General features: G+C 70.5%; 41 protein-coding genes, 1 tRNA gene and 1 other RNA gene (2 of these 43 cut by a window edge). 22 read left to right on the forward strand and 21 right to left on the reverse strand.

Annotated elements, in window-relative coordinates:
• Nucleotides 1-801: the 3' portion of a tRNA glutamyl-Q(34) synthetase GluQRS gene (gene gluQRS / locus MUN33_RS09090; RefSeq protein WP_244804600.1), read on the forward strand. Its footprint begins 120 nt before the window's first position; 801 of the gene's 921 nt are visible here — the last part of the coding sequence; its start codon lies beyond the left edge, outside the window; the stop codon is at nucleotides 799-801.
• A gap of 45 nt (nucleotides 802-846) precedes the next feature.
• Here the strand turns inward: gluQRS and MUN33_RS09095 are convergent, their stop codons facing one another.
• Nucleotides 847-1656, reverse strand: coding sequence for a crotonase/enoyl-CoA hydratase family protein (locus MUN33_RS09095; RefSeq protein ID WP_244804601.1), 810 nt, complete (start codon nucleotides 1654-1656; stop codon nucleotides 847-849).
• Nucleotides 1657-1729: 73 nt separating this feature from the next.
• Entirely contained in the window at nucleotides 1730-2662 is a 933-nt protein-coding gene (locus MUN33_RS09100; protein WP_244804602.1) for a carbohydrate kinase family protein, read from the reverse strand.
• A gap of 175 nt (nucleotides 2663-2837) precedes the next feature.
• Here MUN33_RS09100 and MUN33_RS09105 point away from each other — a divergent pair, with 175 nt between their 5' ends.
• Nucleotides 2838-4910: an NAD(+) synthase gene (locus tag MUN33_RS09105; protein WP_244804603.1), complete on the forward strand. Its 2073-nt coding sequence runs from the start codon at nucleotides 2838-2840 to the stop codon at nucleotides 4908-4910.
• On the opposite strand, the gene dsdA is transcribed toward MUN33_RS09105, so the two are convergent.
• Complete coding sequence (gene dsdA / locus MUN33_RS09110; RefSeq protein WP_244804604.1) at nucleotides 4895-6259, reverse strand: D-serine ammonia-lyase; 1365 nt, start codon at nucleotides 6257-6259, stop codon at nucleotides 4895-4897. The genes MUN33_RS09105 and dsdA overlap by 16 nt on opposite strands.
• A gap of 192 nt (nucleotides 6260-6451) precedes the next feature.
• Nucleotides 6452-6540 (reverse strand) — tRNA-Ser (locus MUN33_RS09115).
• 147 nt (nucleotides 6541-6687) lie between these two features.
• Between MUN33_RS09115 and ffs the strand changes: the two genes are divergently transcribed.
• The 12 genes from ffs (at nucleotide 6688) to acpS (ending at nucleotide 28333) form a co-directional block, all read left to right on the forward strand.
• Nucleotides 6688-6784: signal recognition particle sRNA small type (ffs, locus tag MUN33_RS09120), an RNA gene on the forward strand.
• A gap of 190 nt (nucleotides 6785-6974) precedes the next feature.
• Entirely contained in the window at nucleotides 6975-8636 is a 1662-nt protein-coding gene (locus MUN33_RS09125; RefSeq protein ID WP_244804605.1) for an ABC-F family ATP-binding cassette domain-containing protein, read from the forward strand.
• Nucleotides 8637-8738: 102 nt separating this feature from the next.
• Nucleotides 8739-10025, forward strand: coding sequence for an aspartate aminotransferase type Ic (locus MUN33_RS09130; RefSeq protein WP_244804606.1), 1287 nt, complete (start codon nucleotides 8739-8741; stop codon nucleotides 10023-10025).
• Nucleotides 10026-10028: 3 nt separating this feature from the next.
• Complete coding sequence (locus tag MUN33_RS09135; protein WP_244804607.1) at nucleotides 10029-10655, forward strand: hypothetical protein; 627 nt, start codon at nucleotides 10029-10031, stop codon at nucleotides 10653-10655.
• Nucleotides 10656-10704: 49 nt separating this feature from the next.
• Nucleotides 10705-13194 (forward strand): DNA polymerase III subunit gamma and tau, encoded by a 2490-nt coding sequence (locus tag MUN33_RS09140; RefSeq protein ID WP_244804608.1) that lies wholly within the window; start codon nucleotides 10705-10707, stop codon nucleotides 13192-13194.
• Nucleotides 13195-13312: 118 nt separating this feature from the next.
• Nucleotides 13313-13627 carry a YbaB/EbfC family nucleoid-associated protein gene (locus tag MUN33_RS09145; protein WP_244804609.1) on the forward strand — a complete coding sequence of 105 codons (315 nt, stop codon included), beginning with the start codon at nucleotides 13313-13315 and terminating at the stop codon, nucleotides 13625-13627.
• 12 nt (nucleotides 13628-13639) lie between these two features.
• Complete coding sequence (recR, locus tag MUN33_RS09150) at nucleotides 13640-14284, forward strand: recombination mediator RecR (protein ID WP_244804610.1); 645 nt, start codon at nucleotides 13640-13642, stop codon at nucleotides 14282-14284.
• A gap of 32 nt (nucleotides 14285-14316) precedes the next feature.
• Nucleotides 14317-14715 carry a DoxX family protein gene (locus MUN33_RS09155; RefSeq protein WP_244804611.1) on the forward strand — a complete coding sequence of 133 codons (399 nt, stop codon included), beginning with the start codon at nucleotides 14317-14319 and terminating at the stop codon, nucleotides 14713-14715.
• Nucleotides 14716-15109: 394 nt separating this feature from the next.
• Entirely contained in the window at nucleotides 15110-17035 is a 1926-nt protein-coding gene (locus MUN33_RS09160; RefSeq protein ID WP_244804612.1) for an acetyl/propionyl/methylcrotonyl-CoA carboxylase subunit alpha, read from the forward strand.
• Nucleotides 17032-18600: an acyl-CoA carboxylase subunit beta gene (locus MUN33_RS09165; protein WP_244804613.1), complete on the forward strand. Its 1569-nt coding sequence runs from the start codon at nucleotides 17032-17034 to the stop codon at nucleotides 18598-18600. The genes MUN33_RS09160 and MUN33_RS09165 overlap by 4 nt, the downstream gene beginning before the upstream one ends.
• Nucleotides 18601-18611: 11 nt before the next feature.
• Nucleotides 18612-27872: a type I polyketide synthase gene (locus MUN33_RS09170; RefSeq protein WP_244804614.1), complete on the forward strand. Its 9261-nt coding sequence runs from the start codon at nucleotides 18612-18614 to the stop codon at nucleotides 27870-27872.
• Nucleotides 27869-28333: a holo-ACP synthase AcpS gene (acpS, locus tag MUN33_RS09175; RefSeq protein WP_244804615.1), complete on the forward strand. Its 465-nt coding sequence runs from the start codon at nucleotides 27869-27871 to the stop codon at nucleotides 28331-28333. Before MUN33_RS09170 ends, acpS begins: the two co-directional genes overlap by 4 nt.
• Nucleotides 28334-28421: 88 nt before the next feature.
• Here acpS and MUN33_RS09180 read toward each other — a convergent pair whose 3' ends face one another.
• Nucleotides 28422-28988, reverse strand: a complete 567-nt coding sequence (locus MUN33_RS09180; RefSeq protein WP_244804616.1) for a GlcG/HbpS family heme-binding protein — start codon at nucleotides 28986-28988, stop codon at nucleotides 28422-28424.
• A gap of 91 nt (nucleotides 28989-29079) precedes the next feature.
• Between MUN33_RS09180 and MUN33_RS14235 the strand changes: the two genes are divergently transcribed.
• From MUN33_RS14235 to MUN33_RS09195, 3 genes are all read left to right on the forward strand, one after another.
• Nucleotides 29080-30363 (forward strand): sensor histidine kinase, encoded by a 1284-nt coding sequence (locus MUN33_RS14235; RefSeq protein ID WP_244804617.1) that lies wholly within the window; start codon nucleotides 29080-29082, stop codon nucleotides 30361-30363.
• Nucleotides 30360-30986: a response regulator gene (locus MUN33_RS09190; protein ID WP_244804618.1), complete on the forward strand. Its 627-nt coding sequence runs from the start codon at nucleotides 30360-30362 to the stop codon at nucleotides 30984-30986. The genes MUN33_RS14235 and MUN33_RS09190 overlap by 4 nt, the downstream gene beginning before the upstream one ends.
• A 128-nt stretch (nucleotides 30987-31114) precedes the next feature.
• Nucleotides 31115-32425, forward strand: a complete 1311-nt coding sequence (locus MUN33_RS09195) for an ankyrin repeat domain-containing protein (RefSeq protein WP_244804619.1) — start codon at nucleotides 31115-31117, stop codon at nucleotides 32423-32425.
• A 243-nt stretch (nucleotides 32426-32668) separates the two neighbouring features.
• On the opposite strand, the gene MUN33_RS09200 is transcribed toward MUN33_RS09195, so the two are convergent.
• The 4 genes from MUN33_RS09200 to leuA all read right to left on the reverse strand — a co-directional run bounded on the left by MUN33_RS09200 (nucleotide 32669) and on the right by leuA (nucleotide 38609).
• Nucleotides 32669-33499 carry a type 1 glutamine amidotransferase gene (locus MUN33_RS09200; RefSeq protein ID WP_244804620.1) on the reverse strand — a complete coding sequence of 277 codons (831 nt, stop codon included), beginning with the start codon at nucleotides 33497-33499 and terminating at the stop codon, nucleotides 32669-32671.
• Nucleotides 33496-34758, reverse strand: coding sequence for a MurT ligase domain-containing protein (locus MUN33_RS09205; protein WP_244804621.1), 1263 nt, complete (start codon nucleotides 34756-34758; stop codon nucleotides 33496-33498). Before MUN33_RS09205 ends, MUN33_RS09200 begins: the two co-directional genes overlap by 4 nt.
• An 8-nt stretch (nucleotides 34759-34766) precedes the next feature.
• A complete protein-coding gene (locus tag MUN33_RS09210) occupies nucleotides 34767-36608 on the reverse strand; it encodes a DNA polymerase III subunit epsilon (protein ID WP_244804622.1) in 1842 nt (613 codons plus the stop codon).
• Between the two features lie 147 nt (nucleotides 36609-36755).
• Nucleotides 36756-38609: a 2-isopropylmalate synthase gene (gene leuA / locus MUN33_RS09215; protein WP_244804623.1), complete on the reverse strand. Its 1854-nt coding sequence runs from the start codon at nucleotides 38607-38609 to the stop codon at nucleotides 36756-36758.
• 235 nt (nucleotides 38610-38844) lie between these two features.
• On the opposite strand from leuA, the gene MUN33_RS14170 reads away from it, so the two are divergent.
• Nucleotides 38845-40134 carry a putative hexosyltransferase gene (locus MUN33_RS14170; protein ID WP_369414949.1) on the forward strand — a complete coding sequence of 430 codons (1290 nt, stop codon included), beginning with the start codon at nucleotides 38845-38847 and terminating at the stop codon, nucleotides 40132-40134.
• A 101-nt stretch (nucleotides 40135-40235) separates the two neighbouring features.
• On the opposite strand, the gene MUN33_RS09225 is transcribed toward MUN33_RS14170, so the two are convergent.
• The 5 genes from MUN33_RS09225 to fepB form a co-directional block, all read right to left on the reverse strand.
• Nucleotides 40236-41531, reverse strand: coding sequence for an MFS transporter (locus MUN33_RS09225; protein ID WP_244804624.1), 1296 nt, complete (start codon nucleotides 41529-41531; stop codon nucleotides 40236-40238).
• A complete protein-coding gene (locus MUN33_RS09230) occupies nucleotides 41521-42186 on the reverse strand; it encodes an ArsR/SmtB family transcription factor (protein WP_244804625.1) in 666 nt (221 codons plus the stop codon). The genes MUN33_RS09225 and MUN33_RS09230 overlap by 11 nt, the downstream gene beginning before the upstream one ends.
• A 49-nt stretch (nucleotides 42187-42235) precedes the next feature.
• Nucleotides 42236-43063: a trimeric intracellular cation channel family protein gene (locus MUN33_RS09235; protein WP_244804626.1), complete on the reverse strand. Its 828-nt coding sequence runs from the start codon at nucleotides 43061-43063 to the stop codon at nucleotides 42236-42238.
• A 67-nt stretch (nucleotides 43064-43130) separates the two neighbouring features.
• Nucleotides 43131-43985: a DMT family transporter gene (locus tag MUN33_RS09240; protein WP_244804683.1), complete on the reverse strand. Its 855-nt coding sequence runs from the start codon at nucleotides 43983-43985 to the stop codon at nucleotides 43131-43133.
• Between the two features lie 94 nt (nucleotides 43986-44079).
• Nucleotides 44080-45150, reverse strand: a complete 1071-nt coding sequence (gene fepB, locus MUN33_RS09245; RefSeq protein WP_244804627.1) for a Fe2+-enterobactin ABC transporter substrate-binding protein — start codon at nucleotides 45148-45150, stop codon at nucleotides 44080-44082.
• 154 nt (nucleotides 45151-45304) lie between these two features.
• Here fepB and MUN33_RS09250 point away from each other — a divergent pair, with 154 nt between their 5' ends.
• The 3 genes from MUN33_RS09250 to MUN33_RS09260 all read left to right on the forward strand — a co-directional run bounded on the left by MUN33_RS09250 (nucleotide 45305) and on the right by MUN33_RS09260 (nucleotide 49821).
• A complete protein-coding gene (locus MUN33_RS09250; protein ID WP_244804628.1) occupies nucleotides 45305-47326 on the forward strand; it encodes an SIP domain-containing protein in 2022 nt (673 codons plus the stop codon).
• Between the two features lie 145 nt (nucleotides 47327-47471).
• The gene (locus tag MUN33_RS09255; protein ID WP_244804629.1) at nucleotides 47472-48746 is read left to right on the forward strand and encodes an aspartate kinase; all 1275 of its coding nucleotides are present in this window, start codon (nucleotides 47472-47474) and stop codon (nucleotides 48744-48746) included.
• A gap of 34 nt (nucleotides 48747-48780) precedes the next feature.
• On the forward strand, nucleotides 48781-49821 hold the full coding sequence (locus MUN33_RS09260; RefSeq protein WP_244804630.1) for an aspartate-semialdehyde dehydrogenase: 1041 nt from the start codon (nucleotides 48781-48783) through the stop codon (nucleotides 49819-49821).
• 156 nt (nucleotides 49822-49977) lie between these two features.
• On the opposite strand, the gene MUN33_RS09265 is transcribed toward MUN33_RS09260, so the two are convergent.
• The 4 genes from MUN33_RS09265 to MUN33_RS09280 form a co-directional block, all read right to left on the reverse strand.
• Nucleotides 49978-50916, reverse strand: coding sequence for a DUF2268 domain-containing putative Zn-dependent protease (locus MUN33_RS09265; RefSeq protein WP_244804631.1), 939 nt, complete (start codon nucleotides 50914-50916; stop codon nucleotides 49978-49980).
• A 62-nt stretch (nucleotides 50917-50978) separates the two neighbouring features.
• On the reverse strand, nucleotides 50979-52007 hold the full coding sequence (locus tag MUN33_RS09270) for a ferrochelatase (RefSeq protein WP_244804632.1): 1029 nt from the start codon (nucleotides 52005-52007) through the stop codon (nucleotides 50979-50981).
• A gap of 10 nt (nucleotides 52008-52017) precedes the next feature.
• Entirely contained in the window at nucleotides 52018-53385 is a 1368-nt protein-coding gene (locus tag MUN33_RS09275; RefSeq protein ID WP_244804633.1) for a TIGR01777 family oxidoreductase, read from the reverse strand.
• Nucleotides 53382-54041: an RNA polymerase sigma factor gene (locus MUN33_RS09280; protein ID WP_255806726.1), complete on the reverse strand. Its 660-nt coding sequence runs from the start codon at nucleotides 54039-54041 to the stop codon at nucleotides 53382-53384. The genes MUN33_RS09275 and MUN33_RS09280 overlap by 4 nt, the downstream gene beginning before the upstream one ends.
• A 312-nt stretch (nucleotides 54042-54353) precedes the next feature.
• Here MUN33_RS09280 and MUN33_RS09285 point away from each other — a divergent pair, with 312 nt between their 5' ends.
• Nucleotides 54354-55988 (forward strand): catalase, encoded by a 1635-nt coding sequence (locus MUN33_RS09285; RefSeq protein WP_244804634.1) that lies wholly within the window; start codon nucleotides 54354-54356, stop codon nucleotides 55986-55988.
• A gap of 85 nt (nucleotides 55989-56073) precedes the next feature.
• Here MUN33_RS09285 and MUN33_RS09290 read toward each other — a convergent pair whose 3' ends face one another.
• The 3 genes in view from MUN33_RS09290 to MUN33_RS09300 are tightly spaced (at most 8 nt apart) and all read right to left on the reverse strand, a layout consistent with a single transcriptional unit that may run on beyond the window.
• On the reverse strand, nucleotides 56074-56496 hold the full coding sequence (locus MUN33_RS09290; protein WP_244804635.1) for a Na+/H+ antiporter subunit G: 423 nt from the start codon (nucleotides 56494-56496) through the stop codon (nucleotides 56074-56076).
• Nucleotides 56497-56504: 8 nt separating this feature from the next.
• The gene (locus tag MUN33_RS09295; protein WP_244804636.1) at nucleotides 56505-56783 is read right to left on the reverse strand and encodes a monovalent cation/H+ antiporter complex subunit F; all 279 of its coding nucleotides are present in this window, start codon (nucleotides 56781-56783) and stop codon (nucleotides 56505-56507) included.
• Nucleotides 56780-57671, reverse strand: partial view of a Na+/H+ antiporter subunit E gene (locus MUN33_RS09300; RefSeq protein WP_244804637.1) — the 3' portion only. Its footprint extends 263 nt past the window's final position; 892 of the gene's 1155 nt are visible here — the last part of the coding sequence; its start codon lies beyond the right edge, outside the window — the gene reads right to left on this strand; the stop codon is at nucleotides 56780-56782. Before MUN33_RS09300 ends, MUN33_RS09295 begins: the two co-directional genes overlap by 4 nt.

Genomic DNA, 57671 nt, shown 5'->3' on the forward strand with positions numbered 1-57671 from the left:
GTCCTGCGTGTCGACGACATCGACGCCTCCCGGTCCTCGGAGATCTCCGCCGAGCGGCAGCTGGAGGACCTCGAGGCCGTCGGCGTCACCTGGGGTGGGGCGGTCGCCCGCCAGTCGGAGACCGTCGACCGGTACGAGGTCGCCCTGGAACGCCTCCGGGAGGACGGCCTGGTCTACGAGTGCTACTGCTCCCGCAAGGACATCCGCGAGGCCGCCCGCGCACCGCACGCCGTCCCCGGCCACTACCCCGGCACTTGCCGTGACCTGGACGACGCCGAACGGGAACGACGACGCGACGCCCTCGCCGCCGAGGGACGCGTCCCCTCCCTGCGGCTGCGTGCGCAGGTCGGCGAGTGGACGGTGCGCGAGACCTTCGCCGTGCCGGGCGGACGCCACACCGGCGAGGTCGACGACATGGTGCTGCGACGTGGCGGGCAGGGAGGCGCGGACACCGGCGTGGCCTACAACCTCGCCGTCGTCGTCGACGACACCCTGGCCGGTGTCGACCAGGTCGTCCGTGGTGACGACCTGCTCAGCTCCGCACCGCGGCAGGCCTACCTGGCGCACCTGCTCGACCTGCCGGAGGTGGAGTACGTGCACGTCCCCCTGGTGCTCGGCCCCACCGGTGAACGGCTGGCGAAGCGCGACGGGGCGGTCACCCTGCGCGACATGCCCGGCGACACCCTGGAGGAGAAGGGACGGGTCGCGCGTGACTGGATCGACCGGTCCATCGGGGAGGCTGCGCTGGAGGACCCGCGGTCGCTGAGCCACGAACCGGTGACCTGGACGGGGCAGGGGTGAGCGGTCGGCGCTGAGTCAGCGGGCCGGGTGTCAGCGCAACGGGTGTCACCGCACCGAGCGCCGCCCGAACACCGGGGCGACCTTCGCCGCCGCGGCCTTCTGCGCGGTCCGCGTGTTCTTCTCGGCGAGCAGCCGGACCTGGCGCATCCGCTCGCGGAAGAACGTGGCCCGCGGGCCGGACGTCCAGGTCTCGTCCACCAGCCTCTTGGCGTAGGCCACGGCGTCGGGGGAGCGCGTGGCGAGGACCGCGGCGAAGGCCTCGGCGGCCTCCACCGGGTCCTCGGCGACCTCGCTGGCCAGCCCGTACTCCACCGCGGCGTGGCCGTCGACGACCTCGCCGGTCATCGTCAGTTTCTTCAGCACGTCCGCCCGCAGCTGCTGGGGCAGGGTCCGCATCCCGGACATGTCCGGGACCAGCCCCCATTTCGATTCCAGGATGCTCCACTGGGCGTCGGCGGTGGTGAACCGCCAGTCCGCGGCCAGCGCCAGCTGCAGTCCACCGCCGAAGCAGTGACCGTGCACCGCGGCGATCACCGGCACCGGCAGCCGCCGGAACCCCCAGCACGCCTCCTGGAACTGGTTCGTCCCACGCCACGGACGGGGCAGGAACGACGCCACCATCGACGACGGCTTCCGCATCGCCGAAGCGAAGTCCAACCCGGCGCTGAAGGAACGTCCCTCCCCGGAGAGGACCACGGCACGCACCGTCCGGTCCGCCCGGATGCGGCGCGTGACGGCCACCAGCTCGTCGAGGATCTCCAGGGTCAGCGAGTTCAGCTTGTCCGGACGGTTGAGCCGGACGTGGGCGATCCGGACGGGCCCGTCGGTGATGGTCAGGGTGGGAAGGTCACTCATACCGGTCAACGCTAGAGGACCGGGTGGGGTGGCCGTGGGGGAACGACCGACGACCCCCGTGCCGGGGGCGCGGCTAGCCGTCGGCGGGCAGGTCAGTGCGCAGGTCGGCAGGCAGGTCGGAGGGTGACGGCGGCTGGGCACCCTCCCGGGACACGGCGACCGCGGCGCTGGCCAGGGCGGTCTCCAGGGCCCGGCGCACCTGGCCGTCGCCCACCGGGGCCCCGGTGACGAGCGACCGGTCCACACCGTCACGGACCAGGGCGAACAACAGCCCGGACATGAAGGCGTCCCCAGCGCCGATGGTGTCGACCACCTCCGCCGGACGGGCAGCCAGGTCGTAGGTCCGCCCGTCCACCACCGCGGTGCACCCCTGCCCGCCACGCGTCACCACGGTGACCCGCGGGCCGGAGGCGGCGACGGACGTCAGCACGTCCTCCACCGTCCCGTCCGTCCCGTCGCCGGCGAGCCACCGGGCGTCCTCGTCACTGAACTTCACCACGTGGCAGGCGGCAGCGAGGTCCCGGACCTTCGCGCGTGTGGCGGCGGGGTCCCCCATGACGTCCGGACGGATATTCGGGTCATAGCTGCGGAGCACGCCGGACCCCGCCGCGGCCACGGCCCGCCGGGTGACCGCCCCGCCGGGTTCGAGGACGGCGCCGATCGACCCGGTGTGGACCAGGGAGACCCCGGTGAGGTCGGGCGAGGGGAGGGACCAGCCGAGGGTGAAGTCGTACTGCGCCACCCCGGCGTCGTCGAGGGTGACCGCGGCGACTGAGGTGCGGCCGTCGTCCACGGCACCGTCCGGGAGGGTGACGCCCTCACTGTCCAGCAGCGAGGTGATCTGCCGGCCGTACCCGTCGTCGCCGACGCGGGTATGCAGCGTGACCGGCAGACCGAGGCGGGCGAGCCCCACCGCGACGTTGAGCGGTGACCCTCCGACGAAGGCCGTGCCGTCGGCGACCACGTCGACAAGTGCTTCGCCGATGACGGCGATCTGTGCAGGCATCCGGACACACTCCTGGTAGGCGGTTGGTAGACGGTGGGGACGCGGGGCCACTGACCGACCGCGCACGCTCACCGGTCGAGTGTAGTGACCGACGGGGGCGGCCCCCGGACGGCCCCGGACTGCAGGGGACCGAGCCCGTCGGCACCGTGTCCGGGTCGGCTGGCAGACTGTACCCATGTCCGAACAGCAGCACACACCGCACGGCGGCGCCTACACCCACGGCTTCGCCCGGGTCGCCGCGGCCACCGTCCCGGTCGCCGTCGCCGACCCGGCGACGAACGCCCGCGCCGTCCTCGACACCGCCCGCGGCCTGCACGACGACCACGTCGCCGTCGCCGTGTTCCCCGAGCTCTGCCTCACCGGCTACGCCATCGACGACCTCGTGCTGCAGGACGTCCTGCTCGACGCGGTCACCGACGCGCTGGCCACGCTCGTCGCCGCCTCGGAGACGCTCTTCCCCGTGCTCGTCGTCGGCGCCCCGCTGGCACACGGCAACCGGCTGTACAACTGTGCCGTGGTCATCCACCGGGGCCGGATCCTCGGCGTCACCCCGAAGTCCCACCTGCCGACGTACCGAGAGTTCCACGAACGCCGCTGGTACGCGCCGGGCGACGAGGTCCGTGGCGCCGACTCGACGGTCCGCGTCGGGGACACGGAGGTGCCCTTCGGCACCGACCTGCTCTTCGAGGCGCAGGACGTCCCGGACCTCACCGTCCACGCGGAGATCTGCGAGGACATGTGGGTCCCGGTGCCCCCGTCCTCCCTCGCCGCCCTGCAGGGGGCGACGGTCCTGGCGAACCTGTCCGGCAGCCCGATCACCGTCCAGCGTGCCGACGACCGCCACCTGCTGGCCAGGTCGGCGTCCTACCGGAATACCGCGGCCTACGTCTACGCCGCCGCCGGCCAGGGCGAGTCCACCAACGACGTCTCCTGGGACGGGCAGACGATGGTGTACGAGCACGGTGTGCTGCTCCGGGAGAGCGAACGCTTCCCGGACGGCCCGCGCGTCAGCATCGCCGACGTGGACGTCCGCGGACTCCGCGCGGCGCGCCGGCGGCAGGGCACGTTCGACGACAACCGCCGGAGCGTGCAGGCAGGTCCGGACGCGCGGTTCCGGCGCATCGGGTTCACGCTGGCCCCGCCGCAGGGGGACGTGGGCCTGCGCCGCGACGTCGCACGGTTCCCGTTCGTCCCCGGCGACCCCGCCCGCCTGGCGCAGGACTGCTACGAGACCTTCAACATCCAGGTCTCGGGCCTGGTCCAGCGGCTGCAGGCCATCGGGAACCCGCGCCCGGTGATCGGGGTGTCCGGCGGCCTGGACTCCACCCACGCACTGCTGGTGGTGGCGCGGGCGATGGACCGCACCGGTCGGCCACGCTCCGACATCCTGGCCTACACGATGCCCGGCTTCGCCACCTCCGACCACACGAAGTCGAACGCCGTGGCGCTGGCGGAGGCACTGGGCGCGACGATCGAGACCCTCGACATCCGTCCCGCCGCCACCGAGATGCTCGCCCGGATGGGGCACCCGGCCGGCGACGGCGAGCCGGTGTACGACGTGACCTTCGAGAACGTGCAGGCGGGCCTGCGCACCGACTACCTCTTCCGCCTGGCCAACCACCTCGGCGGCATCGTGGTGGGCACCGGGGACCTCTCCGAGTTCGCCCTCGGTTGGTGCACCTACGGGGTCGGCGACCAGATGAGCCACTACGCGGTGAACTCCGGTGTGCCCAAGACCCTGATCCAGCACCTCATCCGGTGGGTCATCGCCGACGGCACCGTGGTCGGGGAGGACGCCGCGGAGGTCCTGCGCTCGGTGCTGGACACCGAGATCAGCCCGGAGCTGGTCCCCGCCGGCCCCGACGGGCAGGTGCAGTCCACCGAGGACACCATCGGACCGTACGCGCTGCACGACTTCACGTTGTGGCACGTGCTGCGCGGCACCCGGCCCACCACGGTCGCCTTCCTCGCCTGGCACGCCTGGAAAGACGCAGAGGCCGGTCAGTGGCCCGCCGGGTTCCCGGACGAGGACCGCTACTGCTACGACCTCGACACGATCGTGCGGTGGGAACGCACCTTCCTGCGTCGCTTCTTCGGCTTCGCCCAGTTCAAACGCACGGCCGTGCCCAACGGGCCGAAGGTGTCCCCGGCGGGCTCACTGTCGCCGCGGGGTGACTGGCGGGCCCCGTCGGACGGCAACGCCCGCGCGTGGCTCGCCGAGCTCGACCGCGCCTACCCGCCGGCCTGAACAGGCTGACCCGGCCGACCTGGCTGACGGAGGAGCCGCCGGCCGGCGTCGAGCAGGTCGGCGAACTCCTTGTCCGGCATGAGTGAACCACCGGTCAGCCAGGCGACATGGGTCCCCGGGGCGTCGGCGTCCCCGAGGCGCCCGGTGGCGACCAGGCCGGCACAGGCCGACGGTTCCAGGGCCAGTCCCCCGGTGTCGTGCGCCACGGCGAGCGCCCGCAGGAGGTCGTCGTCGGTGACGGTGGCGTAGCTGGCGACCAGCTCGCCGACGGTCCTCCCGACGAACCCGGACGGGCGTCCCACCGCGAGCCCGTCGGCGACGGTGGGTTCCCCGCGCCCGATATCCGCCACCCCGACCTCGTCATCCAGACCGGTGAGCCGGCCCAGCAGGAACGCCGGCATCGCCACCGGTTCGACGAAGACGCATCGGACGTCGTCGCCGAAGATTCTGGACAGCCCGTACGTGATGCCGCCCGGCGCCCCGCCGATCCCGCAGGGCAGGTACACCGTCAACGGGTGCCCCGCGTCGACCCGGACCGACGCCGCGGCCAACTGGCCGGCGAGTCTGCGGCCGGCGACGGCGTAACCGGCGAAGAGGCTGCGGGAGTTCTCGTCGTCGATGAAGTGGGCGTGCGGGTCCTGCCCGGCGGCGAGGCGTCCGGCGTGGACCGCGGCGGTGAAGTCCGTGTCGTGCTCGACGACCTCCACCCCGGAGGCCCGCAGCCGGTCTTTCTTCCACTGCTTGGCGTCGTGGGACATGTGTACCACCACGGAGAACCCCAGCACAGCGCCCATCAGGCCGATCGACATCCCCAGGTTGCCGGTCGAACCGACGACGATGCGGCGCGTCGCCATCCGTTCCCGCACGGATTCCTCGAGGAACACCGTGGGGCCGGCCGACAGGTCGATGCCCAACTCCGCGGTGACGGTGAGCGCCGTCTCGAAGACCTCGTGGATCCCGCCCCGGGACTTCACCGAGCCGCTGACCGCGAGGGCGTCGTCCCGCTTCACCCACAGGTTACGGGGGAGTGGGCGGTTGAACTCGCGGGAGAGTGCGTCGCCGAGCGCCCCGACCTTCGTCAACGGGGACTCGATGATCCCGCCGAGGTCCCGGGTGTCGGGGAAGAGTTCCTCGACCAGTGGGGCGAACCAGCGGAAGCGGGCGTCCGCGGCGTCGACGAGGGCGTCGAGGGTGCTGTGGGTGCTGTGGGTGTTGTGGGGGTCGGACCCTGGGACGGGGTCTGTGGCTGTGGTGCGGTTCGGGGCCCACACCGTGGGACGGCCGGCCGTGAGGTCGTCGAACACCGCCCGGTCGTGGTCGGAGGGGAGTGAATCCCGGAGAGTCTGCATGGCGTCCCAGTGTAGAGCGGGGGTTGTGGCAGAGCGTCCTGCAGCGTGGCAGAGGCAACGGGCGATTCAGGGGTCGAAATCGACCTGTGGGTCTGCCAGTCTGCCGGGGGCTCTGCCACCTCGTCCGGGGAGGGCCGGGGAATCCGGGAGAAAACGACAGAACCCCCGGTCCGAAGACCGAGGGTTCTGCTGTGGCGGAGGATAGGGGATTTGAACCCCTGTGGGATGTAACTCCCTCACGCGTTCCAGGCGTGTGACATAGGCCGCTAGTCGAATCCTCCGCCGAGAAATATACACATGTCGGTGTCGGATACGCAAAATCGCGGTGAAAGCGCTGGTGAGACCATGTATTCGGGCAGATTCGCGTGTGTGGCGGTGCGCGTGTCGGCTCCGTGTTGGCTCCCGGGCCCTGCCGTTGCTACTATGAGGGCCGGACGCCGCGCGGCGTGTATCTTGTGAACTCCCCCAGGGCAGGAATGCAGCAAGGGTCAACGAGCTCTAGCGGGTGCGCGGTGTCCTTCAATTTTTTTCTGCCGCGGCCCCTGGTGAGGGGCGGGGTCGCGGAGTAGGTTCGGGGGTGGACCTGTTCTCCGCTGAAAGGCGCATCATGCTCATCGACGACCGTCATCCCGCACACTGCCGTGCGTTGACGTCGTCGTAGCCGGTTCGTCGGCTCCGTTGTCAGCGCAACCACTGACAACCCCCGGAGCCCACGATGTCTACCACCCAGTCCCCGTCCGTCGTCCTGTCAGACGTGTCCTTCTCCTGGCCGGACGGCACCACCGTCCTGGACCACGTCACCGCCGCCTTCGGCCCGGGGCGGACCGGCCTCCTCGGCGCCAACGGCACGGGGAAGTCCACGCTGCTGACGCTCATCGCCGGTGAACGCCACCCGATGTCAGGCACGGTGGTCACCCGCGGTGACATCGGCTACCTGCCCCAGAACCTGACACTGTCCACCGGCTCGACGGTGGCGGACCTCCTCGGCGTCACGGACACACTCGAGGCGTTGCGCGCCATCGAGGCCGGCTCCGTCGAGGAGCGCCACGTCGACACCCTCGGCGGACGGTGGGGCGTCGAGGAGGAGGCCCGGCGTGCCCTCGACGGCGTCGGCCTCACCGGCGTCGGGGTCGACCGGACCGTGGGCACGCTCTCCGGTGGCGAGACGGTGCTCGCCGCCGTCGCCGGCCTCGAGCTGCACAACGGCTGGGACGAGGACGGCGGGGGCGTCGTCCTGCTGGATGAACCCACCAACAACCTCGACCGGCGTGCACGCCACAGCCTCTACGGGGCCGTCGAGGCCTGGCGCGGTGCGCTGATCGTGGTCAGCCACGACGTCACCCTGCTCGACCTCATGGACGACACCGCGGAGTTGCGGGACGGGACCCTGACCCTCTTCGGCGGTGGCTACAGCGACTACCGGCGCCAGGTGGGGCAGGAGCAGGCCGCCGCCGCGCAGGCGTTGCGCACCGCCGAGCAGAAACTCAGGACGGAGAAGCGGCAACGCGCCCAGGCGCAGACGACACTGGCGCGTCGGCAGCGCTACGCCCGCACCGACTTCGTCAACCGGCGGAAACCCAAGATGATCATGAACCAGCGGAAGTCCGAGGCGCAGGTCTCCGCGGGGAAGCTGCGCGGTGACCTGGACGAGAAGGTCGTGCTCGCGCAGCGGGAGAAGGAGCGGCGGGAGGAACGGGTCCGTCGCGACCCGGCCATCCGGATCTCCTTGCCGGCCCCCGGCGTCCCGGCAGGTCGGCGGTTGCTCGAGTTCTCCGCGTGCCCCGACCCCGACGGGGGCCCGGTGGTGGTGCAGGGGCCCGAACGTGTTGCGTTGACCGGCCCCAACGGTATCGGCAAGACGCGGCTGCTGGAGATGCTCGTCCGGCAGCAGCACCGGGGCGGACCGTCCGGTGAGGTGCGTGGTGAGGCGCGTGGCTGTGTGCGTGTAGAGGCGTTCACCGACCGGATCGGCTACCTGCCGCAACGCCTGGACCACCTGGACGACGACGCCGACGTGATCGACACGGTGCGGGCGTCGGCGCCGGGCACCACGGTGGAGCAGGTGCGCGCGAATCTCGCCCGGTTCCTCTTCGACGGGGACGCCGTCCACCGCAGGGTGGGGGACCTCTCCGGCGGGGAGCGGTTCCGGGTCGCCCTGGCACGGATCCTGCTGGCACAACCGGCGCACCAGGTGCTGGTGCTCGACGAGCCGACCAACAACCTGGACCTCGACAGCGTCGACGCCCTGGTCTCCGCGTTGGAGGACTACCGCGGCGCGGTGGTCGTGGTCAGTCACGACGACGTCTTCCTCGACCGGCTCGGCGTCGACACCTGGATCGCTCTCGACCGCGACGGTCTGCGGCGCGGGCGTCCGTGACGTCGTCGGCGGCTGCCCGTGGTGCACCCTGTCGGTTCCGGGCACCGCCCACTACACTCGGACGGGACATACCCGTTGAAGTCGAGGAGGTCCCGCGGGACTATGAAGCTCACCCACGCTAACACTGACGTGCTGAACACCCTGACGTCCCTGAGGGGCGAGGCGGACAAGGCCTACCAGGAACTCAAGGACCGGAACCTGTCGCTCGACCTCACGCGTGGCAAGCCTTCCGTCGAGCAGCTGGACCTCGCCAGTGACCTGCTCAGTCTCCCCGGGGTGAACTACACGACCTCCGACGGGGTGGACACCCGCAACTACGGTGGCGGCGACGGGATCATGGACATCCGGGCCCTGTGGGCGGAGGCGCTCGGGGTCGACCCGGCGTTGCTGATCGCCGGCGACGCCTCCAGCCTGAACATCATGTTCGACCTGGTGTCCTGGTCGCACACCTTCGGCAACAACGACTCGGAACGTCCCTGGTCGGCCGAGGAGAAGGTCCGGTGGATCTGCCCCGTCCCGGGCTACGACCGCCACCACACCATCACCGAGACCTTCGGCTACGAGATGGTGACCGTGCCGATGACCGAGCAGGGGCCGGACCTGGATGCGGTGCGTGAGCTGGTCAAGGACCCCTCCGTGAAGGGCATGTGGACGGTCCCGGTGTTCTCGAACCCGACCGGCTGGACGGTCTCCCGCGAGGTGGCCGAGGGGCTGGCCGCGATGGAGACCGCCGCGCCGGACTTCCGTGTGGTGTGGGACAACGCCTACGCCGTGCACACGCTCACCGACGAGTTCCCGGAGAACATCGACATCGTCGCGGTGGCCGCCGAGCAGGGCAACCCGAACCGTTTCTGGGCGATGTCCTCCACCTCGAAGATCACCTTCGCCGGTGCCGGTGTGGCCTTCCTCAACTCCTCGGAGGAGAACCTCGACTGGTACCGGGGCATCGCCTCGGCCCGCGGGATCGGCCCGAACAAGGTCAACCAGCTCGCCCACGCCCGCTACTTCGGCAGCGCCGAGGGTGTCCGGGCGGTCATGCGCAAGCACGCCGGCATCCTGGCCCCGAAGTTCACCGCGGTCACGGGGATCCTCGAGCGTCGGCTCGGTGGGCTGGGGATCGCCGACTGGACGACCCCGTCCGGCGGCTACTTCATCTCGGTCGACGTCGTGGACGGCACGGCGGCGCGCGTCGTCGAGTTGGCGAAGAGCGCCGGGATCGCGCTGACCGGGGCGGGCGCGCCGTTCCCGTACAAGGACGACCCGGACAACCGCGTCCTGCGGCTCGCCCCCTCCATGCCGCCGATCGAGGAGGTCGAGGTCGCGATGGACGGTGTCGCCACGTGCATCCTGCTCGCCACCATCGAGGCGGCGGAGGCTGCCGGAGAGTAGCCGGTGAATCTCGAGGAGACGACGTACTGGCTGGCGGACCTGCTCCCCGGCGAGTTCACCACCACCCGACGGCGGGTCAGCCAGAGCTTCCCGGAGTTCACCGTCGCCGAGCTCCAGCTCGGGGACGGTGGGGACGAGGCGGACGCGGAGACCGTGGCGGCCACCCTGGACGCCGCACGTATCGAACCGCAGCTGGCCACGGAGGACGGCTCGGACCTGAGGGTGGAGTACATCACCGTGACCACCGGGCACGGGCGTACCGCGCCCGACCTGGTCATGGCGGCGGCGACGATGATCGCCACCGACCCCGTCCAGCGCTCCCCCCAGCCCGGGCTGCTCCTGCCTGACCTGGGCTGGCATGTCGACGAGTCGATCACGGCCCGCCACGGGCTGCTGGTGCCCCCGTTCCTCTGGGAGGACGGGGTGCCGAACGTGCACGAGGTGAACTTCGGTGGCCGGCACGGTGGCGGAACCCACCACGAGTACACGCACCCGGGCCGGATGACCGTCTACGCCCAGCTGGTGATGCTCACCGACGACGAGTACCGGGTGGCCGTCGACGGTGGCGCGACCGCGGCGCAGCAGATGCTGGCCACCACCCAGGCGAATCTGAACGATGTCTGGCGCTAGCTCCGCCGGCGGGGCGGTGGCTGTCCGGCCGGCCTTGTAGGCTGGGTCCGTGGCTCTTTACAGGAAGTACCGGCCGGCGACGTTCGCCGAGGTCGTGGGGCAGGAACATGTGACCGAGCCGTTGTCGACGGCACTGGACAGCGGGCGGATCAACCACGCCTACCTGTTCTCGGGTCCACGCGGCTGCGGCAAGACCTCGTCGGCGCGCATCCTCGCCCGCTCCCTGAACTGCGAGCAGGGGCCGACGTCGTCCCCCTGCGGGGAGTGCGCCTCCTGTCTCGCCCTGGCCCCCGGTGGGCCGGGGACGCTGGACGTCACGGAGCTGGATGCCGCGACCCACAACGGTGTGGAGGACATGCGGGAGCTGCGCGACCGTGCCTTCTACGCGCCAGCGGATTCCCGCTACCGGGTCTTCATCATCGACGAGGCGCACATGATCTCCTCGGCGGGGTTCAACGCCCTGCTGAAGATCGTGGAGGAGCCGCCGGAGCACCTCATCTTCATCTTCGCCACCACCGAGCCGGAGAAGCTGCTGCAGACGATCCGGTCGAGGACACACAACTACCCCTTCCGCCTGCTGACGCCACCGGCGATGCGGGGCCTGCTGGGCCGGGTGTGCGAGGACGAGGGCGCCGTCGTCGAGGACGCGGTGTATCCGCTGGTCATCCGTGCCGGTGGCGGGTCGCCGCGTGACTCGTTGAGCATCATGGACCAGCTTCTCGCCGGCGCCGGTGAGGAGGGTGTCACTTACAGCCGGGCGGTGGCTCTGCTGGGGTTCACCGACACCTCGCTGATCGACCGCGCCGTCGACGCCCTGGCGAACCAGGACCAGGCGGGCCTGTTCGGCTGTGTCAGCGACGTCATCGACGCCGGCCACGATCCCCGACGGTTCGCGATGGACCTGCTCGACCGTTTCCGTGACCTCCTGGTGGTCCAGGCGGTGCCGGACGCGTTCGACACCGGGCTGGTCGACGCACCGGTGGACCAACGCGACGTCCTCACCGCGCAGGCACACGCGGTGGGTCAGGCGACGTTGACCAGGTGCGCGTCCCTGGTGAACGAGGGCCTGGCACAGATGCGTGGGGCGACCGCGCCGCGGCTGCTGCTGGAGATCCTGTGCGCCCGGATGTCGCTGCCCGCGGCGGGGATGACGGTCGAGGCACTGGCACAGCGTGTCGAGGCGCTCGAGGCCGGCGGGGGAGCCGCGGCGGCGCCGTCCGGGGGCGGACGTCCCTATGTGCGTAAGTCGAAGCGGGAGGCGGAGGCCGCCCGTGCCGCGGCCGAGGCTCCGGCCACCCCGGGGCAGGAGAGCCCTGCGGTGCCGGAGGCCCCGGCGACCCCGGCGGCTCCTGCGGCGTCCGCCCAACCGGCGCGTCCGGCCCAGCCGGCCCAGCAGGCGGAGAGCCCGGAGGACACCCGTCGTGCGGAGGCGGAACGTGCCCGGGAGATCATGCGTCGGCGGCGGAAGCCCGTCGTCGAGGAGACCACGGGTCCGCCGGCGGACACGCCCGCGGATGCCCCCGCCGACCCGCGCCCGGCAGATGTGCCCACCCCGGAGCCGGAGCCGGCACGGGAGCCAGTGTCGGACCCCGCCCCGGCGCCGGAGGTGGAGCAGCCGGAACCTGCCGCCGCACCGGCGGAGCATCCGGTCGGACGGTGGCCCGAGATCCTCGAGGCGGTGAAGGAGGCGAACCTCGCCGCCTGGATCGCCGCGCGTGACGCCACCGCCCAGGAAGGCCCGGTCGGCGAGGACGGTGTGGCCACGATCTCCCTGACCCACCACACCGGGGCGCTGGCGAACTACATCAACGCGCCGGACCACGCCGCGGTGTACGCCGACGCGGTGGAGAAGGTCGTCGGTACCCGGGCGCGGGTCAGCGCCGGTGTGGGTGGCAGGTACCCCACGGAGCCGCCGGGAAAAGCTGAGGCTGCGGCGGAACCGCAGTCGGAGCCCGCTCCACAGGAGACGTCCGCCGCCGCTGAGCCGGTGACACCGGACCCGGTGGAGCCCTCGACGCCGGACCCGGTGGAACTGGCGTTGCAGCGGGCACGGCAGGTCGAGTCCTCGGCGCCTGAGCCGGCACCTGCGCCGGAGCCACGCCAGCAGCCGGTGCAGCAGACCCCGGCACCACAGGCCCAGCAGCCGGTGCAGCAGCCGACCCAGCAGCCGGCACCCCAGCCGACCCAACAGACCCAGCCGCCGGCCCAGAAACGGGAGCAGGAGGAACAGCTGTCCGGCTGGCGGGCGCGCCGGGCCAGGATCGACGCCAGGCGCGGGTCCGGCCAGGCCGAGACGTCCCCGCACTCCGGAGGGTTCAACGGTGTCCCGCTGCCGGAGGAGCCCGCCGAGCCCTGGGACGACGGTCCCGGAGGCTTCCCGCCGGACCCTGAGGGGCCGCAGGGCGTCGACCGTGCGGAGGCGGAGGAGGCCATGGCGCAGCTCGCCGACCCGTCGTCGGCGAACATCGACCGGCGCAGTGCCCTCGAGATCGCCGGTGAGCTCCTGGAGAAGAACCTCGGCGCTGAGCGCACCCGGTAGATGCGCGAGGCGGCGCCCCGGTAAACTTCCCGGGGTACCGACATTGCGGCGACGGCACAGACCACTGCAATGGCCATTGCACGACCACTGACCTGTACCGACAGCGGAGGGAAACACCGTGAACCAGCCCGACATGAACCAGATCATGGCCCAGGCACAGCAGATGCAGCAGCAGCTCCAGGCGGCCCAGGCCGAGATCATGGCCTCCACCGTGGAAGGCACCGCCGGCAACGGACTGGTCAAGGTCGCCCTGCGCGGCTCCGGCGAGGTCGAGAGCCTGTCCATCGACCCGTCCGTCGTCGACCCGGAGGACGTCGAGACCCTCCAGGACCTCATCATCGGCGCCTACCAGGATGCCGGCGAGAACCTCAAGAGCCTCTCGAACGAGAAGATGGGCCCCCTGTCGCAGGGCCTCGACGGCCTCGGTTTCTAGGTCGCGACCACCGTGTTCGAAGGTCCCCTCCAGGACGCCATCGACGAGTTCTCCCGCCTCCCGGGCGTGGGGCCCAAGAGCGCTCAACGCATCGCCTTCCACCTCCTCCAGGCAGAGCCGGAGGACCTGGAACGGCTGACCGGCGCCTTGTCGCGCCTGCAGAAGGGCGTGCGCTACTGCCGGATCTGCCACAACGTGTCCTCGGAGGAGGTCTGCCGTATCTGTGCGGACTCCACGCGGGACCCCTCGCTGGTCTGTGTGGTCGAGGAGTCGAAGGACATCCAGGTCATCGAGCGCACCGGTGAATACGACGGCCGGTACCACGTCCTCGGCGGCGCCCTCGACCCGCTGAACGGGATCGGGCCGAAGGAACTCAACGTCACTGCGCTGGTACAGCGTATCGGCGGACGGGTCGACGACGTGGTCGCCGCCGACGGCACCGTCGCCGAGCCGCCGGAGATCACCGAGGTCATCATCGCCACCGACCCCAACACTGAAGGGGAGGCGACCGCCGCCTACCTGGGGCGCCTGCTCAAGGAGTTCCCGGGCCTGACCGTGTCCCGACTGGCCTCCGGGATCCCGATGGGCGGGGACCTCGAGTTCGTCGACGAGCTGACCCTGTCCCGCGCCTTCGAGGGACGTACCGCGATCCGCTGACACGGAGGTGTCACCGGCGTAGCGTACAAGCCGTGACCACTACTGAGCATCGCAGGGCAACCACACAGGCGACTACCCGGGCCGCCGTCTGGGCCACCGTCTTCGGCGGCGCCGGCGTCCTCCACTTCGCGCAGCGACGCGCCTTCGACTCCCTCGTCCCGGAGGGGCTGCCCGGTGAGCGGCGGTACTGGACGTGGGGGAGCGGTGTCGTCGAGCTGGGCCTGGCCGCCGCGATCGCCAACCCGTCCACCCGGGCGTCCGCGGCGACGCCGGCGACACTGTTCCTGCTTGCCGTGTGGCCCGGCAACATCAAGATGGCGCTCGACTGGCAGCGGTCGGGGTCGAAGAACACCCTGATGACGATCGGCGGGTGGGCACGGGTGGCGGGGCAGGTGCCGATGATGCTCTCGACGCGGAAACTCGGTCACTGACATCACCGGCGTCACCGGCATCACCGCTGGTGACAATGTTTCGTTTGGGGTATGACACTCCTGTAATCACTATGTCCGTAATAGTGTCCGCATAGAGTGACGCAGAGCACATGCGGTGCCCGCGGGAGGGCGGGGGAGCGGCAACGGGGGTGGATCTCAGGGGTTGGAGAGTCGACGGGGAGAAATGGTTGTTGACCTAAGGAAATGATGCCCGCGAGGGGTCTGCCCGAACCCGAGCCGGGGGTGGGGCAGATATATGTGCAGAACTGATTGAGTCGGAGCTGTACGGGGCGCTTCCTAGAGTTCATCCCTATTCACGCGATCGGTGGCCGCACTGTGGCATGCGTGGCATGCCCGGCATGCCCACGTCCGGTCACGTTCGCGAGGAGCCTCCATGACCCGACTCTCCGAAAGGAGCCCGATGCCGTCCACCATCCTCGTGGCCAATCGTGGCGAGATCGCCGCACGTGTCATCCGTACCGCCCGTGACCTGGGCCTGCGGTCCGTCGCCGTGTACTCCGACCAGGACATCGACTCGCCGGCCGTCGAGCTGGCCGATGACGCGTACTCCCTGGAGGGCACCACGCTCCAGGAGACCTACCTCGACATCGCCAAGATCATCGACGTCGCACACCGGTCCGGGGCCGACGCCGTCCACCCCGGTTACGGCTTCCTCTCCGAGGTCCCCGACGCGGCACAGGCCGTCGTCGACGCCGGTCTGACCTGGCTAGGACCCGCCGCCGACACCATCCGGCAGCTCGGCGACAAGATCAGCGCGCGACGCACCGCCATCGCCGCCGGCGTCTCACCGGTGCCCGGCACCACCGACCCGGTGCAGTCCATGCAGGAGGTCGACGACTTCGTCGCCGCCCACGGCTACCCGATCGTGCTCAAGCGGTCCGACGGAGGCGGTGGCCGCGGGATCGAGGTCATCCGTACCGCCGAGGACCTGAAGACCTTCGCCGCCGGCCACGCCATGGCCGGAGGCGACCTGGACAAGTTCTTCATGGAGCGCTTCATCCTCTCCGGGCGCCACATCGAGACCCAGTGCATGCGTGACTCCCACGGCAACTTCGCCGTGGTCACCACCCGCGACTGCTCCGTGCAGCGCCGTCACCAGAAGGTCATCGAGGAAGCTCCGGCCCCGTTCCTGTCCGACGAGGCCGTCGAGACGCTGACCACCTGGTCGAACGCGCTGTTCGACCACACCGACTACGTGGGTCTGGGCACCTGTGAGTTCATGCTCACCGAGGAGGGCGAACTGTTCTTCCTCGAGGTCAACCCCCGCCTCCAGGTGGAGCACACCGTCTCCGAGGAGGTCACCGGACTGGATCTGGTGGAGACACAGTTCACCATCGCCGACGGCGGCACCATCCCCGAGGTCCCCGAGGTCCGCGGCCACTCCATCGAGCTGCGCATCACCTCCGAGGACCCGGCCAAGGACCTCGCCCCGACCGCCGGCAAGATCAAGGAACTCGAGTGGCCGGCCGGCCACGGGGTGCGCATCGAGACCGGTGTCCGCCTCGGCGACAAGGTCTCCCCGGAGTTCGACTCGATGATCGCCAAGCTCATCGTCACCGGTCCGGACCGTCCCCGCGCCATCGCCCGGGCCCGCCGGGCACTGGGTGAGCTGTCCATCAAGGGCATCGCCACCTCGACCCCGGTCCTGGACCTGATCATGGCGCACCCGGACTTCGACGGCACCAACGGCCACCGCGACCTGCGGGTCCGCACCCGCTGGCTGGAGACCAGCTTCCTGCCCGACGTGGACCTGGAGAAGCTCGGCCAGGACTCCGCCGCCGAGGAGGAGGGTGGCATCGCCGCAGCACTGCGTACCTTCACCGCCCAGATCGACGGACGCCGCCACAAGATCACCCTCCCGGAGAGCCTCGCGAGCCTCGGGTCGATGATGCAGAGCGGCTTCGGCAGCCTCGGGGAGAAGGGCCAGGAACTCGGTTCACGGTCCCGCCGGAGTCAGCCCCGCCGTGGTTCCCGCCGCCGCAACGGTGACGGTGCCCCCGCCGCCGGTGCCGCCGCCACCGGGGAGTCGCTCACCGCCGACGGTGCGCTGCAGTCCCCGATGCAGGCCATCGTGGTGCGTATGGGTGCCGAGCCGGGCGCGACCGTCAACGAGGGCGACGTCGTCATCGTCCTGGAGGCGATGAAGATGGAGAAGTACATCCACGCCCCGGCCAGCGGCACCATCGCCTCGATCGACGTGGCCGTCGGCCAGAACGTCAACGCCGGCGACACGCTGCTGCACATCGACACCGCCGACACCGCCGACACCGCCGAGAACACCGAGGAGGCTCCGGAATGACCGCTCCCGAGAAGACGACCAAGGTCGAGAAGATCGCCGCGAAGGCGTCCGTCGACTACGACGCCCTCGCCGCCACCGCCGACGAGAAGGCCCGGAAGTTCCAGCACGCCAAGGGCAAGCTGACTGCCCGTGAGCGTATCGAGATGCTCTGCGACGAGGGTTCCTTCGTGGAGTTCGGTCGCTTCTTCGGCGGCGACCCCTCCGAGGGCTTCCTCGGTTCCGCGGTCGCCACCGGTTTCGGCACCATCGACGGCCGGACCGTGGCCGTCTACGCCCAGGACTTCTCCATCCGCGGAGGCACCCTGGGCAAGGTCGAGGGCCAGAAGATCACCGACCTGATCGACCGCGCCATCGCCGAGCGGGTCCCCTGCTTCGGGCTGCTGGACTCCGGTGGAGCCCGGATCCAGGAGGGCGTCGCCGCCCTGTCGTGGTACGGCCGTATCTTCCGCAAGTCCTGCGAGGCCTCCGGCTTCATCCCGCAGATCTCGCTGATCCTCGGCCCGTGCGCCGGCGGCGCGGTGTACTCCCCGGCGCTGACCGACTTCGTGATCATGCCGCGGGAGAACTCGCACATGTTCGTCACCGGCCCGGACGTGGTCAAGGCCGTCACCGGCGAGCAGATCAGCCTGGACGACCTGGGTGGCGCCGAGATGCACAACAGCGTCTCCGGTGTCGCCCACTACCTCGCCGAGGACGAGGAGGACGCGATCGACTACGCCCGCGCCCTGCTCAACTACCTCCCGCAGAACTGCAACGAGGACACCCCGTCCTACGAGTACGTGCCCACCGAGGAGGACCAGCAGGCCGCACGCGCCGTCGGCGACATCGTCCCGGCGGACAACCGCATGCCCTACGACGTCGTCGAGGTCATCGAGTCCCTGGTCGACCACGGTGAGTTCGTCGAGGTCCAGGAGCACTGGGCCCGGTCGATCGTCATCGGGTTCGCCTGCATCGAGGGCCGTCCCGTCGGCGTGGTCGCCGACCAGCCCATGCACAACGCCGGCACCCTCGACGTCGAGGCGTCGGAGAAGACCGCCCGGTTCGTGCGCTGCTGCGACGCCTTCGGCCTGCCCGTCGTCACCCTGGTCGACGTGCCCGGCTACCTGCCCGGCGCCGAGCAGGAGCGCGCCGGCATCATCCGCCGTGGCGCGAAGGTCATCTACGCCTACGGCAACTGCACCGTCCCGGTGGTCACCATGATCACCCGCAAGTCCTACGGCGGTGCGTACATCGTGATGGGCTCCAAGGGCATCGGCGCGGACTTCGCCTTCGCCTGGCCGGACGCCGAGATCGCCGTGATGGGCGCCGAGGGCGCGGTGCAGATCCTGCGCCGCCGTGACATCGCCGCCGTCCCCGACGAGGAGAAGGCCGAGTACACCAAACAACTCGCCGACGAGTACCAGGCGGAGAACATCAACCCGAACTTCTCCGTGGAGACCGGTGAGATCGACCGCATCGTGGCACCCGCCGACACCCGCGACACCCTCGCCTCCGCGCTGCGCTCCCTGCGGACCAAGGACCGCGACCGCCGCCACTTCAAGTTCCATTCCAACGGGCCCCTGTGATTAAGGACACCATGACTGACATCTCCTCCAGCTTCCTCGCACGTCTGAACGGCGGCAGCGAGAAGACCGCCCTGCTCTTCGGCGGCCAGGCCACCCCGTGGCGTCCCGCCTGCGCGCAGATCTCCGAGGACCCCACGCTCGCCGGCGAGATCCGTGACCTGATCTCCGCCTCGTCCGACCTGCTGGCACCCGTCGCCGCCGAGCTGACCGCCGGTACCGCCGGTGCACTCTCCCTCGAGCGCCTCGCCGGCACCGGGCCCTTCGCCGCGGACGCCGGGGCCCCGGTCTCCGCGGCCCTGTCGGTGCCCGGGATCACCGCCGTGCAGTACGCACAGCTCTCCGCCCTGAAGAACGCCGGCTACGACGCCGCGGCCGCCGTCGCCGACGGCCGTGCGACCGCGCTGGGCCACTCCCAGGGTGTACTCGGTGCGGCCCTCGTCGCCGACAACGGGCTCACCGACGCCCAGATCTTCGCGATCGCCCGCCTCATCGGCGCGGCCGCGGCCCGCACCACCCGGTCCGCCGGTTTCGCCGTCGGTGAGCGCACCCCGATGCTCTCCGTCCGTGGCCTGGAGCGTTCCCACCTCGACGCCGTCATCGCCGACGCCGGCGTGGACGTCGAGGTCGCCATCCACAACGGCCGTCGCCGTTTCATCCTCTCCGGCACCCCGGAGGACCTCGGCGTCGTCGAGCAGACCGTCCTGCTGCTCGGCGAGAAGGACGCCGCGGAGCTCGCCGCCAAGACCCGTGGTGGCGCACCGCTGTCGCCGCAGACCGAGTACCTCGAGGTCACCGTCCCGTTCCACCACAGCTCCATGGAGCCCGCCGTCCAGCAGGTCATCGCCTGGGCCGGACGCTGCGGCCTGCCGGACGCGGAGGCCTTCGCCCGCGCCGTGCTCACCGACCACATCGACTGGGTCTCCCAGGTCGCCACCGCCCGTGACGAGGGGACCGCCTGGTTCCTCGACCTCGGCCCCGGTGTCGTCGCCTCGCGGATCTCCGCCGACATCATCGAGGGCTCCGGCGCCGGCATCGTCGCCGCCGGCAGCCTCGACGACGTCGACGCCCTCGCCGCCCCGGGCCCCGACCCGCAGCGCACCGTCGACTGGTCCGCCTTCGCCCCGCGCCTGCTCGACCTGCCCACCGGCCAGGTCGTGGAGACCGCGTTCTCCCGTCTGACCGGACGGTCCCCGGTGCTGCTCGCCGGCATGACGCCGACCACCGTCGACCCCGAGATCGTCGCCGCCGCCGCGAACGCCGGCTACTGGGCGGAACTCGCCGGTGGTGGACAGGTCACCGCCGAGGTCTTCGACGCCAACCTCACCAAGCTCAAGAGCCTGCTCGAGCCCGGCCGGGCCGTGCAGTTCAACGCCATGTTCATGGACCGCTACCTGTGGAACCTCCACTTCGGCGGCCAGCGCGTGGTCTCCAAGGCCCGTGAATCCGGTGCCCCGCTGGACGGCGTGGTCATCTCCGCCGGCATCCCGGAGCCCGACGAGGCCCCCGAGGTCATCGGCGCCCTGCGTGGTTCCGGTTTCTCGCACATCGCCCTGAAGCCGGGCACCGTCAACCAGATTCGCGCCGGCCTGGGCATCGCCCGTCAGATCGAGGACACCGGCACCAGCATCATCCTCCAGGTGGAGGACGGCCACGCCGGTGGCCACCACTCCTGGGAGAACCTGGACGACCTGCTCACCGCGACCTACGCGGAGATCCGTCGCCAGAAGAACGTGGTGCTCTGTGTCGGCGGTGGCATCGGCACCCCCGAGCGTTCCGCCGACTACCTCTCCGGTGACTGGTCGGTCGCCCTGGGCCTGCCCGCCATGCCCGTCGACGGTGTCCTGGTCGGTACCGCCGCCATGACCACCAAGGAAGCCAAGACCACCGACGAGATCAAGCAGCTGCTGGTCGACACCCCCGGTGTCGCCGACGAGACCGGCGCCGCCTTCACCGCCCCCAACGGCGGCTGGATCGCCCCCGGCCACTCCGCCGGCGGTGCCACCTCGGGCCTGTCGCACCTGCGTGCCGACATCCACGAGATCGACAACTCCGCGGCGAAGTGCATGCGCCTGATCCAGGAGGTCGGTGGGTCGCTCGAGGCGGTCAACGCCCGACGCGACGAGATCATCGAGGCGATGAACAAGACGGCGAAGCCGTACTTCGGTGAGCTGGAGCAGATGACCTACGCCCAGGTCGTCCGCCGCTTCGCCGAGCTGAGCTTCCCGTGGGTCGACCCGTCCTGGCTGCAGCGCTTCCAGGAACTCCTGCAGCGAGTCGAGGCACGTCTGACCACCGCCGAGCATGGCCCGGTCGAGACTCTCTTCCCGACGCTCGAGTCCGCCGAGGACCCCGAGTCCGCGGTGGCGACCCTCGTCGCCGCCTACCCGTCGGCCGAGGTCGACACCCTGACCCCGCTCGACACCGCATGGTTCATCGCGCTGTGCCGGAAGTACCCGAAGCCCATGGGCTTCGTGCCGGCCATCGACGAGGACCTGCTGGCCTGGTGGGGCAAGGACTGCCTCTGGCAGGCCCAGGACGACCGCTACTCCGCTGACCAGGTGCGCATCATCCCCGGGCCGGTGTCGGTCTCCGGCATCACCACCGTCGACGAGCCCGTCGCCGACCTGCTCGGACGCTTCGAGGACGCCTGCCGCGCACGCATTGCCGACAGTGAGGCCACCACCGCGTGGTCCCGCACCGGCGACGCGGAGGACATCGAGGCCTACCTCAAGACCGTGCCCTACATCTCCTGGACCGGGCACCTCATGGACAACCCGGCCCACGTCATCGACGAGGACCGCTACGACCTCGTCATGGTCAACGACGGTTCCGACGGCAACCCCGTCAAGGTCACCGTCGACCTGCACCTGGACACCTTCTGGGACGACACCGCCGCCGGCAGCGGCGACTCGCAGGTCCACGCCGTGCGCAGCCTGCCCGTCCCGCTGATCCTCGACACCACCAGCATCACCGGTGGTCTGCCCGTGGTCGACGAAGAGCGGCTGCCCGACACCATGTACGGCCTGCTGGCCGGCACCGCCGGTGTCGGCAACACCGCCGTCACCGGGGACGAGATCACCGCCATGCCGGTGAAGAACGAGGGCTCCACCTCGGAGGAGACCCCGTTCGGCACGTTCAACTACACCTTCACCCTCACCGACTCCCTCGGCTCCGAGCACGCCGGTGTCACCGGCGACGGCCTGGGCGACCTGTCCGCGGTCGGCGGCGGCGCCACCCGAGCCTCCATCGTCCCCGACGCCCTGCTGGGAACCTGCTGGCCGGCGATCTACTCCGCCCTGGGCTCGGCCATGGTCAACGACTACCCGGTCATCGAGGGCCTGCTCAACGCCGTGCACCTCGACCACTCCGTGGCACTCGAGGTCCCGGCCGAGGAGCTCGCCGAGCGCGCGCCCTTCACGATCACCGTGACCAGCTGGGCCGCCGGCATCGAGGAGTCCTCCTCCGGCCGCGTCGTCACCGTGCACCACCACATGCACGACGAGGACGGGACCCTGCTGGGCCGTCAGACCGAACGCTTCGCCATCCGTGGCCGTGCCTTCGGCACCACCCCGCCGGCGGACCCGGCCCTGGCTGGCGGCCTCGTCGACGAGGGCCGCGGGATCACCGACACCCCGCGTTCCACGCTGCTGCGCACCCGGGTCAACGCACCGGACGAGATGACCCCGTTCGCCTGGGTCTCCGGTGACTTCAACCCGATCCACACCAGCCACGTCGCCGCCCGCGTCGCCGGTCTGCAGGCACCGCTGGTGCACGGCATGTGGCTGTCGGCCACCGCCCAGCATGCCGCCTCCGCGGCCGGCTCCGGGCACCGGATCCTCGGCTGGACCTACCGCATGTTCGGCCTGGTGCAGCTCAACGACCCGGTGGACATCCAGGTCGAGCGCACCGGCCGCGTCGCCGGTGGTGGACTGCTGCTGGAGGTGACCTGCCGGATCAACGACGAACTCGTGTCCCAGGGCACCGCCGTCACCGCGGCCCCGTCCACCGCGTACGTCTACCCGGGCCAGGGCATCCAGTCCAAGGGCATGGGCCTGGACGAGCGCGCCGCCTCGAAGGCGACCGCCGCCGTGTGGGAGCGGGCCGACGCCCACACCCGCGCCGCGCTGGACTTCTCCATCCTCACCGTCGTCCGCGACAACCCGACGACGCTGACCGCCAACGGCGTGACCTACCAGCACCCGGACGGCGTCCTGTACCTCACCCAGTTCACCCAGGTCGCCCTGGCCACCCTGGCCCTGGCACAGACCGCCCGTCTGCGGGAGGCCGACGCGCTCGTCGCCGACGCCTACTACGCGGGCCACTCGCTCGGTGAGTACACCGCACTCTCGGCCTACGCCGGGACCATCGGCCTGGAGACCGTCCTCGAGGTCGTGTTCCACCGTGGTTCCACGATGCACCACCTCATCCCGCGCGACGAGAACGGCCGCTCGAACTACCGGATGGGTGCCCTGCGCCCCAACCAGTTCGGTGTCGACGACGAGCACGTCGTCGAGTACGTCAACTCCGTGGCGGAGCAGTCCGGCGAGTTCCTGGAGATCGTGAACTTCAACCTCGCCGGCGAGCAGTACTCCGTCGCCGGCACCGTCGCCGGTCTCGCCGCCCTGGAGAAGGACGCCGCGGAGCGGACCGCCGCCGCCGGTGGCAAGGGCTCGTTCATGATGGTCCCGGGCATCGACGTGCCCTTCCACTCTCGTGTCCTGCACCCCGGTGTGCCGGACTTCCGGGAGAAGCTCGACGGCCTGCTGCCGGCGACCATCAACCACGAGGTCCTCGAGGGACGCTACATCCCGAACCTCGTCGCCCGGCCGTTCGAGCTGAGCCGTGACTTCGTGCAGGCGATCCTGGACGTCGTCCCCGCCGCCCCGGCCCAGGACGTCCTGGACAACTGGGACGCCCGTACCAAGGACGAGGCCGGACGGGCAGAGGTCGCCCGCACCCTGTTCATCGAGCTGCTCTGCTGGCAGTTCGCCTCCCCGGTCCGGTGGATCGAGACCCAGGACCTGCTGCTCGCCAGCGACCGCCTGGACATCGACGAGTTCGTCGAGATCGGTCTCGGTGCCGCGCCGACCCTGGCGAACCTGGCCACCAAGACGCTGAAGCTGCCCCGGTTCACCGGTGCCGACGTCGCCGTGCGCAACGTCCAGCGCGACGAGAAGCTCGTCTACAACGAGGACGTCCAGACCATCGGCGCCCCGGTCGACGAGCCGGACGTGGAGCGCGAGAGCGCACCCGCCGACGTCGTCGCCGAGGCACGTCCGGACGCCTCCGTCCCCTCCCCGGCAGTGGACGAGGGCTACGCCACCCCCGAGGCCCCGGCCCCGGCCGGCTCGGTCGAGCGCCCCGCCGACCTGCCCTACAAGGCCTCCGACGCGATCAAGACCCTGCTGGCCTACGCCAACAAGTTGCGCCCGGAGCAGATCGGTGGTGCCGACACCACAGGTACCCTGACCAACGGCGTGTCCTCGCGACTGAACCAGCTGCTCATGGACATCTCCGCGGAGCTGGGCCTGTCCAGCGTCGAAGGTGCCGCCGAAGCGGACGTCACCACCCTGTCCGCCACGGTGGACGCCGCCGCGCACAACTACGCCGCCTTCGGCCCGGTGCTCGGCGAAGCGGTGAAGGACCGGCTGCGGAAGCTCTTCGGCTCCGCCGGCGCCAAGGCCACCGCCATCGCCGACCGCGTCACCGGGACCTGGGAACTCGGCCCGGGCTGGGTCGACCACACCACCGCGCAGATCCTGCTCGGTTCCCGTGACGGCGCCTCCGCCCGCGGCGGCGACCTGTCCACCCTGGCCACGTCCGCCACCTCGATGAACGACGTCAACGCCATCATCGACGAGGCCGTCGCTCAGGTCGGCGCCGCACACGGCATCCCCGTGGCGAAGCCCAGCGCCGGTGGCTCCGGCGGCGGCACCGTCGACTCCGCGGCACTCGACGCCCTCGCCGAGGAGGTCACCGGTGACGAGGGTGTGCTGGCCAACCTGGCACGCCACATCCTGCACGACCTGAACCTCGACATCCCGGAGTCCTCGTCCTTCGAGGACCCCGAGGCCGACGAGACCGCCGCCGTCCTGCAGGCCGTCAGCGACGAGCTCGGGGCCACCTGGCCCAAGCAGGTCGCCCCGGTCTTCGACGAGCGCCGCGCCGTCCTCATCGATGACCGGTGGGCCACCGCCCGCGAGGACATCGCACGTCTCGCCGCCGGCGGGGAGATCGCCGGGACCGCGACGTTCCGCGGCACCGGCGAGACCGTGGCGAAGCACGCCGACTGGTGGGCCGCACACACCACCGACGCCGAGCTGGCGACCCGTTTCGCCGGGATCGCCGCCGACGCCCGTGACACGGAGACCGCCGGCGACTTCGCCGGACAGGTCGCCGTGGTCACCGGTGTCACCCCCGCCTCCATCGCCGGTGGCGTGGTCGGTGACCTGCTGGCCGAAGGTGCGACCGTGGTGATCACCGCCTCGCGCATCAGCTCCGCCCGCCTGGAGTTCATCAAGAAGCTCTACCGCGAGCACGCCTCGGCCGAGGCGAAGATCTGGCTGGTGCCGGCGAACCTGTCGAGCTACCGCGACATCGACGCCCTGGTCGACTGGATCGGCAACGAGCAGACCGAGACCGTCGGATCCGAGAAGAAGCTGGTCAAGCCGGCACTCGTCCCCGACCTCTTCCTGCCCTTCGCCGCCCCGACGGTCTCCGGCACGGTCGAGGACGCCGGCGGAAACGCCGAAACCCAGGCCCGCCTGCTGCTGTGGAGCGTGGAGCGTTCCTTCACCGCGCTGTCCCGCATCGGCCACGAGGCGAACCTGGCACACCGTCTGCACGTGGTGCTGCCGGGCTCGCCGAACCGTGGGACCTTCGGTGGCGACGGCGCCTACGGCGAGACCAAGGCCGCCTTCGACGCCATCTGCAACAAGTGGTCCAACGAGCCGTGGGGCGGGCGTGTCACCATCGCGCACCCGCGTATCGGCTGGGTCGCCGGAACCGGCCTGATGGGCGGCAACGACCCGCTCGTCGACGCCGCCGTCGACGCCGGTGTGCGTGTGTGGACCCCGTCCGACATCGCCGGCGAGCTGGTCCGTCTGTGCTCCTCCGAGATCCGCGCCGCCGCGTCCATCGGACCGGTCGATGCCGACCTGACCGGTGGGCTGGACAAGATCAACCTCACCGAACTGCGCGACCAGGCCCTGGCCGACGGCGCGTTCGAGGCGGCCGCCGACAGCGGCACCGCGGCTGGCGTCGATGCCCCGGTCACGGTCAACGCCCTGCCGTCCCCGGTGCGGGCATCGCAGCCCGTCGCCCCGGACGAGACCTGGGGTGAGGTCACCGCGGATCTCGAGGACATGGTCGTCGTCGTCGGACTCGGAGAAATCAGCGCCTGGGGCTCCGGCCGTACCCGCTTCGAGGCGGAGTACGGTGTCCAGGCCGACGGATCGGTGGACCTCACCGCCGCCGGCGTGCTGGAACTCGCCTGGATGACCGGACTGCTGACCTGGAAGGACACCCCGGTCGCCGGCTGGTACGACGCCAAGGGCGAGATCGTCCCCGAGGAGGAGATCTTCACCCGCTACCGCGACGAGGTCGCCGCCCGCGCCGGTGTGCGCACCTTCGTCGACGACGTCGCGGTCGAGGACGTCCACACCCCGCAGGTCGCGGAGATCTTCCTCGACCGCGAGGTCACCTTCGCCGTCGACTCGGCCGAGGACGCCCAGTCCTTCGTCGACGCCGACCCGACCTTCACCCGGGCGACCGTCGACGAGGAGACCGGCGAATGGTCCGTCACCCGCCTGCCGGGTGCCCGGACCCACGTGCCGCGCCGTGCCACCCTGGCACGGAAGGTCGGCGGCCAGTTCCCGACGGACTTCGACCCGGCACGCTGGGGTATCCCGGCGTCGATGATCGAGGCCGTTGACCGGATCGCGATCTGGAACCTCGTCACCGCGGTCGACGCCTACCTCTCCGCCGGCTTCACCCCGGCAGAGATCCTGCAGGCGGTCCACCCGTCCGACGTGGCGATGACCCAGGGCACCGGTTTCGGCGGTATGACGTCCATGCGCAAGCTCTTCGTCGACCGTTTCCTGGAGGAGGACATCCCGTCCGACATCCTGCAGGAGACCCTGCCCAACGTCGTGGCCGCACACACCATGCAGTCCTACGTCGGCGGCTACGGTGCGATGATCCACCCGGTCGGCGCCTGCGCCACCGCGGCGGTCTCCGTCGAGGAGGGCGTGGACAAGATCAAGCTCGGCAAGGCCGACTTCGTGGTCGCCGGAGCCACCGACGACATCAACGTCGAGTCCATCACCGGCTTCGCGAACATGAACGCCACCGCGGATTCCGACGCCATGGCGGCCAAGGGCCTCAACGAGCGGTTCTACTCCCGGGCCAACGACCGCCGTCGTGGCGGTTTCGTCGAGGCACAGGGTGGCGGCACCATCCTGCTGACCCGCGGCTCCGTCGCGGCGAAGCTGGGCCTGCCCGTCCAGTCCGTGGTCGGCTACGCGGCGTCCTTCGCCGACGGTGCGCACACCTCCATCCCCGCTCCGGGCATGGGTGCGCTGGCGGCCGGCCGCGGTGGCCAGGGCTCCAAGCTGTCGAAGGAGCTCGCCAAGCTCGGCGTCGGCGCCGACGACATCTCCGTGGTGTCCAAGCACGACACCTCGACCAACGCCAACGACCCGAACGAGTCGCGCCTGCACACCCGCCTGGCGAAGGCCATGGGCCGGACCGAGGGCAACCCGATGTACGTCGTATCCCAGAAGACGCTCACCGGGCACGCCAAGGGTGGCGCCGCGGTCTTCCAGACCGCGGGGCTGGGCGACATGTTCCGGACCTCGCGCATCCCGGCGAACCGTTCGCTGGACTGTGTCGACCCGGAGATGGCCTCCGCACCGAACCTCGTGTGGCTGCGCGAGCCGCTGCAGCTCAACCGCACGGTCAAGGCGGGTCTGCTGACCTCCCTGGGCTTCGGTCACGTCTCCGCGCTGATGGCGCTGGTCCACCCGGAGGCCTTCCGGGTGGCCGTGGCCAACCAGCTCGGCGAGGATGCCGCACAGCAGTGGGTCGAGACCGCCTCGGCACGTCTGCGCGCCGGTGTGCGCCGCCGCGAGGCCGGCATGCTGGGCCACCGGGCACTGTTCGAGGAGATCGGGCACCGTCGCTTCGCCAACGACGTCGAGATCGACGAGGCCGAGCCCGCCATGCTGCTCGACCCGGCGGCACGTGCCGGTGAGGACGGTCTGCTGCGGTGACCGGGTCCAGCTTCGTGTTCGGCGTCGGCATCGACGTCGTCGACATCCCGTCGTTCGCCGAGCAGCTCGGCATGCCGGGGTCACGGTTCGCCGAGTCCTTCACCGGCGCGGAGCGTCGCACCTCTGCCCGCCAGGCGCAGACCAGCGGAAACGAGGCCCAGCACCTGGCTGCCCGCTGGGCGGCGAAGGAGGCGTTCTACAAGGCGTGGACCGCCGCCGAGGCCGGCGACGAGATCCCCGGGGCCTCGATGGACTGGTCACGGATCGAGGTGGTCAAGGACCGCTGGGGTCGGCCGTTCATCCGGCTGCACGAACCACTGGCATCCGTGGTCACCGGGGCGTTGACCCGGCACTTCGGTGGCGGGGCCGCCGATAACGGGCACGCTGTCTGGCACCTGAGCCTGTCCCACGACGGGCCGGTCGCCCAGGCCTTCGTGGTCGGGGAGTGGCGCCGGATGTAGCGGCGTCCCCGCGGCGAAAAAAGTCTGGGCCCGTGCACCTGATCACCCTGATCCGGTGCACGGGCCCAGACTTTTGTCCGTCCGAAGGTCACAGTGCGTCCGCGATGGCCTCCAGTCCGGCGGCGGCGCAGGACTGGTCGTCCATACCCGACGGTGCACCGCCGACGCCGATGCCCGCGATCGACGAGTCGTCCACTTTCACGCTCACCCCGCCCGGCATGAACAGGGTGCCGGGGAGACGGTGCAGGTCGTTGTCGTCGGCGCGCTCCACCAGGTCGCCGGTGTCGGCACCGAATGCGGCAGCGGTGTACGCCTTCAGCCGTGACGCCTCGACGGTGTGCTCGGCGGCACCGTCACCGCGGGTGAACGCCTGCAGCTGGCCGTCGCGGTCGACGACGGAGACCGAGACAGAGCCGAGGTCGTCGGCCGCGCAGGACGCCAGCGCAGCCTCGGCGGCGGTGGCTGCGGCCTGAGCACTGAGACGGTCCTGCCGGACGGTGTTCTCCGAGGCGACGGCGACGGTCCTGATATCCCCGGTGTCCCGGTCGTCCCGGTCGTCGGCGGTGGTGTTGCTCGTCGAGCAGCCGACAGCCATGGCAGCGGTCGAGGCCACCGCCAGGGCGGTGAGGGTGATACGGCGGGTAGGGGTGTGCATGTCTTCTCCAGGGTCTCGGGGACGGGCTGATGATGTCCCCCCATCATCATCGGTGCAGCACACCGTCCACATCGGCGTTCCGGCCAGGGGAGTGTCCATCATTCGGTGTATCGTCCCGGCGGTCGCCGTGGTGGATACTGGTGGGGTGGTGGATGAAACCAGTTCAAGGACCGCGGTCCCGCCCGCGACCGGCATCACCGACCTCACCGTGAACGTGGGCCTCGGGTTGCTGCTGGTCGTGTGCACGTTTCGGTACTTCGAGAAGCACCCGGTGGACACCCTCGGGGTGGCCGTCGTGTTACTGGCGGCGGCGGTGGCGGTGACCTACCTGGCCGCCGTCGTCGGGGCGTCCCGCGGCCGGGGCCGGTGGGAATACGGCGGGATCGTGGCCGCGACGGCCCTGTGGATCCCGTTGGCGGTCATCGCGCCGTCCTACGGGTGGTGCGCGTTCGCCCTGTTCTTCGCGGTGCACCGGGTGCTGCACGGTCGCCCCGCGCTGGTGGCGTCGGTGCTGATCGTCGTGTCCGTCAGCACGGGCCTGCTGATCATGTCGCGGGGCCAGGACCTCGGGCTGGTGCTCGGCCCGTTGCTGGGCGGGGTGGTGATGCTGTTCGCCTACCGTGCGCTCAACCGGTCGTTCGACGAGCAGCGGGCGCTGGTGGCCGAACTCCGGGCGACCCAGGAGCAGCTCGCTGCGTCGGAACGCGACGCCGGGGCCTTCGCTGAACGCCACCGGGTCGCCAGCGAGCTCCATGACACCGCGGTGCAGAGTACGGCGAGCGCGCTGCTGCTGCTGGAGACCGCCCACCAGGCCGGTGGTCCGGACGACACCGAGGACGTCGCCGTCGGTGAGGCCCGCAGGGTGCTCCGCGGGGCCCTGGCGGAGACCCGTCAGGTGCTCCACGGGCTGACCGTCGGCGACGACGAGACGGGGATGACGGCCAGTGCAGCCAGTGCAGCCAGTGCGGCCAGTGCAGCCACGCCGGACAGTTTCGCGGGACTCGCGGACCGGTACGGCGCGGAGTTCCACCGGACCGGCGGGGGCGACGACCTTCCTCCGGCGGTCGCCCACACCCTGTTCCGCGTGGTGCAGGAGGCGCTGCGCAACACCGTGAAGCACGCGGACGCGACCACCCGTGCGGTGCACCTCGGGATCGGGGAGGACATGGTGACCGTGTCCGTCACCGACGACGGCGTGGGCTTCGACGTCGACGGTGAACGCGGCACCGGGACTCCCCGCGGCTACGGGCTGCGGGCGATGGCGTGGCGGATCGGGAGCATCGGCGGCGACTTCGCCGTGACCTCGTCGCCGGGGGAGGGGACCGTGGTGTCCGCCGCCGTCCCACTCGCTGTCGTGGAGGAGGGGCGGTCATGATCCGCATTCTGCTGGTGGACGACCATCCCGTGGTCCGGCACGGCGTCCGCGCGCTGCTCGCCACGCAGGACGACTTCACCGTCGTGGGCGAGGCGGCGACGGCGGAGGAGGCCGTGCGCCTGGTGACGACCGTGGAGACCGACATCGCCCTGGTCGACCTGGATCTGGGCACCGGTGAGCCGGACGGTGTGGACGCCACCAGGGGCATCATCCGCGGCAATCCGGCGACTCGGGTCATCGTCTTCTCCGCCTTCGACGCCGACGCCGACGTCGTGCGCGCAGTGGAGGCGGGGGCGACCGGCTACCTGGTGAAGGACATCGGCCCCGCGGAGCTCTTCCGCGCGGTACGGGACGCCGCCCGTGGGGCCGGTGCGCTCGGCGGGCCGGCCGCGGCGAAACTGCTGGACCGGATACGGCGTCCGGACGAGTCACTCACCCCACGGGAGCTGGAGGTGCTCACTCTCGCGGCGACGGGGCTGGGCAACCGTGAACTCGCCCGGGAGATGACCGTCAGCGAGGCGACGGTGAAGACCCACCTGCACCGGATCTTCGTCAAACTCGGTGTGGACAGCCGTCAGGCGGCGATCGCCGCGGCGGTGAACCGGGGGCTCATCCGTTTCTGAGCGCGTCCACCGATCGATGGACCGGAGTGTGTCCGGATCGTGGAGGTGCACGCCGGCGTCCGGGCCCTAGTCTCAGGGGACGATGCACACCGGTACGCACCGGTCCGCCGACACACAAGGAGACACGCATGCGCCGCACTCGGTTCCCCAGGATGTCACGGGTGGTGACCCTGGCTCTTCTCCCCGCCGTCCTCGTGGCGTGTTCGGCTGACCCGGATGGCCCGGTCGGCCCGGGCCCTGCGTCCACCGTGTCCTCTGTCTCCCCGGCGACCCCGGTGCCCCCTGCACCCACGGCGGTCTCCCCGGAACAGCAGCGGACCCTCGACACCGGGCTGATCGACGCGGCGTGGGCCAACGACGTCGACCGCGCCGAGGACCTGATCGGACGGGGTGCGGACGTCAACGCCGTCGACGAGACCACCCAGAGCGCGTTCCTCATCGCCGCCTCCGAGGGGTACACCGACCTCCTGCGGCTCACCCTGGAGAACGGCGCGGACCTCGGGCGGCACGACTCCTACGACGGCACGGCGCTGATCCGGGCCGCCGAGCGCGGCCACGCCGACATCGTCGGGATCCTGCTGCAGACCGACATGCCCGTCGACCACGTGAACAACCTCGGGTGGACGGCCCTGCACGAGGCACTCGAGTTCGCCTCACGGGCAGGCGGGCCGAACCGGGGCGACGACCGGGACTTCGTCGACACCGCACGGCTGCTCGTGGCCGCGGGAGCCGACCCCACGCTGCCGGCCGCCTCCGACGGAAGGACAGCCCTGGACATCGCCCGAGACGCCGGGTTGCAGGTACAGTCGGCGCTTCTCGAACAGGCCGCTGCAGCGCCGGGGCCGGCAGGGGAGTCGTCCGACGCCGAGCTGCTCGGAGCGGCGGGGCAGGGTGACGTCACCGGTGCGGTCATCGCGCTCCGCCGGGGTGCCGGACTCGAGAGCCGGAACGGGCAGGGGCAGACCCCGCTGCTCGTCGCCTCCGCGGCCGACTATCCCGACGTCGCACGGCTGCTGGTCAGACTCGGTGCGGACCCGAACGCCGTCGATGAACGGTCGGACACCCCCTGGCTGGTCACCGGGGTCACCGGGTCCGTGGAGGTCGGCAGACTGCTGCTGGCCGCCGGGGCCGACCTCTCCGCGACCAACCGGTTCGGCGGGTTGTCCCCGCACCCGGCCTCCGAACGTGGGCACGCCGACTACGTCGACTGGGTGGTGGGCACCGGTGTCGACATCGACCACGTGAACACCCCCGGTTGGACGGCCCTGCTGGAGGCGGTGGTGTACGGCGATGGCAGTGAACGCTACCAGCGCATTGTCCGGGCACTCGTCGGAGCGGGGGCGGACGTCGGCGTCCGGGGGCCGGAGGGACGGACAGCACTCGACGAGGCGGAGGCACGCGGTCAGGGCGACGTGGCGAGGATCCTCGCCGGGGCGTGACGGTGGGGTGACTAACCTTGCGCGGCGAGAAAAGTCTGGGCCCGTGCACCTGAACAGGGTGATCCGGTGCACGGGCCCAGACTTTTGTCCGTGAGGGCCGCTCCGACTGCAGCCGTGTGACCTCTTCGTCCAGCTGGGTGGCGGAGGTGCCGGTGGGGGACTGGAGGAGCAACCCCGCAGGTTGGTCACCCCGACCTGCGGGGTTGCTGTGTGCCGGTCAGGGGCCAGCCGGGCAGGGGCCGGTCAGGCCTTGAGCCGCTCCGACCGCAGCCGGGCGACCTCCTCGTCCAGCTGGGTGGCGAAGGCACCGGTCAGCGGCGGAAGGTCGGCGAGGGTGGTGTCCATCGCGGCGGCGAGCAGCAGGTCCGCCAGCTGCGGGTTCCTGGCCAGCACCGGGCCGTGCATGTACGTCGCCACCACGGAGCCCTGCACCGCACCCTCGAAGTAGACCTCTTTGGAGGCCCGGTCCTGGCCCAGGCCGCCGGACAGGGCACCGTGGGCGTCGGTGTTGCCCACGCCTTCGGTGACGTAGCCCAGGGGGGAGGCGTCCGGGCCCAGCAGGGTCGCGCCCTGGTGGTTGGCGAAGCCGGTCAGCGGCTCCGTCAGCACCCCGGCACCACCCAGGGAACCGGCGGTCAGGCCGAAACCCTTCACGTTCGGGTCCGAGCGGACCTCGCCGATCATGCGGTTCTGCAGCGACGAGGTCGTGGCGTCGAGCAGTCCCAGGCCGTCGACAATCCGTCCGGAGGCGCGGAAGGAGGTGCCGAAGACCTGCAGTCCGGCACAGATGGCCAGGACGGGCCGTCCGGCCTGCACCGCGCGCGCCATCGCCCCGTCGGCGATCAGGTGCTCGGCGGCGAGGATCTGCGCCACGTCCTCGCCCCCGCCCACGGTGTACACGTCCAACGTCTCCGGGACACCGTCGCCGAGGGTGATGGGGTGGATCTCGGCGGAGATCCCGCGCATCCGCGCCCGCTGGCGCAGGACCAGTGCATTGCCGTCGTCACCGTAGGTGCCGAGGACGTCGGGCAGGATGAGTCCGATGTTCAGGGTCGCTTCACGGGCTGCGTTCACTGGGAGATCTCCTTCTGCAGGTCCTTGCGGAGGTCACGGAAGGCGGTGTAGTTCGCCAGCACCTCCACGCGGCCGGGTGGGCAGGCGCGTACAGCGGCGACGGTGTCGGTGACGGTCCGGTGCTCCACACCGGCGTACCCGAGGCGTACCGCCAGGTCGGCGGAGCGTTCGCCGGCGGCGACGACGGTGAGGTCCTCGAAGTTCTCGAACTTCACGTCCCACAGCCAGGACAGGTCCTGGCCGTCGGCGACCTGGCCGTTGACCGCGATGACCAGGCCGTCCGCCGAACGGTCGACCATCGACAGCGCCTCCTGCCAGCCGGCGGGGTTCTTGGCGAGCAGCAGGTGGACCTCACGGCCGTCCAGGTTGACCGTGGAGTAGCGTCCGGCGACGTCGTCGACGCGCTCGGCCGCGGCGAGGGCGGTGGTGGTGTCTACACCCAGGGCGACGGCGGCGGCGATGGCCTGGGCGGCGTTGCCACGGTTGGCGTTGCCCGGCAGCTTCAGCGACATCGGCAGGACGTCCCCGTCGGGCGTGGTCAGCCCCTCGCCGGTGACCGTCCAGGTGGGCGTCGGACGCCGGAACTCGCGGCCGTCCGGCAGCGGCTTCACCGCGAACCAGTCGGGGGAGCCGTCCTCCTTCTCGGTGCGCACCACCGAGCCACCGGTCCGGGGGCACGACGTGGAGTCGCCGGTGAAGCCGACGCCGGCGGACACCCACACCACGTTCGGGCAGTCCCACGCCACCGAGGTGACCTGCACGTCGTCGCAGTTGGCGACGACCGTCATCCCCGGGCGCTTCTCCACGCACTCGCGCAGCACGCGTTCGATCTTGTTGATCTCCCCGACGCGGTCGAGCTGGTCGCGGGACAGGTTCAGCAGCACCAGCACATCGCAGTCGAGCTTCTCGGCGATGGCGGGCACGTGGAGCTCGTCGACCTCCAGGACGATCCGGTCACGGCCGCGCCCGGCCAGCAGGGCGGAGATCACGCCGGCGTCCATGTTGTCGCCGCCGTCGTTGGTGGCGACGGTGCCCAGGGTACGTACCGCCTCGGCGAGCATCCGGGTGGTGGTGGACTTGCCGTTGGTCCCGGTGACGACGGTGCACGGGCGGCCGTCGCCCAGCTGCTCCATGAGCCTGGGGTCGATGACGTTGGCGATGAGCCCGCCGATCATGCCGCCGGACCCACGGCCGGTCTTCTTCGAGGCCCAGGTCGCAAGGTCTGCGGCACGGACAGCGACTGAGGTCAACACACCCATTGCTTCGATCACCCTTGTTTCTGATTCTGGTTCTTGCTGCTGTTCTGCTTCGCGCGGTTCTGGTTGCCGCGGGAGCGTCCCGACCCACGGCGGCGCCGGCGGCGGTTCGGCGAGGACGCGCCGGACCCCGACCCGCTGGCGGAGCCGTCCGGGCCCGGTTCCGTCGTGCCCTCGGCCGGCTTCTGCTGCCCCGCCTGGTTGCCCTGCCCGCCGCGACCACGGCCGCCACGGGACTGGCCACGGCTGCGGTTGCGTCCCTGACCGGACCCCTGGCCGGAGCCCTTCCCGGTTCCCTTGCCACGGCCGTTGCCGGACCCCTTGCCGGACCCCTTGCCCCGCTGCGGCGCCGGGATCCGCGGGGTCGCGGGCCGCGCGTCCGGCACGGCGATGTCGGTGGACCCGTCGGAGACGTCCTCCAACGCCGCGAGGAACTCCTCGTCGGTGAACAGGGGGATGTTCTTGCGCTCCCCGTGCATCGCCTTGCCGCGCAGCTCGTGGTTCCGGTTGCACACCACCAGGCTTGACGTCCGGTTCAGCTTCTCGCTGTACACCAGCCCCGCGCGGGTGGCGGCACTGATCAGCACGTCCGGGTCGACGCCGACGTCCGGGCTGATCACGAACTCCATCCCCTGCACCAGGTGGTCGCCGTCGGGCGTGCCCGGGTTGCCGAAGGGGCGCGGCGACGTCGTCGCGTCCACCCGCACCGAACTGCGCTGCAGGCCGAAACGGTCGGCCGTCAGGTCGGCGGGGTCGGCGACGGACAACCCGCCGGGGGAGTTGTCCGGGATGCCCGCCGCGAGGTCCCGCTGGGCGCTGTAGAGCGGGAAGAGGAGGTGGTTGTCGGCGAGCAGGAGGTCGTCGGCGACGGTGTCCGCCCGTTCCGTACTCGCGACCGGCCCGAGCTGCGGCAGGGCGTCGTCGGGCAGGACGAGGCCGTGCGCCTCGGCGTAGTAGCCGGCGACGCTCCGCAGGCGAGGGTCCTCCACGGGCACACCGGCGCGCCGGGCCGAGGCCAGCGTGTCGATGATCCGGGCGGGCGTCGGCACCGCGATCTTCTTGGGACGGCGCTGGTTGCGGCGCCGACCACGCGGGTTGTTGCGCTGGGTGCCACGGTTGGCGGCCCGCTGCGCCCGACGGTACTCGAACTGGATGAAACCCCAGGTCATCGTCGTGTTGTGGCAGATCAGGGTGCGGCCGTCGATCAGCTCGAACAACAACGGCGCCACGGTGGCGAAGCCCGGGGCCTGCCCCAGGTCGGCCTCGGTGTACCCGTGCAGGTGCCAGGGGCCGGGGTCCTCCCCGGGGTTGATCTGCTGCACCACACCGGTCACCGGGACGGCCCCGTCGTCGGGGACGGCGGTGGCGGTGTCCACCGTGGAGGAGCCGGCCTGCGCAGACGCCGGACGGTTCCCGGTGACCACGGCGCGCCCGCCGTCGGCGGTGTGTAGCGTCGCGGAGAAGGCGACGAGCCGTGAGGTGCTGGGGTGGATACCCGACGTCGCCACCGTGATCTCGACGAACGGCGCCTCCTCCACGCTCGGCAGCGTGCCGTGGAAGGTCTTCGGCAGGTTCCGCGGCGAGCCCTTCGCGGTCTTCGCCGCGGGCTGGGTGGAGGGCTGGGTGGATGGCTGCACAGGGGTCTGTGCGGCGTCTGGGGCGGTGCCGTCCGTGGCCGGGGCGGGGGAGACGCCGGTACCGGAGGGCTCGTCGACGCGCCCGGCCTGTTCGGTGGCCCGGACTGAGGGGGGTGCGGAACGGCGGTGGACCTGGCGGCGGCGGCGTCGGGAACGGCCCTGCCCGTTTCGCGGGGCGCCGTCGGCGGCGTCGGGGCCGGAACCGGGGGTAGTCATGGAGGACATCATACGTTCCGGCGCGCCGTCGGTGCTAAGGCTCCCGAACTTCGGGGCTGCCGGTGGCGGACCACGTGGTGGTCCGGCCGTCCGGGGCGTCCCTGTCGGACGGCCCCCGGACGCCGTGCGGTGGCCGTGCGGTGGCCGTCAGACCCCGCGCGGCATGCTCTGGGCCACCGGCTCCTTGGCGTGGGCCCGGTTCACACCGGAGGTGATGGCCTTCAGCGAGGCGTAGGTGATCGAGCCGGCGATGCCGACACCCCACACCTGCTGACCGTCGATCTCCGCCAGGACGTAGGCCGCCGCCTCGGCGTCGTCACCGGCGGTGCGGGCGTGCTGGAAGTACTCCTGGACCTCGACGTCGACACCCACGGACTCCAGGGCGTTGCAGTACGCGGCGATCGGGCCGTTGCCGCGGCCCTGGATCGTCCGGGCGGTGCCCTCCCACTCGATCTCGGCGGTGACCTTGGTCTCGGACCCTTCGGTCTGCGGGCCGTCGACGGTGACGGAGATCTGCTCCAGCGGGCTGGTGCGCTCCAGGTACTCGCCGGTGAAGATGTCCCACATCGCCTTCGAGTTCACCTCGCCGCCCTCGGCCTCGGTGACGGCCTGGACCACACCGGAGAACTCGACCTGCATCGGACGGGGCATGTCGATGCCGTGGTCGGTCTTCATGATGTAGGCGACGCCGCCCTTGCCGGACTGCGAGTTCACCCGGATCACGGCCTCGTAGCTGCGGCCGATGTCCTTCGGGTCGATCGGCAGGTAGGGGACCTCCCACTGGATCTGGCGGAACTTCTCCTCGGGGATGTCGCTGGCGTGGCTGCCGGGGGAGACGATGTCGGCCAGGGCGTCGATGCCCTTGTTGATGGCGTCCTGGTGGGAGCCGGAGAAGGCGGTGAAGACCAGGTCGCCGCCGTAGGGCTGGCGCTCGGGGACGACCAGCTGGTTGCAGTACTCCACCGTACGGCGGATCTCGTCGATGTCGGAGAAGTCGATCTGCGGGTCGACACCCTGGGTGAACATGTTCAGGCCCAGGGTCACCAGGTCCACGTTGCCGGTGCGCTCGCCGTTGCCGAACAGGCAGCCCTCGATACGGTCGGCGCCGGCCATGTAGCCCAGCTCGGCGGTGGCGACACCGGTGCCGCGGTCGTTGTGCGGGTGCAGCGACAGGATCACCGAGTCACGGCGGGAGATGTGCCGGCTCATCCACTCGATGCCGTCGGCGTAGACGTTCGGGGTGATCATCTCCACCGTCGAGGGCAGGTTGATGATGATCGGGTTGTCCGGCGTGGGGTCCATGATCTCGATGACCGCGTCGCAGACCTCCTTGGCGTACTCCACCTCGGTGCCGGTGTAGGACTCCGGCGAGTACTGCCAACGCCAGTTGGTGTCCGGGTAGTCCTCGGCGATCTCCTTGATCAGTTCCGCGGCATCGGTCGCCAGCTTCTTGATGGCGGCCTTGTCCTTCCGGAAGACCACGCGGCGCTGCAGGATCGAGGTGGAGTTGTAGAAGTGCACGATCACGTTCTTCGCGCCCTCGCACGCCTCGAAGGTGCGGCGGATCAGGTGCTCGCGTGCCTGGACCAGGACCTGGATGGTGACGTCCTCCGGGATCATGTCGTTCTCGATGATCTCGCGGACGAAGTCGAAGTCGGTCTGGGAGGCGGACGGGAAACCGACCTCGATCTCCTTGTAGCCCATGCGGATCAGCAGGTCGAACATGCGGCGCTTGCGCTCCGGGCTCATCGGGTCGATCAGGGCCTGGTTGCCGTCACGCAGGTCGACGGCGCACCACTGCGGTGCGGTGTCGATGACGCGGTCCGGCCAGGTGCGGTCCGGCAGCTGGAAACGCTCGACCTCGGTGAAGTGCGGCTGGTAGCGGTGTACCGGCATCTGGGAGGGGCGCTGCTTGTTCCAGCTCTTCTGGCCTTCGGGGATCTCGCCGGCCGGCGTGGAGATGCGGGCGGGGGCGGTGATGAAGGAATCGGTGGGGGTCATGGTGGTGCTCCTGTGATCGGTGGGAAGTGAGGGTGGTCATCACCGACCGGCACGACTCAACTCCGCGACGGGGAGCCGGTCGGTTTTTCAGAACCTGACCCCGCCGCGGCAGAGAAGGAGGAGCTGCGCGCGGAGGTTTTTCATGGCGGCCAGTGTAACACGGTGACTGGAACAGCGTGCAACGTGAACTGTGACGGGGGTTACGCCCGGGGTGGGGGCGGTAGGCTGGTCGACCGTGAAGAATTCCGTATCCGCAGGTCCCCGCGCAGCAGAGGCGGGCGTGCCACTGACCACCGCGGTGGTGGCGACGCTGACGACCCTGGTGACCGGGGCCGTGCAGTTCGTCGTGATGGCGGTGTGGGGTGGACGGCAGGGCCGGACCCTGCACGACGTCCTGATGCAGTGGGACGCGCACTGGATGACCATGATCTCGGAGCACGGGTACTCCGGTTTCGTCATGTCCGCGGACCAGACCGACCCGGTGCAGTGGGAGTCGGTGGCGTTCTTCCCCGGTTACCCGGTCCTGGTGCGTGTCGTCGCCGCCCCCATGGCCGTGCTCGACGTGGCCGAGGCGACCTTCGTCGCGGCGCTGACGGTGTCGACGGTGGCCACGGTGGCCATGGCGTGGGGCGTGTCGATGCTGGCGGTGGAGCTGTGGCGACGGCGCGGACCGGCCCCGTGCGACCGCAGGACGACGGCGGTCCTGACCGCGGTGGTGACGGTACTGGCGGTGGGGGCGCCGATGGGCGTCGTCTACTGGATGCCCTACTCGGAGAGCCTGTTCACTGCCGTGGCCGTGTGGGCGCTGTATTTCCTGCTGCGTCGCCGCTTCCTGCTCGCCGGCGTCCTGACCATGGTCGCCGGGGCGACCCGCCTGACCGCCACCGCGTTGATCCTCACCTTGTGTGCGGCCGTGGCACTGGAGCTGTGGCGCTGGTGGCGGGGGACGCAGCAGGAGCGGGGCTCCTCTGTGCCGTTCCCGGCCTGCGCGGTGGCCGCCCCGTTGGTCGGGTCGGTCGGCCTCGTGGCATACCTGTCGTGGGCGGACCGTCAGGTCGCCGAGATCGGCGGGTACTTCGCCGCCCAGGAACGTGGCTGGCACTCGGGGGTCGACATGGGTGCGGCGACGCTGCGGTGGCTGGCCGGGAACCTGCCCGGGGAACTGACCGGTTACACGGTCTCCAGCTGGTCGATCGTCCTGGTGGCCCTGCTGTGCGCGGTCTCATTCGGGATGCTGTGGACCGGACGGATCCCGTGGCAGCTGTGGCTGCCGGCCATCGTCCTGGCCGGCATCGTCCTGGGCTCGGACGGGATCATGCACTCCCGTCCGCGGCTGCTGCTGGTGCCGGTGCTCCTGTTCACCCTCCCGCTGGTGGTGGAGCTGGTGCGGACGTGGCGGACCGCGACGAGGCCGCAGACCGCGGTGGCGGTGGGTGCGGTGCTCGGCGCAGGTGCGGTGCTGTGGTGTGCACTCGGGTTCTGGGTGTCCGGTGTCATGCTCATCGACTTCGAGTACGCGATCTGAGCCCGCTCCGGTGGACCGGTGGTCGTCCCCGCGGCGGGTCCATGCGGTTGGACGACACGGTGCGGGCCGTCGGGACGGGAGGCGCCGCACGGGGCCAACAGCTAAGGCGCCGCCTGTCGACGGTCGCTGTTCTTCGCCCAGAGCAGCACAGGGATCAGCGCCAGTGCAGCTGTGCCCCCGCCGAGGGCGAGCCACTGGTAGCTCGTCGCCGCCATGAGAATGCCGGAGAGGACGCCGCCAGCGGCGCCGGCGAGCTGGACGAAGATGTCGATGGTGCCCTGGGCCTTGGCGCGGTTCTGTGGGACGGTCGCGTCGACGACCAGGGCGGTGCCGGAGACCAGGCCGAGGTTCCACCCCACCCCGAGCAGGACCAGTGCGACTACCAACAGGACGAGGGAGTCACCTGACGCTGCTGCTGCCAGCACTCCTGCTGTCAGCAATGTGAGACCGGAGGCGACGACCATGGGGCCGCGTCCCAGTTTGTCGACCATGATGCCGGTGACCAGGGACGGCAGCCACATGGCCCCGACATGCAGGCCGATGACCAGGCCGACGGCGGCCATCTCGTGACCGTGGGCACGCATGTGGATCGGTGTCATGGTCATGACGGCGATCATCACGACCTGGGTGAGGACCATGACCACGGCCCCGACGTAGGCGCCGACCCCCAGCGGAGGAGCCGCGGGGGAGCCGGGACCGTCGGCGGTCCTGCTGCGGCGGGCGTCTGACGTGGTGCGGTCAGCTTCGATCTGGAGCGCCAGAAGATAGGGGTCGGGCCGGAGGAAGACGAACAGCACGAGTCCGGCAGAGACGTAGGCGCCTGCCGCCAGCATGAACGGACCTGCCAGCGTGGGGACGCCGATCGCGTCGGCGAGAGCGCCGAGTGGATCGATGAGGTTCGGACCAGCCACGGCACCGACGGTTGTGGCGACCATGGCCATGCTGGTTCCGAAGCCGCGCTTGTTCTCCGGTGCCAGGTCAGTGCCGGCATACCGTGCCTGGAGGTTCGTCGCGGTACCGGCACCGTAGATGAACAGGGACAGGAACAACAGGGGGATGCTGTCGGCGACCGCGGCGACGACGACCCCGAGCGCGCCGATTCCGCCGGCGATGAAGCCGAATGCCAGCCCCAGGCGTCGACCGAGGCTGTGTGTGGACCTGCCCACGAGATATGCGGCGAGTGCCGCGCCCAGGGTGAACAGTCCGGTGGGGAGACCGGACAGGGAATCCGACCCGAGCATGTCCTGCGCGAGTAGTGCGCCGACCGAGATGCCTGCGGCCAGCCCTGCACCGCCGAGGATCTGACTGAAGATGACGACGACGAGTGTGCGTCGGTGGACCTGTTCCTGGGTGGACGGCGACAACTCGACGGGGAGTTGGCGTGTGTTACGCGACATCGAGGTCTACTCCCTTGCTGGCCCGCCACTCAACGACGCCTTCGTCCATTGCCCGGGCGTTGAATCCGTGTGTACGCAGCGTGTGCGCGGCTTCACGGGCCAGACGGCACAGTTCACCGCGGCAGTACACCACGATCTCGGCGTCACGGGGGATCTCCCCGAGGCGGTCGTCGAGTTCGTCCATCGGGAAGGACAGTGCGTTCGGGAAGTGGCCAGCGTCGTACTCCTGGGCAGGGCGGACATCGATGATGAACATCGACGAGGTGACTGCGGCGGGGTCGATCACCGGGCCACGGGATACGGGCTGGTCCATGTAGGTGTCCAGCACGTCACGCAGCCGCGGGTACCGGTTCAATGCGACGCGCTTGGTCGCAGTGTACAACTCGGCGACATCGTCGCCGCTGAGCTGGTAGAACACCGAGGTTCGCTCGCGACGTCTGCTCACCATTCCTGCCCGGTGCATGGTCTGCAGGTGTGCCGAGGTTGTCGTTGTCGCCATTCCGGTCAGTCGGGCGAGTTCATCGACCGAGTGCTCACCCTGGGCCATAAGCTCCAGGAGTTCCAGCCGTCGTCCGTTGGCTGCCGCTTTGACCACTTCCGACAACGCCTCGAATACTGATGCCTTATCCGGTTCCTCGCTATTCCATGTATCCATGGAATACGATGGTACATGCTGTGGAGGGGCGCGACAAGCGGATTCAGGATCAGGCAGTCGGGGTAGAGGCTCCGGCCTCGCCGTTCTGGTCAGGCGGCTCTGCCCCGTCATCCGCGCCACTCTCCCGTCGCTCCTCGCGACGTCGGAGCCGGAACCGCCGACGGCTCATGTCGCGGGCCAGGGTCATCGGTTGACGTAGTTTCTTCTGCGTCGCCCAGGACAGGTCCTGCATCCCGGGGAGCACCCACCCGCGCCAGTAGGCGGTGACCATCAACCCCGCCCCGAGGAACGGGGAGACGGCCATGCCGACCGCCAGGACCGGGAAATCACCGGCGGCTCCGGACTGGTCCAGCGCGTGGACGCCGACCATGACCGCGGCCGTCAGCGCCGCCGGTGTGGCGTACAGCGTCGCTCCGCCGAAGATGGCGGGGACCGACCCGGTCATCATGTCCCGGATCATCCCGCCGCCGACCACGGTCAGCACGCCGAGGAACAGGGCCGAGGACCACGGCAACCCGTTCGCCAGGGCCTTGGTGGAGCCGGTGGCGGCCCACACGCCCAGGACCACGGCGTCCCCGTGGACCCGGAAGACCTCCCACCCGCGGGAGTTCATGTGGATCAGCATCGAGGCCAGTGCCCCGGCCAACGCCAGGCCGAAGTAGCGCATGTCCTGCAACGCGGCCGGGGGCCCGTTGTCGATGAGGACGTCACGGATCATGCCCCCGCCCAGGGCGGTGACGATGGAGAGGAAGACGATGCCGATGAAGTCCAGGTTGCGGGCACGCGCGATGATCCCGCCGATCATGCCGTAGAGCACCACCCCGATCAGGTCGAGGGTCTCGTACACCGTCCGTACCGACGGGTCGACGAAGTCCATACGGCCGAGAATATCGTTTCCCGCACGATACCTCGCGACATGGGCCCGGTTACCCCGGCTGCCCGGCCTACTCCACACCCCGCCGCGACAGGACGACCGTGGAGGTGACCATGACCACCAGGGCCCCGGCCATGATCAGCCACTGGGTGCCCTCCACCTGGAAGCGTTCCCCGAGGACGAGGTAGCCCAGGACGAAGGCGACGATGGGTTCGGTGATCGTCATCGCCGGCAGCGAGTTCTTCAGCGCCCCGGCGTTGAAGCTGGCCTGCTGGACCAGGGTGCCGATGACGGCGCAGGCGACCAGCCCGTAGGCTTCCCAGCTGGTCAGCAGGGCGGTGGCGCTCTCCTGGTTGAAGATGTTGACCACCGACTTCGAGAGCACCGCGAGGTAGCCCATGATCGCCCCGGTCACCGCGCCCAGCACCAGGGCGCGGGAGCGCAGCTGCAGGCGGGACGCCAGCCACATCAGGCCGACCAGGACGACGACGCCGATCCCCAGGACCGTCATCCACCTGTTCAGGGTGGGGAAGTCCGCGCCGGGCAGGGGACGTCCCCACACCACGACCACGCCGACGGCGACGGTGAGGAGCGTCGCCCACGCCATTTCGGGACGGGAGACGCGGCGCCCGTCGAACCGGGCCGCCAGCGGCAGGGTGAACATGAGCGACAGGACCAGGATCGGCTGGACGACCAGCAGTGTCCCGAAGCCCAGGGCGATGATCTGGAGTCCGTAGGCCGCGAGCGCGCAGAAGACGCCGGCCCACCACTTCGGGCGGGCGACGGCGGAGAGGACCGGGGTGCCGTGGGCGTCGTCGCGATCGCCTGATGTCTGTTCGGCGACCTGGTGCCGGAGGATCGTTCCCCAGGCGACGGTGAGGGCTGACAGGAGGGCGAAGACGACAGCGAGCAGGTTGCTGTGCATCATCAGCACATCAGGATAGTCGTCGGCCGGCGGCGACGTGTCAGGGCCCTGAATGTCGGGCTGAATCTCTGGGCCCCGGCTGGTGGGTGGTGGGTCAGGCCCGGAAGTAGTCCTCGATGGTGTCGAGCATCGACATCGCGGAGTAGAAGTCGATGCGGAAGGTCTCGCCGCCGAACTCGAAGACGCGGTCGTGTGTCACGGCGTAGGTTCCGCGGGCGGTCGGCTTCTGCTTCAGCTGGTCGCCGACGGGGTTGTCGGCGTCGGCGTTGGTGGCGAACACGGTCCGGCCGGTCAGTGCCTTGTCCAGGTTCTCGTCGGAGACCTGGACCACGTCGGTACGTCCGGTGAGACTGCCGTCCGTGCGGACCACGTCGTCCGAGGGGACGCTGAGGTCCCAGCCGAGTTCGGTGAGGATCCGGCCCTGGGCGGAGTCGCCGGTCATGAAGTTCAGGCCGCCGTCCTGTGCGGGGAGCACGAACTGGACGGGCTGTTCGGGCTCGGTGATGTTCCGGGAGACCTCTGCGGCACGGTCAGTGAAGGTCCGGACGGTGTCCTGTGCCTTGTCCTCGTGGCCGGTGATCTCGCCGAGTTGTGTGGTGACCTCGGTCCAGTCCTTGTCGGAGTAGTCGAGGACGACGGTCGGTGCGATCTCCCGGAGTCTGTCGGCCAGGTCGGGGGCGGCGTCCGCGCCGGCGGCGGAGACGATGATCAGGTCGGGGTCCTCGGCGGCGATCTTCTCGAGGTCGGGTTCGAGTTGTCCGATCTCCGTGACGCCGCGCTCGTCGGCGACGTCGGCCCACTGGGTGAAGAATCCCTTGTCGTCGGAGGTCGGGCCGGGGGTCGCCGCGCCGGAGGCGACGACGGGCGCGTCGATGGACAGCAGACTGCCGGTGAGGGTCACCGAGGTCGAGACGATGCGTTCCGGTTTGGCGGGGATCTCGACGTCCTCGGTCCGGTCGGTGGGCCGGCCGTTGTCGACGGCGATGGAGTCCACGGTGCGCGGCCACTCGCCGGTGGTCCCGGACGCCGCGGCGGTGGTGCCGTCCGCCGCGCCGTCGGTGGCGGGTGTGTCGTCCCCGCCGTCGGTGCAGGCGGCGAGGCTGACGGCGACGCCGGTGGCCAGGAGTGCGCCGGTGATACGGCGGAGGACGTGGGGGCGGGTCATGGGTTCTCTCCTCTGGATGGTCCGTGCAGCTCGTGCAGGGGTATCCTATCGGCTGGAGGTAATCTGAGGTAGGGGGTACTTCAGGTGATGCTAACCTCGGTAGCGCGACCAATCGTCCGCCCGCCCGCCGCCGACCAGTGAGGACCTCCCCGACGTGCCACGTATCAGCAGAGACACCGACATCTACCCGATCACCATGCGCGAACTGGAGGTGCTGCGGATCGAGGACGTCACCCCCGGTATGCGGCGCGTGGTCTTCGGCGGGGAGGGGCTGCGCGAGCACCTCCGCGACGGGGAACAGGTCCCGGCGATCGTCTCCGACGGCTTCGACGACGACATGCGGATGATCTTCCCGCACCCGGTCACCGGCGAGCGTCCCTACCCGGTCTCCCTCGGCGACGGGCGGCTCGACTGGACCGCGGAGGTCAACGAACTCTTCCGCACCTACACGGTGCGCCGGTGGACCCCGGAGGCCGGAAAGTTCGGCGAGCTCGTCGTCGACTTCGCCCGGCACGGGGCGGGCCTGGCCGAGGGCTGGTCCGACACCGCGTCGGTCGGTGACCGCGTCTACGCCGCCGGGCCGAAGAACTGCGCGTCGCTGCCGGTGCACACAGACTGGCTGCTGCTCATCGGCGACGAGACCGCGCTGCCCGCCATCGGACGGTGCCTGGAGGAGCTCCCGGCCGGCCACCGGGTCGTCGCCGTCGTCGAGGTTCCCGAGCGCGCCGACATCCAGCACGATCTCGACGGCCTCGCGACGGCGGACGGTGCGGGGATCGACCTGCGGTGGGTCGTGCGCGCCGAGGGCGGCGACTTCACCGCCACGGTCGCCGCGCTGGCGCAGGACGGGGCGCTGCCCGGGGGCACGCCGTTCGTCTGGGCCGCCGGTGAGGCCGGACGGCTGAAGACGGTGCGCCGGTTCGTCAAGGAGCGCGGGGTCCCCCGCGAGCACGTCCAGATCACCGGGTACTGGCGACGCAACGACGCCACGACGGCCGGTGCCGCCGAGGGGGCCGCGAACGACGGGACAGGCTCGGGGACAGGCTCGGGGGCCGATTCCGGTGCCGGTGCGTCCAGCCTGGCCCCGCTGCTGCAGCTCCACGAGCTCACCGAGATCGCGCCGGGCCTCGCCCTGCAGGCGGCCGCCCGTCTCGGCAGGTACGGACTGTTCGAGGCCGTCGACACCGTCGCGGATAGCGCCGGCGGTGCCGCGTCCGTGGACGCCGTCGCCGAGGCCGTCCAGGTGCCGGAGGGCCGCCTGGTGAGGTTCCTGCGGTACCTGGAGTCCCTCGGCCTGCTCGCCCTGCACGGCGGGGAGGGGCAGGCCACCGTGACACTGACCGCGCTCGGCGAGGAGCTCGCCGACCCGGACGGCCTCGTCGCCCGGCTGGCCGGCCCGGAGGCGCTGCAGGCCCTGACCTGGCTGCACCTCGACGACGGGTTGCGCGACGGCGCGCCGGTCCCGGTGGGTGCCACCGGCTGCACCTGGGACGGCCTGCGCGGGGACGACCCGTCGCTGGGCCGACCACTGGAGGACAATGAAGCGACCCGGGCGCAGTGGGTCGCCCCGGCGCTGGCGGCCCGGTGGGGCTCGCTGCCCGGAGGCGCGCCGGCCAGCGTCGCCGTGCTCGGCGGTGCCGAGGGGACCGCCGCGGCCGTGTACGCCGATGAGCTGCTGCGACGGGCTGATGCCCCGGGGGTCCCGGGGGTCCCGGAGGTCACGGTGCTGCGCATGCCCGGGAACCACACCTGCAGCCCGGAGCGGCTGCTCGCCGAGGTCGGCGAGTCGCGCCGGGACCGTGTGCGGATCGGCGACTGGGAGGTCGGGGACGGTCGCAGCATCGGGGCGGACCTCGTGCTCCTGCTGGACCCCTACGCCGTGTGCGCCCCCGGCGAGGTGCCCGGCCTGTTGTCGTCGGCGGTGGCGGCGGCCGGTGGCGGTGCGACGGGCGCTGGTACGACGGGCGGTGGCCGCGTCGTCGTCGTCACCCGGCTGCTCGCCGAGAGCGGCGACGAGGACCACGACTACGAGGAGGACCTCACCCGCATGCTGGTCTCCGGGAGGAGCCTGCCCACCGCCCGGGACCTGTCGTCGGCGGTCGCCCAGGCGGGTCTGCGGGGGCTGGCAGACATACCGGTCGGTTGGGGCAGCCACGCCGTCGTCATCGGCGCATGACGGAGCGTATTCCGTGCGCGTGATGAACCGCGCAATGAACGGGGTGCACGGGTACCGGGCCGGTACACCACTCAGGTACTCTGTTCAGGGTCTGAGCAATAATCTCGAGTAGTCCCGTCAGCACGGGAAGGTGGAGCTGGGAACTGTGGCCCTGATCGTCCAGAAGTACGGCGGATCGTCGTTGGAGAGCGCCGAACGTATCCGGCGCGTCGCGCAGCGGATCGTGGAAACCAAGAAGCAGGGCCACGACGTGGTCGTGGTGTGCTCCGCGATGGGTGACACCACCGACGAACTGCTCGACCTCGCCAACCAGGTTAACCCGGTGCCCCCGGGCCGCGAGATGGACATGCTGCTCACCGCCGGCGAGCGGATCTCCAACTCGCTGGTCGCCATGGCCATCGACTCCTTCGGCGCCGAGGCGCAGTCCTTCACCGGTTCCCAGGCCGGTGTGATCACCACCGAACGCCACGGCAATGCCCGCATCGTCGACGTCACCCCGGGGCGCGTGCGCGAGGCGCTGGACGCGGGCAAGATCTGCCTCGTCGCCGGTTTCCAGGGCGTCAACCGCGAGACCCGTGACATCACCACCCTGGGCCGTGGTGGCTCGGACACCACCGCCGTGGCCCTCGCCGCGGCGCTCCACGCCGACGTCTGCGAGATCTACTCTGACGTTGACGGCGTCTACACCGCCGACCCCCGCATCGTGCCGAACGCCAAGCGTCTCGACAAGATCTCCTTCGAGGAGATGCTCGAGATGGCCGCGGTCGGCGCGAAGATCCTGATGCTGCGGTGCGTGGAGTACGCCCGCGCGTTCGACGTCCCGATTCGCGTCCGTTCATCATTCAGCAACGAAACCGGCACCCTCGTGTCCGGCTCATTGGAGGATATCCCCGTGGAAGAAGCAGTCCTGACCGGTGTCGCCCACGACCGTTCCGAGGCGAAGGTCACCGTCCTCGGCATCCCGGACACCCCGGGCGAGGCGGCCCGGGTGTTCCGCACCCTGGCGGACGCCGAGATCAACATCGACATGGTGCTGCAGAACGTCTCCTCCCTGGCGGACAACCTCACCGACATCACCTTCACCTGCCCGCGTGAGGACGCCCCGCGGGCCGTCGAACTGCTCAAGGGACTGCAGGGTTCCGAGGACCACCAGAAGTTCGGTCAGCTCCTCTTCGACGACCAGGTGGGCAAGGTGTCCCTCGTCGGCGCCGGCATGAAGTCGCACCCCGGGGTCACCGCGGACTTCTGCGAGGCACTGCGCGACGCCGGCATCAACATCGAGCTGATCTCCACCTCCGAGATCCGTATCTCCGTGCTGATCCGCGACACCGACCTCGACGCCGCCGTCGCCGCGCTGCACGAGCGTTTCAAGCTCGGTGGCGAGGAGACCGCCACCGTGTACGCCGGCACCGGCCGGTAACGCCGGTCAGCCCCAGTACGAAAGGACACCAGCCATGACCACCCTCGCCATCGTCGGCGCCACTGGCCAGGTCGGCCGCGTGATGCGTGACATCCTCGAACACCGTCCTTCGGTCCTCGACAAGATCGACACCGTGCGGTTCTTCGCCTCCGCCCGCTCCGCCGGCACCGGCATCGAGTTCAACGGCGGCACCGTCGTCGTCGAGGACGTCGAGGCCACCTCCACCGAGGACCTGCGCGGAATCGACGTCGCCCTGTTCTCCGCCGGTGGGGCCACCTCCAAGGCACAGGCCCCCCGGTTCGTCGAGGCCGGTGCCACCGTCGTGGACAACTCCTCGGCGTGGCGCAAGGACCCCGACGTCCCCCTGATCGTCTCCGAGGTGAACCCGCAGGACGCCACGGACGTGCCCAAGGGCATCATCGCCAACCCGAACTGCACCACCATGGCGGCCATGCCCGTCCTGGGCGCGCTGCACGGCGAGGCCGGACTGAAGCGGCTGCACGTCTCCAGCTACCAGGCCGTCTCCGGTTCCGGGCTGGCCGGGGTGAAGGCGCTGGCCGACCAGGTCCGCGCCAACCTCGAGGTGCTGGAGAACCTCGCGACCGACGGGTCCGCCCTGCAGGTCGAGGACTTCGGCCCCTACGTCGCCCCGATCGCCTTCAACGCCCTGCCGATGGCCGGCAGCATCGTCGACGACGGGTCCGGGGAGACCGACGAGGAGCAGAAGCTGCGCAACGAGTCGCGCAAGATCCTGCACCTGCCGGACCTGCCGGTGGCGGGCACCTGCGTGCGCGTCCCGGTGTTCACCGGCCACACGATGACCGTGCACGCCGAGTTCGACTCCGCGATCACCCCGGAGCGTGCCGAGGAGATCCTCGCCGACGCCCCCGGTGTGCAGCTCACCGACGTCCCCACACCGCTGGCCGCCGCCGGTGTCGACCCGTCCCTGGTGGGGCGCATCCGCCAGGACCAGTCGATCGAGGGAGGCCGCGGGCTGGTGCTCGTCGTCTCCGGCGACAACCTGCGTAAGGGCGCCGCGCTGAACACCATCCAGATCGCCGAGCTGCTGCTCTAGGAGCGCGAGGGGGCTACCCGTGGGAGCTGTCAGGAAAGGCCTCCAGGAAGCCCTCCAGGAAAAGTCTGGGCCCGTGCATCTTCAGTAGCCCTGAAGATGCACGGGCCCAGACTTTTTCCGTCGGTACTGGGGACGTGAATACAGAGGACGCCGGTGTCAGAGCCCCAGGGACTCCCGGGCGACACGGATGATCTCCGCGGCGGGGGTGCGCACACCCGCCGCAGCCGTCGTCCCGGTCGTACCGAGGTAGGCACGCACCAGTCGGGCCCCCACCGCGTACCCTGCCCCGGTGGGGACGCCGACCGGTTCCACACCGAACACCCTGGCGGAGGCGTCCCCGTGGATCCAGGCGGTGAAGTTCTCCATCCCGGTGGTGTCGGCGGCGTCGGTGACACGGCGGAGGACCTCGTCCGAACACGCCGAGGGGTCGACGAAGTGGGTGAATCCGCGCGCCCCGTAGAGCTCGGTGGCGAAGACGTCGGCCAGACCTTCGGCGACGAGCTGCTCACCCAGGGTGACGGTTGCCGGATCCCAGACCACACCACCGGGCGAGTAGCGCACGTTGTGGTGGAGTTCGTGGACCACGATCGCCTCCAGGCGGTCGAGCACCGTGGGGGTCGGCCAGAGGTGGATCTGGATGTAGCCGCTGATCCCGCCGAACGCGACCAGCCCCTGGACCACGTCCATGAAATGGGGGTTGTCCGGGTCACCCACCCCGAGCAGGACGGTGAGGTCGGGAACCGTGGCACCGGGATCCGCCTCGCGCAGTGAGCGGACCCCACGCCGGAGTGCGTCCCGCGCCCTCTCCCACGCATGGTGGTCACCGAGAAGGTCGACCGCACCGCGGACCCGCTCGGTGTACGCGGCGTCGGCGGTATCGCCGTCCCAGGCGAAGCTCATGCTCTGCCGGTCCATGTCCGCGAGGTCGACCTCGCCGGGGAAGTAGCGGAACATACCGGCCATGGGCCGCCACATGGCGCGGACCAGGTCGGCCCGCGCCTCCACGGGTGCATCGAGTACCGCGGTCATCGCACGGCGTGAGTCCAGGACGTTGATGTCGTTGATGTTGCTGGTGATGTCGTTGGTGTCGTTCATGCCAGCGAGGCTAGAGGCTCACGCAGCGTGAGGGTCAAGGCCAGGACGTCCGCCCCGCCGGCTCACACCCGGGAGGTGTGCGCCACGGTCTGCTCCACCAGGTCCAGCACCATGTCGGTGAACTCGGGGGTCGGACCCGGTGTCGCCGCACGGACCATCGGCACCCCCAGCCCGGCGGCGGTGTCGGCGGCCTCGTTGTCGAGGTCCCACATCACCTCCATGTGATCGGAGATGAAGCCCACGGGGACCAGCACGATCGGGCGGTGGTCGCCGTCCGTACCGTCCTGGCCCGTGACGGTGGCCTCCAGGTGGTCGCAGATGTCCGGCTCCAGCCACGGGATGTGGGGCGGGCCGGAGCGCGACTGCCACACCAGTTCCACGTCGGTGCCGTCGTCACCGTCCGTGGCGAAGCTGCTCAGCGCGCGGATCTCCCGGGCGGCGGTCAACACCTGGCCCGAGTACCGGTGGGTGGTGTCGGCCGAGGACGCCTCGTCGGCGGACACGGGCACGGAGTGGGCGGTGAACAGCAGGCGGGCATCGGCCCGCTGGTCGGCCGGGAGCGAGTCCCTGGCCTCGTCGACCAGCCGGGCGAAGGCGGAGAGGAACAGCGGGTGGTCGTGGAAGGGCCGGATCTTCGTCATCGTCGGCGGGGTGACACCGGCGTCGCGGCAGGACTGCAGCGCCCGTTCGATGTCCTCGCGGTACTGGATGTCGCCGGAGTACCCGCCCCATGCGGAGGTGGCGAACACGATGACCTCGGTGACGCCGTCGGCCACCATCCGCCTGGTGGTGTCCTCGATGTAGGGCTCCCAGTTCCGGTTGCCGAAGTACACCGGCAGGTCCAACCCCCGCGCGGCGATCTCGGTGCGGAGATGGTCGATGATCTCCAGGTTCTGGTCGTTGATGGGGCTCTTGCCGCCGAAGCGGTAGTAGTGCTCGCCGACCTCGGCGAGGCGCTCGCGGGGGATGCCCCGTCCCCGGGTGACGTTCTCGAGGAAGGGGACCACGTCCTCCTCCTTCTCCGGTCCCCCGAAGGAGAGGACGAGCAGCGCCCTGCGGGCGGTGGTGCCAGACATGCCAGACTCAGCCATGGTCCCGATCCTACTCGTCGGGCAACCCCAGTTCGTGGATGAGGGCGGCGCGCAGGGTGGGGTGCCGGAACGTGTGCCCGAGGTGTTCGAGGACGGACGGGGCGACGTTCTGGTCGGCCAGGGCCAGCTCTTCGGCGCCCTGCACCCCGAGGAGCAGCGCCGGGGCGGCGGCGGGCACCGGCAGGCTCAGCGGTACGCGGATCCGCTGCAGGTCAGCCAGGGTCGCGGTGAACTCGGCGTTGGTGGCCATCTGCGGGCCCACGGCGTTGACCGGGCCGGAGAGTCCGCCGTCGACCACGGCCCGGACGTACACGTCCACCAGGTCGTCCAGCGACACCCACGGGAAGTGCTGGCGCCCGGAGCCCAGGACGCCACCGCCGACCCTGCTCGACGCGTCCAGGGCGGTGAGCAGGGCGGAGCCGCCGGCCAGGACGAGGCCGGTGCGTACGGTGACCACGCGCCGTCCGGCGTCGGACGCGGGGCGGCAGGCGTCCTCCCAGTCGGAGACGACCTCGGCGAGGAAGCCGTCACCGGCCCCGGCGCGCTCGTTGACCCGTCCGGCGCGGGTGTGGCCGTAGAACCCGACCGCGGAGGCGCAGATGAACGACGCGACGCCGGGGGTGGCGGCGGCGAGGTCGGCGAGTAGGCGCGTCGGTCCGACCCGGGAGTCACGGACGGCGGCCTTGTGCTTCTCGGTGAACCGTCCGGCGATGCCCGCACCGGCGAGGTGGACCACCGTGTCCACCCCGTCGAACAGGTCCGGTGAGGGGTCGTCGGGGTCCCAGACCCGCGCGTCCGGTTCCGGTGGCAGCGCGGAGCGCGACAGCGGGACCACGGTGTGCCCCAGGGACCGCAGGAGTGCGACGAGCCGGGTGCCGACGAGCCCGGTCGCCCCGGTCACCGCGACGGTGTGGTGCCCGGTGACGGTGGCGTCGCCGACGCGCGCGCGGTGGGCGAGGTCGTCGGCGAGCTGGCGGTGACGGTAGCGGAAGACCCGGTCCAGCAGCGCCGCCGGGGCCGTCCCCTGCACCGTGTCGGTGAGCAGCGTGCCGCGGGTGTTGGCGGTGTCGTCGTCGTGGAAGGCGTGGGTGTGCCGCCACCGCGTGATCTGGCGCAGCGGGGGATTGACGCATTCGTCGACGAAGAGACGTCCCTCGACGAAGTCGTCGGGCCGGTGGTCGGCCTGCCAGGTGCGGAGCCCCGGGACGCGGCCGGGCAGGGACAGCACGGTGGTGCCGTCCTTGAGGGACGACGCCTCGGAGGCGATACGGATCCGGGAGAAGCCCGGGGTCAGGCGGGTCACCGCGCCGGGGCGGGTGTGCCAGTCCCAGACGTCCTGGCGGGGGAACCGGAGGTGTTGGTGGTAGCGGTGGGTCACGAACCCCAGTGTAGGGACGCTCCGCCGCCTGTGTCGGGTCCTGTGTCGGCGCCTGTGTCGGTGGCGCGCCCCGAGGCAGCCAGCAGGTCGGCGCGGGCGCGGGCCACGCGCGACCGGATCGTGCCCACCCGGACCCCGCAGATGTCGGCGGCCTCGGCGTAGGTGTGGCCGAGGACCTGGGTGAGGATCAGCGCCTCACGGCGGTCCGGTGCCAGGTCGTCGAGCATCGCCCGGGCATCCACGAGCTCGGCCCACGTCTGCCCGCCGGTGGTGTCCGGGGAGGTGGTGAGCTCGGTGGCGTCCTCCCACTGCTCGGCGGACCTGCGGGGGCGGGCCATGTCGTGGCGCACGCTGTCGACCCAGGTGTGCCTGGCGAGCGCGAGCAGCCAGGTGCGCGCGGAGGACCGGGCGGCGAACCGGGGCAGCCCACCCAGTGCCCGCAGGTAGGTCTCCTGGGTGAGGTCGTCGGCGCGGTCGGCGTCCGCCAGGTGGGCGAGGAGGCGCCAGACGTCGTCGTGGGTGGCCTCGATGAAGTCGTTGAGGGCCTGCCGGTCACCGCCGGCGGCGCGCAGCGCGAGGTCGGTGACCGCCTGGTCCGCCGGGGTGGTCCGGGCGTCCTGTCGGGCGTCCCGACCCTGTCGGCGCGTCGACTGCAGGGTTCTTCTTCGCACGGTTCCGGAGTTTATCACCGTTTGTCACCGACACCGGGTTCCTGTGACTCCTGTGACCTTCGATTCTGTCTCTATCACTATCGCCGACACAGTGTAAATAATATAAACCATTCAAAAGGGAGAAATTAATAGTGCGACCCTGAATGTTCGGGTGTATAACGGGACGTGACGGCACATGCACCCCGTGACCGACGATCACGGCACCCGTGCGCCCCGCCGTCATCCACGACTGACATGTGCGCGATCAGTGCAGCACACGACCACTGCACCCACGGCAGCCAACAGGAGGGTTCACACATGACCACCCACGACGACCGCACCACCGGAGCACCGGGTCAGGACAGCTCCGCCGACATCGCCGCCCGCGGGGTCTGCCCGTACTCCGGGCACTCCACCAACGCGAACGGCTCACCCGTCACCACCGAGGAGCACTCGGTCACGGTCGGGGAGCAGGGGCCGATCGCCCTGACCGACGTCCACCTCGTCGAGAAGCACGCCCACTTCAACCGCGAGCGCATCCCGGAGCGCAACGTCCACGCCAAGGGCTCCGGCGCCTTCGGCGAGCTCACCGTCACCGAGGACGTCTCCCGGTACACCCGGGCGGACCTCTTCCAGCAGGGACGGGTGACCCCGATGCTCGCGCGGTTCTCCACCGTCGCCGGTGAACAGGGCTTCCCCGACACCGTGCGTGACGTCCGCGGGTTCTCGCTGAAGTTCTACACGCAGGAGGGCAACTACGACATCGTCGGCAACAACACCCCGGTGTTCTTCCTGCGCGACGGCATGAAGTTCCCCGACTTCATCCGCTCCCAGAAGCGGTTGACCAACGGGCTGCGCAGCGCCGACATGCAGTGGGACTTCTGGACCCGCAGTCCCGAGTCCGCCCACCAGGTCACCTACCTCATGGGCGACCGCGGTATCCCCAAGGACTTCCGTCACATGGACGGGTTCAGCTCCCACACCTACCAGTGGATCAACGCCGACGGTGAGCGCTTCTGGGTGAAGTACCACTTCAAGACCAGGCAGGGCTGGGAGTTCTTCACCGACGACGAGGCCGGCGCACTCGTCGGTTCCGGCGACTTCGACCACTCCCGTTCCGACCTCTACGAGGCCATCGAGCGCGGCGACTACCCGACCTGGGACGTCAAGGTCCAGATCATGCCCGTGGCCGAGGCGGAGAACTACCGCTGGAATCCCTTCGACCTGACGAAGACCTGGTCGCAGAAGGACTACCCGCTCATCGACGTCGGACACTTCACCCTCAACGCGAATCCGCAGAACTTCTTCGCGCAGATCGAGCAGGCGGCGTTCGCACCGTCCAATATCGTGCCCGGCATCGGCTTCTCGCCGGACAAGATGCTGCTGGCACGTGCGTTCGCCTACGCCGACACGCAGCGCTACCGGCTGGGGACGAACTACCCGCAGCTGCCCGTCAACCGTCCGGTCGTCGCGGAGCGGAACTTCTACACCATGAAGGACGGCGCGGCGGCCTACGAGTTCCCCGCCGACGGCACACCGGTGTACTCGCCGAACCGTTTCGAACGCGGTGAGGGCACCGCGGACGTCTCCGACGGTTCCGGCGTGGTGGAGAAGGGGGTCGCACCCGGACAGTCCGCCTACGGTTTCGGTCGCGGGCAGGAGTCCGCGACCGGTCCGGCCGAGGACCTCGGTCTCTTCGACGACAACTACGGCGGTGACCTCACCCGTGGAGCCTATGTCCGGCATGCCGAGGACGACGATTTCATCCAGGCGGGCAACCTGGTCCGCGAGGTGCTGGACGACGACGCCCGCGAGCGTCTCGCCGGCAACATCGCCCGCGCGATGCAGGGTGTCTCCGAGCAGGTCGAGGGCCAGTGCTGGACCTACTGGGGCCGGGTCGACGAGAACCTGCGCGACCGGGTCCGGGAGATCTACACCGACCTGAAGGGCTGAGCCGGCCCCGGGACGGTGCGACAGAGAGAACCCCCGGCAGGGAGACCAGTGGTCTCTCCGCCGGGGGTTCTCGGCGTCGGATGGGTCAGTTCGCCTCCTTGGCGCGTTCACCGCCGGACAGCGGCACGGTGTGGTCCCACAGGGTGGCGTGCAGGGCACGCCCCATTACGTAGGAGCCGACCGCCTGGACCACGAGCAGCGCCAGGATGGCGACCACGCCCCTGACCAGGTAGCCGAGGACGAAACCTTCGGTGGCCCAGGAGTTCACGAAGTCGGCGGCGACGAGCAGGGGCAGCCCCATCCCGATCGCCGGGCCGAGCATGTTGACCTGGCTTAGCGCGTCCGGGGCGAGGTACATCGCGACGGCCGAGACGAGCACGTAGAGGGCACCGACGACGGCCAGGATGCTGACGATGATGGCGGGGATCCACCCGATCTCGTCGGGCTGCTGGACCACGGGCGCCTCCGCGGCGAGCAGGTGCACGGTGGACTGTGTCTGTGTGAGCATGATTTCTCCTACCTGCGTCCGCGGGTGATGATCCGGGCGAAGGCCATGGTGCTGATCGCGCCGCCGAGCCCGGCGAGCAACACGACGTCGTAGGTGATCGCGGAGTCGTAGAACAGGCAGTACACCAGGAACCCGGCGATGACGGTGAGGAACACCATGTCGGCCAGCACGGCGCGGCGGGCGTCGTTACGCGTCGACACCGCCCGCCACAGCACCAGGGCCATGGCGGCGACGATGAGCACCGCCGCAACCCCGGCGAAGATCCACAGGAATTGTGTCGGTGTCACTTCGACTCGTCCTCTCTCTTGTCGGTCTCGCCGGTGCTCCCGGTGCTGCCGGTGTCCGTGGGGTCCTCGGTGTGGGGGTGCCCGTGCCGGCCGCGCAGGCGCGACAGCGGGGTGCCGGGGAGTCCCTGCCGGCCACTGAGGTCCAGTTCCGGTTGCGGCAGACGCGACCGAACCTCGAGTGCGTTGACCAGCGAGGCGATCGGCGAGGTCCGGCGCCCGGAGCGGGACGCCTTGGCGCCGTCGGACACGGGGGCCGCGTCGTTGGCCTCGGACAGCGCTGACACCCCGCGGTCGCCGGACGGTGCGACGCGTGCCGGGTCGATGCCTTCCTCGAGGTCTTCGGAGTCCGGGCCACGCTCGGTGTCGTCGAGGTCGAGCTCGGGGGGACTGAACTCCTCGGCGAGCTTGCGGCGACGGCGCTTCTCCTCCTCCGCGATCCTGCGCCGTTTCTCCTCGGCCGCCTTACGGGCGTTGGTCTTGGCGATCTTCTCCCGCTGTTCCCGGGACAGGTTGTCGAGGTCGTTGACGTCGAGGTTGTCGTCCTGCCGCATGATCGCCGCGACGAAGGCGGCGGCGTGCGGGGTCGAGTCGACCTTCTCCACGTCGAAGACGCCGTCTTCGCTGGCACGGCCACCGCGGTTGCCACGGTAGCCGCGCGGCCCGGGCACACCGCGCTCGACCAGGTGCTCCACGTCGAACTCGATCTTGCGCTTGCGCACCGACGGGGAGATCCGGGCCTCCATCACGGCCAGGGAGTGCAGCAGTTCCTGCGGGTCCGCACCGTACATGGCGTGGACCGCGAGGAAACGCTGGACCCGGGTGAGCCCGTGGGTACGGAACTCCGAGGTGGCCACGGAGCCGGCGTCGTCGAGGTTGCGCTTGCCGGCG

The sequence above is a fragment of the Corynebacterium kalidii genome (assembly GCF_022869005.1).
Lineage (GTDB): Bacteria > Actinomycetota > Actinomycetes > Mycobacteriales > Mycobacteriaceae > Corynebacterium > Corynebacterium kalidii.

Coding starts and splice junctions, on each gene's coding strand:
- MUN33_RS09095 (WP_244804601.1), bottom strand. CDS start 1,656: ATGAGTGACCTTCCCACCCTGACCATCACCGACGGGCCCGTCCGGATC.
- MUN33_RS09190 (WP_244804618.1), top strand. CDS start 30,360: ATGATCCGCATTCTGCTGGTGGACGACCATCCCGTGGTCCGGCACGGC.
- MUN33_RS09170 (WP_244804614.1), top strand. CDS start 18,612: ATGACTGACATCTCCTCCAGCTTCCTCGCACGTCTGAACGGCGGCAGC.
- MUN33_RS09180 (WP_244804616.1), bottom strand. CDS start 28,988: ATGCACACCCCTACCCGCCGTATCACCCTCACCGCCCTGGCGGTGGCC.
- MUN33_RS09165 (WP_244804613.1), top strand. CDS start 17,032: ATGACCGCTCCCGAGAAGACGACCAAGGTCGAGAAGATCGCCGCGAAG.
- MUN33_RS09225 (WP_244804624.1), bottom strand. CDS start 41,531: ATGTCGCGTAACACACGCCAACTCCCCGTCGAGTTGTCGCCGTCCACC.
- MUN33_RS09235 (WP_244804626.1), bottom strand. CDS start 43,063: ATGGACTTCGTCGACCCGTCGGTACGGACGGTGTACGAGACCCTCGAC.
- MUN33_RS09130 (WP_244804606.1), top strand. CDS start 8,739: ATGAAGCTCACCCACGCTAACACTGACGTGCTGAACACCCTGACGTCC.
- MUN33_RS09285 (WP_244804634.1), top strand. CDS start 54,354: ATGACCACCCACGACGACCGCACCACCGGAGCACCGGGTCAGGACAGC.
- MUN33_RS09210 (WP_244804622.1), bottom strand. CDS start 36,608: ATGACTACCCCCGGTTCCGGCCCCGACGCCGCCGACGGCGCCCCGCGA.
- MUN33_RS09125 (WP_244804605.1), top strand. CDS start 6,975: ATGTCTACCACCCAGTCCCCGTCCGTCGTCCTGTCAGACGTGTCCTTC.
- MUN33_RS09265 (WP_244804631.1), bottom strand. CDS start 50,916: ATGAACGACACCAACGACATCACCAGCAACATCAACGACATCAACGTC.
- fepB (WP_244804627.1), bottom strand. CDS start 45,150: ATGACCCGCCCCCACGTCCTCCGCCGTATCACCGGCGCACTCCTGGCC.
- MUN33_RS09160 (WP_244804612.1), top strand. CDS start 15,110: ATGACCCGACTCTCCGAAAGGAGCCCGATGCCGTCCACCATCCTCGTG.
- MUN33_RS09290 (WP_244804635.1), bottom strand. CDS start 56,496: ATGCTCACACAGACACAGTCCACCGTGCACCTGCTCGCCGCGGAGGCG.
- MUN33_RS09105 (WP_244804603.1), top strand. CDS start 2,838: ATGTCCGAACAGCAGCACACACCGCACGGCGGCGCCTACACCCACGGC.
- MUN33_RS09100 (WP_244804602.1), bottom strand. CDS start 2,662: ATGCCTGCACAGATCGCCGTCATCGGCGAAGCACTTGTCGACGTGGTC.
- MUN33_RS09270 (WP_244804632.1), bottom strand. CDS start 52,007: ATGGCTGAGTCTGGCATGTCTGGCACCACCGCCCGCAGGGCGCTGCTC.
- MUN33_RS09205 (WP_244804621.1), bottom strand. CDS start 34,758: ATGGGTGTGTTGACCTCAGTCGCTGTCCGTGCCGCAGACCTTGCGACC.
- MUN33_RS09230 (WP_244804625.1), bottom strand. CDS start 42,186: ATGGATACATGGAATAGCGAGGAACCGGATAAGGCATCAGTATTCGAG.
- dsdA (WP_244804604.1), bottom strand. CDS start 6,259: ATGCAGACTCTCCGGGATTCACTCCCCTCCGACCACGACCGGGCGGTG.
- leuA (WP_244804623.1), bottom strand. CDS start 38,609: ATGACCCCCACCGATTCCTTCATCACCGCCCCCGCCCGCATCTCCACG.
- MUN33_RS09260 (WP_244804630.1), top strand. CDS start 48,781: ATGACCACCCTCGCCATCGTCGGCGCCACTGGCCAGGTCGGCCGCGTG.
- MUN33_RS09240 (WP_244804683.1), bottom strand. CDS start 43,985: ATGCACAGCAACCTGCTCGCTGTCGTCTTCGCCCTCCTGTCAGCCCTC.
- MUN33_RS09195 (WP_244804619.1), top strand. CDS start 31,115: ATGCGCCGCACTCGGTTCCCCAGGATGTCACGGGTGGTGACCCTGGCT.